This window comes from Pontiella sulfatireligans (assembly GCF_900890705.1).
GTDB classification, from domain to species: Bacteria; Verrucomicrobiota; Kiritimatiellia; order Kiritimatiellales; family Pontiellaceae; genus Pontiella; species Pontiella sulfatireligans.
In genome coordinates this window covers 2,306,857-2,364,527 of record NZ_CAAHFH010000001.1, presented here as the reverse complement: position 1 = coordinate 2,364,527, position 57,671 = coordinate 2,306,857, and the positions used below count along the sequence as shown (strand labels likewise).

Genomic DNA, 57,671 nt, shown 5'->3' with positions numbered 1-57,671 from the left:
GCAGTTGTGGCTGTTTTACGCCTCTTGTGAGCAGATCAAAGCCGGGGCGGATATGATTCATATCGGGATTCTGTCCGGTTCCACCAAGAAAGATAAAGGTAAAAGGGCTCTGGCGGATACCGTTCGGCGGATTCGGGCGTACTGCGACCCGATTTCCCGCAAAGGAAAAATCCTGATTTCATCCGGCAATTGTGTGAATCGTGATGGAACGAATGGGGCGGTCTCTGACGGCAAGCTGATTTGTGATTTCGCCTGGTTTGCCAGTACCCCGAGAGAGGTTCCGGACTCCAAGTGGCAGTGCGAGTATGTGAAAGGGCATTCTCATGCCGGCTTCGGTCGGATGGCTGCCGGGTTTCATCCGGGCGGCTGGGATAGTCCACATCTTCCGTGGGTGGCCCATCTGGATACAACGCGCGTTCCGAACATGGAAATCGGAGTGCCGCACCTCGACAGCTGGTTCCCATGGGGCCTGACGGAAATCCGCTGGTTTTCCAATACGCTTACTAAAGAGGAACGTAATGCCTGGCTGCGGTATATGACCTATCGGGTGAAAGAGCTCGATCCGTTCTGTTCGGCCATGATGCCGGCGGCGCTGGTTCGTCCCGGCGATCCGGGACCCTACTATATGAATACGCCGAATAAGGCGAATGAATTTAAGGGGTATGATCAAGAGGAGTTCGTGAAGCAGCTCTGGGGCGAGGTGGAGTTCGGGTATAACCGCGAGCCGATCACCGTCCCGTCCATTTCCCCGGATAAAGATTATGGGACCGATATGGGGGCTGAGTATGAGGCCGAGAAGCTCAAGAGCTACCTCGACCGGAAGCGGGAACGCCTTCCAATTCTGACCACACTGGATCTGAATGATGAGCAGGTGCTGGCTTATCTTGAGTTTATGCAACAGGACAACCTGACACCGGAAAAAGTGGACCGGTTTATGGCTGATTTGCTGACTGTTGAGCAGATGAAAGTCTATCAGACGCTGAACGTGAAGAAGGTTATCAATGTCGGTGCAGGGTATTAGGTGCGCATTAATGAGCAGAGCAGTTCATTTTAAATGAATAAGGGATGATGATGAAAAAACTGAGATGTGTACGGCTTTTAAGTGCTACCGCCTTGAGTGCGGTCTTGTTGACCACGGGCTGCCGAGAGAGCGAGGATGTGCTTTCCTACGTTGATCCGGTGATTGGAACCGACGGTCACGGCCATGTGTTTCTGGGAGCGTCTGTCCCCTATGGAATGGCCATGGCAGGGCCGGTTAATGGTACCGATGAGTGGGATTGGTGTTCTGGATACCATTATTCGGATGATTTCATGATTGGGTTCTCTCAAACTCATCTTTCCGGAACAGGTATGGGCGACCTGTTGGATCTATGCATCATGCCGGTGACCGAGGATTATGATCTCGGTGCGCAATGTGACAAAACCCCCGAGGCATGCCCGTGGCTCAACCATTTTTCACATGCGGATGAAACGGCGCGTCCGGGGTATTATGCGGTGGATTTGAAGGATCCCGCTACCCGGGTGGAGATTGCGGCGACCGAACGCACATCCCTTTATCGTATTTCCTATCCAGATGCGGCGGAACGCAAGCTGATACTCGACACACAGTTTCATATCCGTCACGACGTGCCGGTGAAAACCAGGATTGAGCAGCTGGATGATTCGACGTTCGTTGGCTACCGTTTCAGCGGCAAGTGGGCCTCGGATCAGCGGCTGTTTTTTGTGATGAAGTTTTCGGAGCCGGTTAAGAGACACCGCTATTATGATTACGGCGAGCGCACAGAAACCGCGGGCGACACGGTCGAGGCGGTGTCCGTTCGTGCGCAGTTCGATTTTGACGCGGGAGATGAGCCGCTTCACGTGGCATTTGGACTCTCGTCTGTCAGCGTTGAAAACGCGATCTTAAATCTTGAGGCTGAAAATCCCGAGTTTGATTTTGATGGGATTGTGAAGGCTACGGAGGAAAAGTGGCGGAAAAAACTTTCCGTATTCTCTGTAAAAGCAGAGACCGAGGAGGAGAAGAAGGTTTTTTATACCGCACTGTATCACACCATGGTGGCTCCGACGCTTCATTCGGATGTGAACGGAGAGTATCGCGGCGCGGATCTCCAGGTGACGAAGAAGGATTTCAACTACTACACCACCCTGTCAAACTGGGATACGTTTCGGGCGACGACCCCGCTTTATACGATCATTGAACCGAAGCTGACGGAAGATCTGCAGAAAACGATGCTGGAACATTATCGGGTGACCGGAATGCTACCGGTCTGGACGCTTTGGGGACTTGAAAACTGGTGCATGACCGGTGTGCACTCGGTTCCGATTCTGGTGGACAGCTACCTGAAGGGATTTCATGCGATTGATGGAGAAGAGCTGCTCGACGCGGTGGTGAAGTCGATGAATCAAACCGTAAACAACGATAGACGCAGTCTGGTGGAATATCGCAAGTACGGCTTCGTTCCGTATGATATCGGTCATGAGAGCGTGACCCGGACGCTGGAACTTGCCTTCAATGATTATTGCGTAGCCAAGCTGGCGGAACACCTCGGGGAGACCGAGTTGGAAGAATCGTATATGGCCTATTCCAAGGCCTATCGGATGCTTTACGATGAAGAGACCGGTTTTATGCGCGGGCGCTCCTCGGATAATTCCCACTTTCGGGAGCCGTTCGATCCGTTTTTTTCTACCTGGGACCGCGCCGTGGCTGATTACACGGAGGGCAATGCGTATCAGCACAGCTATTTTGTTCCGCACGATCCGCAGGGGTTGATTGCGCTTCACGGTTCGGGCGAAAAGCTGGCGGAGCGTTTGGATCTGGTTTTTTCAACGGAGGTGGAGCTTGAAGAGGGACGAACCATTCCGGATGTGTCCGGAGTGATTGGGCAGTATGCGCACGGCAATGAGCCGTCTCATCACATTGCCTATCTCTACAATGCCGCCGGATTACCCTGGCGGGGACAGAAACTGGTGCGCCAGATTATGAAAGAGCTCTATACGGCGGCCCCCGACGGGGTTTGCGGGAATGAAGACTGCGGACAATTGAGTGCCTGGTATATCTTCAGCGCTATGGGCTTTTATCCAATGAACCCGATTTCGGGGGAGTATGAATTCGGAAGTCCGGCTTTTGATGAGGTGTCGCTTGCACTGCCGAATGGAAAAACCTTTACGGTGAGAGCCATCAATAACAGCGATCACAATGTGTATGTGCAAAAGGTGATGTTGAATGGAACGGATCTGACGCGTTCCCACATCAAGCATCGGGAGATCATGGAGGGTGGGGTGTTGACCTTTGTCATGGGCCCGACTCCAAATAAAGCACTTTTTTCAGTCGGCAAATAGAGATGATGCATCATTAGCAGTGAGCCAAAGGGTTCTGTTAAAATAAAGGATTGTGATGAAAAAGAAAATATTTCAACTGCTGGCCGGATGCGGTTTGATGGCCGTTGCGGGCTGTGTCCATCAGGATCATCAGAGCGTGAAGCGGTCGGCCTCGTTACGGCCGAACATTTTGCTGATTGTTGCGGATGATTTGAACTATGACAGCCCGGGATTCGCCGGCGGTGTGGCACCGGATGTGACCCCCAATCTGGATCGGCTGGCTCAGGAGGGACTCTCCTTTAAGCTGGGCTTTACGCCGGTATCGGTTTGTCAGCCGGCCCGGCAGTCGATGCTGACCGGGGTCTATCCGCATAATTATGGCTCCGGTGGGTTTTTTCCTATGGCCGAGGGGGTTCCAACGCTTCCGGCGACGCTGGCGGAGAACGGGTATCTGACCGCCAATATTCATAAGGTGCACCATATGCAGCCGATGGAGTCTTTCGGATGGACATTTACCAATCAAGAATTGGGGCTGACCGATCCCGATGGTGTCGTTGGCCGGGATCCCGCGGCGTTTGCCGCCGGTTTGCGTCGGCTGATCGACGAGGCAGACCAGCAGAACAAGTCGTTCTTCATGGTCGCCAATTCGGCAGATACGCACCGCCCGTTTCACGGGGACACCATTCCATGGAGCGAGGGCTACTTTTGGGGGGAAAATCCTGTCGACATCCCTGAGCCGTCGCGAATCTATGCTCAGGAAGAGGTGAGGGTTCCGCCGCCGTTGCCGGACCTGCCCGGGATTCGGGAGGACCTGGCAAAGTATGCGTCGTCGTTGCGTCGGCTGGATGACACAGTGGGAGCGTGCCTGAATGTGCTGAAGGAGACGGGCCGGGAGCACTCCACGTTGGTTATTTTTGTGTCCGATAATGGAATGCCGCTGCCGTATGCAAAATTCGACTGTTTCCTCGGCAGCAACCGGATTCCGTTTGTGATGCGCTGGCCGGAGGTGATTCGTCCCGGAATCGATGCGGAGCATATGGTCTCGTTAATTGATTTAACCCCGACCATTCTAGAGCTGGCAGGCTTGCCCTCATTTTCAAAAACAGATGGGTATTCGCTCGTTCAGCTGATGAAAGGGGAGGCGCCGGATGAGTGGCGCCGGGGTATTGTGTCGCTGCGCAATGAAGATATCAATTATGGCGTATTCGTTCGGCTTATGCTGCGGAAACAACCGGATTTTCTGGAGTATCTGGATCAAGCCGGGTTTGTGGAGCGGCCGGATCACAAAGAGGCGGGAACATATACGCGCTCGAAACAGACCCGGTGTTATTTTGATGGCCGTTTCGGATACATTTATAATGATTGGTATGATCCGGATGGGCTCAAAAAAAGCCGTTATGGCGCCGGTGTTCCTGGCGGAGATCCTTCGATGCTTGTGATGAAGGCTGCTGCGAAGACCAATGCCGCAGTGAAGGCTCGTTATGAATCTTTTCTCCTTCGTTCGCTGGAAGAGTTTTATGACTGGGATCGGGATCCAGGAACTTATCATAACCTGATCGATCATCCGGAGGTTCAGAAGCAGGTGATGGCGGCTCGACAGGGGTTGCTGGAGTGGATGAACGTATCGGGAGATCCGCTTCTTCCTGACTATCTGAAGCGACTGGGAGAAGATGGCGTGCGGCTTGAGAATGAGGCAATGGAAGTCAAATCGAAATAAGGAGAGAAATGCTATGAGTATATTGGGAATTGTTTATGCGGTGGTTACGGTTTTTGCATGGGGGACCTGGCTGGCTCCGTCTCAGAATGTGCCGTTCAAGGGGCAGCAGGTGCGAACGTTTTATGTGACGTTGGCCGTGATGCTGCTCGCGCTGATTGCTTCGGCATTTGTCGGGATGGAGGGGCTGAATTCGTCTACATTCTGGTTTCCGGTGCTCGGCGGCCTGATCTGGGCGCTGAGCGGCTGGAGTGCATTTGTCGGGGCAAGTCGGATGGGTATGGCAAAGGCTTTCGGCATCTGGGCTCCGATGAATATTGTCGTGGCCATTGTTTGGGGCGCGGTGCTGTTCGGTGAGTTTATGAGCATGGAGTTTTCCGTTCTCGCAACGGCTGTGATTTCGCTTTTAGTCATCATTGGCGGGATTCTGCTGATTGTGTTTGCCGGATCCGGTGATGAGTCCGCGAAAAATAAAGGCGGGGTTCTGGGGCTTCTCGGAGCCATGGGTGCCGGGGTCGGCTTTGCTACGTTCTTTATTCCGATTCAGATCGGAACGGCAAACAACCCGGATTTTAATATGTGGATTGGAACCTTACCGCTTTCCATCGGAATGTTTGCCGGGGCCTGTGTGCTGATGCTGATTACCAAGTCCTCTCCAAAGCTTGAAAAGGGAAGCGATTATCTGCGGGTGATGAGTTCGGGAGTTCTTTGGGGACTCGGCAACTACGGGGCGCTGGCGATGATGGAGGTGATAGGAACCGGGAAAGGCTTCACGATTGCCCAGCTATGTGTAGTGGTCAATGCGCTGGTGGGTGTGTTTGTTATGAAAGAACCCGATCCAAAATCGAAGGCCGCAAAGCAAACATTATTAGGTGTTCTGATTGCTGTTGTCGGTGCCGTGGTGCTTGGAAACATTAAGTAAAATGATGTCGCTGAATGGTTCACCCAGAATTGGGCGATTAAAGAATGCTATGCTCAATGAGCCGCGCTTTGCATCCATCGAGCAGGCGCGGCTGGTTACGCAGAGCTATAAGCAAACCGAGGGTGACCCGACCATTCTGCGCCGCGCAAAAGCGTTTGCACTGGCGGCGGAACAGCTCGAAATTCGCATCGATCCCGACGAACTGATTGTCGGCAACCGTACCGCCGGCGTGCGCGGCGGTGTGGTCTTTCCGGAGTTCGGCCTCACCTGGGTGAATGACGAATTTGAAACCCTTCCGACCCGCCCGCAGGACAAGTTCAACGTGCGTGAAGAGGACATCCGGGAATTCCGCGAGCAGATCCTCCCGTATTGGGAAGGGCATACGCTCGAGGACGTCGTCAATGAACAGCTCGGGCCGGAGGCAAAAGCCGCCGCGCGCGTTATCAAAATCAACCAGAAGGATCACGCGCAGGGGCACATCTGTCCGGATACCGAAACCTGGCTGCGCGAAGGGTCGTCCGGTGCGCGCCGCCGTGCCGAAGAGGCGTTGGCCGCCTGCACGGATGAAAGCAAGAAACCGTTTTACGAAAGCGTCATTATCACGCTGACCTCCGCCAGCGAATTTATGCGCCGCTACGCCGCACTCGCGGAAGAAATGGAGCTGCCGGAAATTGCGCGCATCTGTGCCAAGCTGGCGGATTCCCCGCCGGACACATTTCACGAAGCGCTGCAGAGCCTTTGGTTTCTCTATGTGCTGCTTCAGCTCGAATCGAATGCGTCCTCCTTTTCGCCGGGCCGCGCTGACCAGTATCTCTATCCGTTTTTCAAAAAGGACGTGGGCGAGGGCCGTCTGACCCATGAGTCGGCGCAGGAGCTGATTGATGCGCTGTGGCTCAAGTTCAACCAGATTGTCTATCTGCGCAACAAGAGTGGCGCGAAGTATTTTGCCGGCTTCCCGATCGGTTTCAACATCGCGATTGGCGGGCAGACCCCGGACGGACAGCCCGCCGAAAACGAACTCTCCTTCATGTTCCTCACCGCGCAGGATCACATTGCTTTGCCGCAGCCCAACTTGTCGGCGCGGCTGTATGAAGGCTCATCACAGAAATTTATCGAAGAGTGCAGCCGGGTGATCGGGCTTGGTTCCGGCATGCCGCAGATTTTCAATGACGAAGCGGTCATTCCCGCGCTCGAAGCGCAAGGCATTTCGCACGAAGATGCGCAGAACTATGCCATCGTCGGCTGCGTCGAATTAACCACCCATGGCAACAACCTCGGCTGGTCCGATGCCGCCATGTTCAATCTCGTAAAGGCGTTGGAGCTCACGCTGAACAACGGGGTCTGCCTGCTGACCGGCGAGCAGACCGGCCTGCCGCTCGGCACGCTGGCCGACTATCCGGATTTCCAAACCTTGGAAAAAGCCTTCACGAAGCAGCTCGACCACTTTATTGATCAGATGATGGGCTACTGCGCAATCGTCGACCGGTTGCACGCCGAGATTGTTCCATCGCCGTTTCTTTCATCCGTCATTCACGACTGTATCGGCAAGGGGGTCGATGTCACCGCAGGTGGCGCGTACTACAATCTTTCCGGCATCCAGGCCATCCAGCCCGCCAATCTGGCCGACTCGTTTGCTGTGCTGAAGACGCTTGTTTTTGACGAAAAGAAACTTTCTGCGGAGGAACTGCTCACGGCACTGCGCGGCGATTTCGAGGGGTTGGAAGTTTTGCGTCAGGAGTGCATCAACAAAGTTCCAAAGTTTGGAAACGATGTGCCGTGGGTGGATGAGCTGGGCGCAAAATGGATTCGGCATTTTGCCAACCGATTAAAGGAATTCACCAATGTGCGCGGCGGGCCGTACCACACCGGCTTGTATACGGTTTCGGCGCATGTGCCGATGGGGCAGAATGTCGGCGCGTCGCCCGATGGGCGCCATGCGCGCGATCCGCTGGCCGATGGTGGAATGTCTGCCATGTACGGGCGCGATATCAACGGCCCGACTGCGTTGCTTAAGTCGGTTTCGCGCATCAGCTCCATGCTCGGCAGCAACGGCACGTTGCTCAATATGAAATTCCTGCCGGAGTTCTTTAAGAGCCGCGCCGATCTACAGAAATTCTCCGCCATGTTGCGTGCTTTTGTGCGCCTGAAAATTTCGCACGTTCAGTTTAATGTGCTGCGGCGCGAGGATCTGCTGGCCGCGCAGGAAAATCCGGAGCTCTACCGCAGTCTCACTGTGCGGGTCGCGGGTTACACGGCTTACTTTACCGAGCTGGCTGGTGACCTGCAGGATGAAATCATCGCCCGCACCACTTATGGAGGTGAGGCATGAACGGAATAATTTTCGATATCAAGCGTTTCGCTGTTCACGACGGCCCCGGCATCCGCACCACGCTCTTTTTGAAAGGCTGTCCGCTACGCTGCGCCTGGTGCCAGAACCCGGAAGGGCTTTGTCTGGAAAAACAGCTTTGGTGGTTTAAAAGCAAATGCATTTTCTGCCGCAAGTGCCTGCCGGTTTGTCCGGAAAGCGTGCGCGCGGCAGTCGATGGCGAAATCCGGATCGACCGTCGTTCCTGCATTAAATGCGGGACGTGTGTCGAGACCTGCCCGACCGGTGCGATGGAATTTGACGGGCGCGAGATTTCGGTTGAAGAGGCTGTGGCCGAACTGCAAAAAGACCAGGTTTTTTATGATGTCTCCGGCGGCGGCATTACGCTCTCGGGCGGTGATCCGCTCTTTCAGCATGAGTTTGCCGAAGCCGTTTTGCGCGGCAGCAAAGAGGCCGGGTTGCACACCGCCGTTGAAACCTCGTTGGCGGCGGAGTGGGGCGTCATCGAAAAAATGAGGCCGCATGTCGATCTGTGGATCTGCGATCTCAAAGAGATTGATTCGAAGAAGCATCAGGAGTTTACCGGTCAGCCCAATGAACGGATTTTTGAAAACTTCAAACAGCTTGCCGCGGCGGGCGCGAAGATTCTGGTCCGCATTCCGGTGATTCCCGGCTTCACTGATCGCGATGATAATGTGCAGGGCATTGCGGAGTTTGTCCGATCCGTGCGCAGTGATATTGAAATTGAATTGATGAATTACAACCCGCTTGCTCCGAACAAGTATCGGCTGATGCAGAAGTCTTGTCCGCTGGATGAGTCGGTTCAGCCGCTTTCGGTGCAGCGCATGGAGGAGCTGGAACAATGGACGACAATGTGAAAAATCCCGTTTGTTTAGGAGTCGATATTGGCGGAACAAAAACCAAGATCGCCTATTTTGATCAGGGCGAGCTGACCGAAGTTGCGCATTTCCCTACGTCGCAGGATCCGCGGAAGCAGTTGGATTTGCTGGTCAGCTATATTGAAAAGGCGGAGCTGCCCGGAACGTTGCACGGCATCGGCATCGGTTGCCCCGGTCCGCTCGATCCGCAAAACGGAATTATTCTTTCGCCGCCTAATCTTCCGCGCTGGGAAAATTTCCACCTGCGCGATGAGCTGGCCGAGCGGATCGGCGTGCATGTGCGGGTCGAAAATGATGCCAATGTCGGTGCGCTGGGCGAAGCCATGCACGGGACCGGACGTGATTTCCGCAACGTGTTTTACATGACGATCAGCACCGGGACCGGGACGGGGATTGTGATTGATAGGAAGATCTATAATTCTACCGTCGGCACTGCCGGCGAAATCTGGGCGTTTGATCCCGCACTATTTCAGGGGAAGCAGGGCGAACGCAATCTGACGGATTTGACGTCCGGCACCGGCATGGTCGACGAGGCCGTCCGTCGCATTCAGGCAGGCTGTGAAACCAGCCTGAAGGCCGAGGGGCTTTCTACTCCCGACCTTGAGCGCGCTGCCGGCTCGGATCCGCTGGCCGATGCGCTGCGTGAGGATGCGTTGACACATCTTTCGGCTACGCTGGTGTTTGTGCTGACGCTGTTGGCTCCGGACATCATCGTGCTCGGTGGCGGGCTTTGTGCGGATCCGGAGTGGCTGGTCGATCCGCTCGTGGAACGGGTTCGCAGGCAGTTGCCGCTCGATTGTCTGAAAAATATTCCGATCCAGCGTGCTGAACTTTGGAATTCCGCCGTGCTCTACGGCGCGGTGGAAATGCGCCCATGTGGACGAGATGAATGTTTGAAAAACTGTATGAAGGAGGAAAAGTAATGGAACCGTGTAATTATTCGTTTTTTACGCCGACACAATTGGTTTTTGGCGAAGGAGTTTCGGCGCAGGCCGGTGAGAAATTGAAGGAACTCGGCGCGTCCAAGGCGCTGGTCGTAACCGATGCCGGACTGATGAGCACCGGCATTCCGCAAAAGCTGATTGAATGTATTGAAGCCGCCGGGGTTGCTACGGTTCTGTATGACCGCGTTCAGGCCAATCCCACCGAAGAGAATGTGCATGAAGGCCGCGATCTGATTTTGAGCGAGGGCTGTGATGCGGTTGTGAATATCGGCGGCGGCTCGCCGATTGATGCTGGTAAAGCCATGTCCATGCTCTCCGCTCATGAAGGCTCTATTCTGGACTATGAATACGGCCACACGCCGATCACAAAAAAGGGGCCGGTCGTTATCAGTATTCCGACCACCGCCGGAACCGGCAGCGAGGCGACCTTCTGGAGTGTGATTACCGATCAGCAGCGGCATCGCAAGTTTGATGTCGGCTCCCCGCTGATGGCGGCTTCCTGTTCGCTGGTTGATCCTGAGCTGACGTATGGCTTGCCGGCCGCGATCACCGCCGCCACCGGAATGGATGCGCTCTGCCACGCCATGGAGGCGCTGGTGACCAAAGGGGCGTCGCCGTTCACGGACGCGCTTGCTTTGAAAGCCATACAGCTTCTGTCGGAAAATCTGGTGACGGCCTATAAGGATGGCCGGAATCTTGAGGCCCGAAGCAAGGTGATGCTGGCCAGTATGACCGCCGGCATGGCCTTTCCGAACGCGGGTTTAGGGGCCGTGCATGGTTTGACCGCGCCGCTCGGCGGACACTTCGGCGTCCCGCACGGGGTGGCCAACGCGATTGTCCTTCCTGAAGTGATGGATTTTAATTTGGGCGATGAAACCGCCGTCAAAAAATATGCAATCGCCGCGCATGTGATGGGCTGCGAATCCGCCGTTGAAAAGGTGCGCGCAATGAATGCGGAGATGGACGTTCCAAACCTTGGAAGTTTCGGCATTGCCGAAGAGTCCCTGGAAATGCTGGCCACCGATGCGCTCGGCGAAAATTCCAACTGCAACAGCAATCCGCGCGAGGTCGCTCAGAGCGATGCGGTTGCGCTTCTTCGGGCTGGCCTCTAATGATAAAACGGGTTCGGCAGGTTTGTTGTGTGCTATTGGCGGGAGCGGCGGTGGCTATGGCCGGTGTGCCGTTGGCGGATCTGCAGGCTCGGCTTGATACCGGAGAGGATTTGCTGTTGGAGCCCGGAAGCGAGTGGGAGCTTTCAGCTCCGCTTCGGTTCCGGGTGCCCGGGCAGCGGATTGAAACCGCGGGCGATGTGCTGCCGTCGCAGTACGCCCGTCTCCGTCTGGCTCCCGGTTTGGCGGGAACCATTATTTCCGGCGAAGGGGTGTCGGGGATTTCAATTCGAAAGTTGGTCCTCGACGGGAATCGCGATCATTTTGACCGGGAGACCGGCACGCTGCCGGCCAGGCCATTTGTGGATTTGGGCGGTTCCGGTGCGGTCGCGCAGACCGTGAGTCGATGCATTTTGTTGAATACGCGCTGTTCCGGCGGGTGGGGAGCTCTTCATGTTCGTGAAGGCGGACGGGATATTCAAGTCACAGACAATGTCGTTGTCGGCTCCGGTCCGGATTTGCGCGGGAATGGAACCGCTCCGCAAGAGCTGCCGTATGGCTGGGGCGACGGGATCTCAACGGCTTCCCCGGACAGCCTGGTCCGCAATAATCTGATTATTGATGCAACCGATCAGGGCATTATGGTTCAAGGCGCCCCGGGAACCTTGGTTCAGAGCAATGTTGTGGCCGCTGTTTCGCGGGAGATGCTGGCGGGCATTGCGCTGTATGAACCTTTTTTCGATTACCGGATGAGTCCGCCTGAGGCTGAACGCTATGATTATTCGGGCGTCGTGGTTGAACGCAATCTAATTGATGCGTTCGGCGGGCGGATTCATGTTGCGATTCCCATGGGACCTGCGGCCTGGAACGGACGTCTTCTTGGCAAGACGCTGGTCGGGGCAACCGTCCGTGAAAATGGTCTGTCGGGTCATGCGATGGGCTACGGCTATGTTGTGAACGGGGTGGATCAATTTACGGTGGTGAGCAATCGTAGCGAGGCGGTTTTTTCCGGGCTGGGCGACGGATTTAAAGGGCGTAAGCCGGAACCGCCTGCCGCTTTTCTTTATGCTCCGTCTTCCGTGGGCTCAAGTGTCCTTCAGTCTGAATTCCGGCCTGCCTCCTCGAATCTGGTCGGTGTGCTGCGTAATGGATGGGAACCGAGAAACGCGCGTGGCTTTCGGTCGGTGGGCTATGGCGATGCTGAGCTCGAGGCCGTGATCCGGGCCGCTTTTCTGGAAATGCTCGGGCGGTATCCGCTGCAGGGTGAATTGACGCACTGGTCGGACTGGCTGATGACCTCGGAGGTGAATGCGGATTTTTTGCGGGTACAGCTGATGGTTTCGCCGGAATTTGTTCAACGTTTTGGGCGGGTTTCGCCGGATGGCCTGCACGCCTGGCGGGGCCGGCGTTGGCTGCCGATGATTGTTGAAGGCATTGAGAAGTTGTCGGATGGTGCTCCTCAAGAGTGGCCGCCGGCCCGGGGACTTCATGCGTATCTTTGGGTGCAGCTCCACGTGCGATGAGCTGTTGGTTTTTTCGTAACTACTCAGGTGCTGCCGACATAGCCGGGTGAGCTTGGAATAAGCCGGAAAGCGCCTCGAAAGCACCGGTCGTATTCTTGCGCGCCGTGCAGATGTAGCTGCGGATCCGGCAGAAGTCTTCGGAATGTCCTGTGTCGCGGAAGCAACCGGAGATCTTTTGCTTCACCTTGTTCATGCGCAGGTCGCGTTCGGCGAGGTTGTTGTCGAAAGGGATATCGAAGTCATGCATGAAGGCGAGGACTTCGCGCCGGCGGTGGTCGAAGCGTTCGACGAGGTTGCGGGCCTTTCCTTTCGCGGGAGGCCCTCGCTTTTTCTTCTTGGGCGGAGGCGGGTCGGGGTTGGCGGCGTAGCCCTGGTCGAGGACTTGCTGCCAGCGTTGTTCGAAATCTCGGAGCGTGTCGGGCGCAAGGGCGGCGGATCCCGCCGCCTTGGCCGCCTCGACGCCTTCCTTGATCGACAGCAGGGTTCCGATGGCTTCTTCCGCCCATGGCTGTTCCATTTGCTCGTGGATGTAGGTTAGATCACGCAGGTGGTGGGCGTTGCAAAGCGCGTGGGAACATTTGTAGTGGTAGTAGGATTTCCAGTAGTCGTGAACGGCGGTGCCCGCGAATCCGGGCAGGACGCCGGCGGCGTCCATCGCCTCCATTCCCCGTCTGTTGTGGAGCGTGAAGAGGCTCATCGTCGGCGTGCTTGCGCAGTGCATCCAGTTGGTTTTCCCGTTCCGCCGCATGCCGGTTTCGTCGAAATGAACCACCGCCGCCGCACCGAGGGCATCGCGGATCCCGTCGACGCTGCCCTGCGCGAGCCGCCCGGCCTGGCGAACCATGTTCGCGAGCGTTCCCTCGGAGAGGGGGGTGTTGAAAAGGTCGCGCAGGGTCTCGCACAGACGGGCGTACGGGAGGAGCTGGTATCCGTTGAGGTAGATGGCCGTTGCCTTGATGCGCGGGCCGTATTGCACCGGTGCGACAACCCCCTCAGGAAAAGCGGCCGTGGTGGTGTGGCCGCAGGCGCATTGCTTCACCTCGGCCTGGTGCTCGGTGACGAGGAGTTCGACGGGCGGGATATCAAACACCTGCCGTTGTTCCATTCCTTGCGCCTTTTCGTTGCGCAGATCGCAACCGCACTTTTCGCAGCGGTTTACGCGGTGGGCTTCCACCACGTCCGGATTCTTGCGGCGTTCAAGCGTGCCGCCCGGGTGCCCCTGCTGCCCGCCCGGCTTGCGCCCGGATTTCTTCCGGAGGCTCTTGGGCGCGGGCTTCGCGAGGCCGTCGGAAGAAGGCGGCTTCGAACTGTTGCGCGAGTTCTTCGCCATCATGCCCTCAAGCTTGGCAATGCGCGCGTCCTGCGCGCGGATCCGCTCATCCATCCCGAGAAGCACGTCGGCGACGGCATCCGGGCCGAGCCGGAAAACCGCCAGCGCGTCTTCGCGCGTCATGGCGGGGGGCTCCGGCTGGCTGGCTGTTGCGTGCGCAGGCTTCTTCATGCCGCATTCATAGAGTATTCGGGGCTTCTAGGCTGCCCTAAAATGCATTTTTCTGGAGGAGGCTGGAAATGAAGACTCAAACTACCTGAGTAGTTACGTTTTTTCCAAGGTTTGGAAGATTCGTTTTTATAACAACGTGCCAGAAAACCCGGTCTTTTAAGGCCGGGATGAATGGCTCCCATTCGACGACCTGCTTGCAGGGAGGAGCTAATATGCATAATCTGCTTTAATGACAGACAGCGCATATTGGACAGGAGCTCATACGAAGCACAAACTGAGATACCACCTTGTGTGGGTGCCTAAATATAGGAAACGAGTTCTGATTGGGAAACTCGCACAACGGTTGAGAGAATTGCTTTATCAGGCTGCGGAGGTCAACGGGTGGCGTATAGAAGAACTCAGTATCGTAAATGACCATATTCATGTTGATTCAAGTGAAGCCTGATAAGTATGCGCCTCTTCCCCGACCCCATAGGCAAGCCAGCCAAAGCCTGATAATTTATCGGGCATGGATACGAATGAAAATAATGGGCTGGGGCGTGCTTCTTATACGGATGAAGAACGCCGGGAGTTGATCGTGGAATATAAAACGTCTGGTTTGACACAGGCGGCGTTCTGTCGGGAATGGAATCTCAATTCCAAAACGCTGGCCCGCTGGCTGCGAATCGAGCGGGAAGATAATGAGGTGTCTTTTTGCGAGGTCGAGCTTAGCCGTGAAGCGGTTCTGGCTGATGAGGTGCGAATTCGCCTTCCGAATCAGATTGAGGTCGTGATTCCGATTGCCTCTTCGGCAGGACTTGGCACCGTGCTTAGGGAGGCTGCCGGATGTTTGGATTAAGTAATTCGATCCGGGTATTCTTGGCGGTGGAGCCAGTGGACTTGCGTAAAAGTTTTAACGGACTGCATGGGGTTGTGCTGGATCGACTGAAGGAGGATCCGTGTTCGGGGGCGCTGTATGTATTTACGAATCGCCGACGGAACCGGATCAAAACGCTCTACTGGGATGGCACGGGCATGTGGGTGGCGATCAAACGACTGGAGCAAGGTTGCTTTACCTGGCCGCAGGGCGTTGGAGAAAGTGGGAAACTCGCACTCGCACCGGAAGCACTGGCCCTCCTGCTCGATGGCGTTGACCTGAAGCAGGGCTCGTTTAAGCCCTGGTACCAACGCTGATTCTTTTGCGTTTTTCGCCAGGTTGGTGCCGCATTTTTTACGAATTTTGATATAATGTGCGGCATGGTTTATACGCGTGAAAATTTCAATCAACTGCTCGCCGAAAATGCGAATCTAAAGAGCGAGGTAAACCTGCTTCAGGAAAAAGTTCAGTGCCTGATGAAGAAGCTATTCGGGCGCAGTTCGGAAAAACTCAGCCCCGATCAGCTGGAACTCGAGCTTGAAGAACTTCGCGAACTGCAAGAGGCTTTGGAGCTGGCCGAAACGAAAGCCGAGTTGGCCGAAGAAGAACAAAAGGAATCAAAACGAGGGAAGCGCAAGGGGCTCGATGCGCGCATTCCCAAAGACCTCCCGACCGAAACCATTATTATTGATCCAGATGAAGTTCTTGCCCATCCGGAGCTGTACAAAAAGATTGCCGAAGTCCGCACCGAAAAACTAGATGTCACGCCGACGCGCTTCTTTCGCACGGTCATCATTCGCAACAAATACAAGAAGCGCGACGACCGTTCCATTGCTCCGCTGATTGCTCCCGCGCCGAAGCAACTGATCGAAAACTCCTACGCTTCCACCGGACTGGTTCTTCATATCATCCTGAGTAAATACTGCGACCACCTCCCGCTTTATCGGCAGGAACAAATTTTTAAGCAACGCTTTGGAGTTGAGATCAGCCGCAAAACGATGGGCGGATGGATGTATCTCGTAGCCCAATGGTTATCTCTGATCTATGAAGCACTTCGAAATGAAATCCGCGCGAGCGGATACATTCAGGCCGACGAGACTTTTATCAAATATCAAGATCCGAAAAAGGACTACTGTCCCAACGGATACCTATGGGCGTATCATTCGCCAGGCAAAGGTGTGCTCTTTGAATGGTATCCGAGTCGTGCCGCCGAATGCCTTGACACCATGCTTGGAGGGTATAAAGGCCTGCTGCAGTCCGATGGCTATGTCGGCTACACCAGCTGGCTCAATAAAAAGAAACACCGCGCCGAAAAAGCCGCGATCATCCATGCCGCCTGCTGGGCGCATGCCCGCCGCAAGTTCGTCGAAGTCCCCGGCCATCCCGTCGCCCAGGCCGTCGTAAAACTCATCGCCAAACTTTACCGGATCGAATCCGCCCTGCACGACAAACCGGAGCTCGACCGCGCCGCCTACCGCCAGGCACATGCCAAGTCCCATCTCGAACAGATAAAGAAAATCCTCGATCAGGAAAAACCGCGCCAGCTCCCGCAAAGCAACTTCGGTAAAGCGATCAATTACACCATCGAACGTTGGGATGCACTCAATCTTTACCTCGAACATAGCACACTCGAAATCGACAACAACCTCGTTGAGAACGCCATCCGGCCCACCGCTATCGGCAAAAATTATGCTGAGTCCGGGATTATGCGGAGTTCTTATCTGATGCAGCTAGATAATGTCGCATAGCCCCTGCGATTTCACGACTTAGGTTTTTGGAAGCTCCGCATAATTTCAAGCTAATATGATAATCTCCCTGAACGAAGGGAGGTTGTTATGTTGGAACAATATTTTCATCACCCGAGAGTGCTCAGGCGTTTGCTCGCCAGCCCGGTTCATGACCAAATTGAACGTTATGTTGTTTATCTGAATGAACGAGGCCACACCTACGAGGGAGTGCAACAGTATGTTCAGGCAATTGAGCACTTTTTCGATTGGGCGTTAAAAGAAAACCAGGGAGCAATTACCCCCATTGATAAAGCGATCGTTTGTCGATTTCTTACTGAGCATATTCCGATATGTGATTGTTCTCCTCCAGCTTCCAGAACCATGATTACCTTGCGGGCTGCGCTTAACCACTTATTGCATATATGCGAATCAGAAGAGGAGTCTGACTTGCCTGAATCTAATAATGATCGCCTCATTGATGCATATTTAACCTACCTCAAAAATAATTGCGGATTGGCTGCACAAACCCTGAACTACCGTGCCCGGTATGCCAGAGAGTTCCTCTCCTATCTAAACCATGCAGGAGAAACTGACGTTGCTGCTTTGATGCCCCAAGATATAATGCAATTCATGGTTAACTGTGCCGGAAGATGTAAACGATCTTCTGCTCAGGTTATAGCCTGTTCTCTCCGCAGTTTTCTTCGATTTTTGCAGATGAACGGGTTGTGTAGCATGCAATTGGTGCGCGCGGTTCCCCGCATCCCTAATTGGAAGATGGAGGGAATACCGGTTACGTTATCCGAAGCGCAACTGAGCTCATTGCTCCATGCTTTTGATAAAACATCTGCGACGGGGCTAAGAGATTATGCAATTACGCTGTGCATGACGGAGATCGGTTTGCGAGTTAGTGAGGTCGTTAATATTGCCCTTGATGATGTCGATTGGCGGCGTGGAATATTAAATATTACTTCCCCGAAAGTTCGTCGATCAAGATGCCTGCCGCTCACCGAGCATGTAGGCGCGGCCATTGCGCAGTATATAAAGTGTGGCCGACCGGAAGTTAAATCGCGGCAACTGTTTTTGCGGCACAGGGCTCCTGTCTGCGAGCCGCTCACCCCGAAAGTTGTCGGGGGCGTAATTTATCGTGCCTATCGGCGTGCAGGTCTGCCGGAGTCAATTAACGGCACGCACATCTTAAGGCATACGATTGCTACTCGCTTGTACCAAAATGGGGCATCTCTTAAAGATTTGGCAGATCTCTTAGGGCATCAATCGCTGGAAACAACCGTGATCTATACCAAAGTGAATTTGCCCCAACTTGCTACTGTTGCATTGCCGTGGCCGGAGGAAAGGTCATGAAAACACATCGCTGTCTGCTGCCTTTGGCGCAACAATATCTGGAATACCGCCGGGTTCTTAGCTTTAAGCTTAAAATCGAAGGACAACAGGTGTTAGCATTTGCAGAGTATGCAGATCATTCAGGACATAAAGGTCCAATATCAACTGATTTGGCACTGGAATGGGCGCGTCTTCCGCAGAATGCATCGCCGTTGTACTACGCTCGACGCCTGGAGGTTGTGCGATGTTTTGCCAGATATGCAGCCATTTTCGATGATGCAACAGAAATTCCACAGAAGGGCTTGCTCGGGAAAGCGCACGAACGAGTACAACCTCATATCTACTCTGAGATAGAGATCGGTCAATTAATGCTGGCTGCATCTAAATTATCACCCAGCGGAGGTCTTCGTCCGCAGTCCTATTTAACGCTCTTTGGGCTTCTCGCCAGCACTGGACTGAGAATTTCCGAAGCACTTAGATTACAACGTGATGATGTTGATATCCACCAACGATTGTTGAGGGTATCGGAAACCAAATTTCACAAATCCCGGCTGGTGCCACTCCATCATTCATGTGCCACCCGACTGGAAAATTATTCGCAGTTTCGGGATGCTTACCATATCAATTCCGCATCGACTGCCTTCCTGTTATCAGAACGGGGAAATGAAATGAATTACTCCACCGTAAAGTATACTTTTCGAAATATTTGCAACGAATTGGGGTTCTTCTCGGAAGAGCGTTTTCAGAGATGCCGTCTTGTCGATAGGTGGGGCAGATCATAGATCTTCAGATGCAGGTATTTTTCATCTCGGTAGCCGTAGGCCTGTCGGGTTAACCATCCGATCTTATTGTTGAAGCCTTCTTGGCTGGCGCTGGTCAGGCAACCGTGGTTCCAGTAGGCCAACAGGCCTTCTATTCGTTGCCGAATCGTTTTGGCCATGGTTTTCAGGCAGGCGATGCCTGATTCGTCGGCCATGACGCACCATTTCTCGAACGCAAGCTTTGCGATGCTTGCGCCCGGGGCGATCCTGTAGATGTTGCGCAGGTATTCCTTCATGGCCGAAGCCAGGCCGAGATCCTCGAAACGTTCGCGCAACTCTTCAAGCTCCTCCTTCGATTCTTCTGAAAGAGATTCCTCGTTGCGCAGCAACAGGAAGCGCTTGCCCTTAAGCTCCTTTTTCTGGTCGTCCTCCAGGCGGTTCATGGTGCTTCGTCGTAGGGTGTTGAGCTTGTCGTTCATGGATTTGATCACATGAAAGTGGTCGTAGACGATGTCGGCGTCCGGCAGCACCTCGGCGACCCATGCGCTGTAGGAGTTGGCCATATCGATGGCGACGGCCTTGATCTGTTTGGCCTTGCGCTTGATGCGTTTGCGGAACTTTTTGAGCGCGTCGCCGCCTTTGCCTTTGCCGATGAAGAGCACGGCGCCGGAGTCGATGTCGCGCACGACGGTGATGTAGCCGAGCCGTTTCCCGAGGTAGACCTCGTCGATGCCCAGATAGGCGACATCATCGAGACGCACCCGCTTGTATTTCTTTTTCAGCCAGGCTTTTTCGATGTTCTTGACGGTCTCCCAGTGCAAGCCGGTGAACTTCGCAGCCGCTGATATCGACATTTCCGTCCGAAGGGCCAGAACGAACCGTGCCGTCCACTTGGTGTAGCGCACGTACGGATCGGGGCAGAACGTGATCGGCTCGTGGCTCGACGCCCCGCAGTCGCGGCAGCGGATGCGGCGGACGGCGACGCGCATCAGCGTTTTTTAAAACCGATGCAAAGGCCTCGGATATCACGCGTCTTCCCCGTTTCTACGATCGAGGTGCTCCATGAGCGGCACTGCGGGCAGACGTGCCGCTTCGCCTTGGAGTGCAGGTAGTAGATTTCGGTGCCCTTGGCGCGTTCCGTCTTTTGATAGTTGTAGCCAATGATTCCCTGAGTATGATGGAGCGAGCTGATTAACATAGGTTTCCTTTTGGGTTTGAGAGCTGGGAAGGAAACGTTAATCAGCGCCTCTTTTCAACCATTCGAGACCGAAAAACCCGAGCGGCGGGCCAGAGCGCTCCACTCTGCTCAAGAACGATCTCGGCATAACGCCGCTTCGCTTCGGCCCTTCGGGCACTTATACGAGATGGTTCTTGATCTGCATTCCCCCCTCCGGCGGAGAGTCCGGATCCTTCCTACGGAAGAAATTGACCATTTCCGACCAGACTCACGAGATCGGTCAGGTCGCTCTTCCGTGAAGAGGCCGAATTGGGGTGGTCAAAAGCTGACACTCAACGGCGTCCACGATTATATGATTTCCGGCATACTTTCGCATGCCATCGACTGCTGCAATGGTATCGCGAGGGAGCAGATTTTGACCATGTCATTGCAGCTCTCTCTACGTATATGGGACACGCCAGGATTGCAGATACCTACTGGTATCTTTGCGGCATTCCAGACCTGATGCAGATTGCCGGAGAGCGGTTCCAGTCTTTCGTTCACAATGAGATAAAGGAGGACCCCTCATGAAAGTTGTTCACGAAGCGAAATTTGCAGAACTCCTGCAGAACTTCTTTACGAAACGTTTAATCCAGCAGCGCAACGTGAGCGCATGCACTGTCGCATCTTATCGTGACACCTTCAGGCTTCTACTGCATTTCCTCAACGATGCTTTCGGAAAACAGCCGTCACAGATCAGTCTTGAGGATTTGAGAGCACCGGTGATCGAGGCATTTCTGCACTACCTTGAGATCGAAAGAGGCAATTCCATTCGAACACGAAACAATCGATTTGCTGCCATTCGAACTTTTCTTGTTTATGCTGCTGCGCAGGAGCCATGTTATCTTTCGACCATTCAGCAGGTGCTGGCAATGCCAATGAAGCGCTTTGATCGCCCAAGAATAGAGTATTTGTCGCGTGATGAAATTGCTGCGATTATTGAAGCAGCAGATGGCTCGACATGGAGTGGACGCCGAGATCAGGTCATGTTCTCAACACTGTACAACACAGGAGCACGAGTTTCGGAGATCGTTGCCGCAACAGTGAAAGACGTGTCGTTAGAGGTTTGTTCATCCATCCAGTTGCATGGAAAGGGAAGAAAAGACCGAAGTATACCGCTTTGGAAAGACACAGCCCGGCAGCTCAGGAGATGGATCAAGGAAACAGATGCCCAAGGTAATTACCCACTCTTTCCTAACTGCTCCGGCGCCCACCTGACCCGATCCGGGGTCGAGTACCGCCTCAGGCGACTCGTAGCAACCGCATCTTCAAGCTTTCCCTCTCTGAAAAACAGAAAAATATCGCCACACACAATACGGCATACGACAGCAATGCACTTGTTACAATCAGATGTTGATATCACAGTCATTGCGCTTTGGCTCGGCCATGAAAGCACGGCAATCACACACATGTACGTTGAGGCCGATATAAAAATGAAAGAGCGTGCACTTGCAAAGGTTCAAGAACCAAAGACTCGGCGCAGCCGTTATAAGCCCACCGACAAGCTTCTTCATTTTCTTGAAACCCTGTAATTATGCAGAGCAATAGTATTGCTTGAATCAAGTTCTATGCGGCCCGCAGCCCTGAACTCCGCATAATCCCGGACTCAGCATAATTTTTGTTATGCGGAGCTCCGCATAACAAAAAGAACTTCCTTTTCTTCGGTAGTCCGGAATCCGGCCAGACTAGCGCCATCATCTATAGCCTCATTGAAACCTGCCGAAAACTCGACATCAATCCAGCCGACTACCTGCGTGAAACCCTCAGCGCCCTGCCGACCATGCAACAGTCCGAAGCTGCCGATTGGACGCCTGCCCGCTGGAAATCAATCCGCGGAACCGCCGGAGAGTAGCCCTGTCAAGGCGGTCGCCGAAGAGACGCATACCCTGATAAAGCTCTGAGCAAGGTTGTACAACTGCTGAAAGGTGGAACGAGTAAGGTGCTCCGGTCGGAGTTTCCCGAGCTGGAGGAGTTTCTGTGGGGAAATAGTCTATGGGCGGCTGGCTACTTCGCGGAGTCAGTTGGTGTTTCGGATGAGCGGATGATACGACGGTATATTAGAGACCAGAACCATGGATAGCAGATTGTGCAAGAGGCCCTGAAGCTCCGGACTTTAGTCCGGGGAGGGGTTCACTTTTTGTCATCCAGCGGGACGGCTCCGTCGGCGTCGCGGATGGCCTGTGCTTTTTTTGTCATATCTTCGGTGTAATAGCGGCGTGTTGTTTTGGTGAGATCCTGCGGAATATTTTCCGGCACGTTGTATTGTTCGCGCAGCTTTTCGAGTTCGCGGTGCATCTGTTTGGCGACTTCGGCATATTCGGGGCGTTGGTAGACGTTGGTCATTTCGTTGGGATCGGTTTTCAGATCGTAGAGCTCCCATTCGCCGAGGTCGTAGAAGTTGAGCAGTTTGTAGCGCCCGTCGTATGCGCCTTCGTGGCGATGCACCATGTGCCAGCCCGGATATTCGTAGTAGTGGTAATAGACGGAGTTGCGCCAGTCTTTGGGCGTGCGGCTTTTGAGGATCGGGACGAGACTCAGCCCCTGCATGTCGGACGGAATGTTAACGCCGGCGATTTCGAGGAAGGTTTCGGCAAAGTCGAGGTTGGACACGAGGTCGGAGTTGACGCTGCCGGGACGGGTTACTCCGGGCCAGCTGATGAGCAGGGGGGTGCGGAACGATTCGTCATACATGAAGCGTTTGTCGAACCAGCCATGTTCGCCCAGATAGAAGCCCTGGTCGGATGAATAGATGAAGACGGTGTTTTCGAGCAGACCGCTTTTTTCCAGGTGTTGCTGAATCTGCCCGACGGAATCATCAACCGATTTAATGCAGCGCAGATAATCTTTCAAATAGCGTTGGTATTTCCAGCGGATCAGATCTTTGCCTTTCAGGTTGGCTTCCATGAATTTTTTGTTTTTCGAGCCGTAAGCGGCGTCCCACTTTGCAAGCTGTTCGGGAGTCAGTCGGCGTTTAATCCGCTTGTTCAGTTCATTGAAAACATCGCGTTCCCAGATTTTAAGGTCTTTCCCCAGCTGCATGGCGATGTCGAGGGATTGGTCCTGTTCTTTGGCGGCGGTGCCGCGCCCTTCGAGGGTGTCGAATAACGTATCGGGTTCCGGGATCTCGACGTCATCAAATTCGGTGAGATATTTCAGGGCCGGCGACCATTCGCGATGCGGTGCCTTGTGCTGCACCATCAGGATAAACGGTTTGTCGGGGTCGCGCGTCTGGTCCAGCCATTGAATGGCTTTGTCGGTGATGACGTCGGTCACGTAGCCCTGTTCCTCGTGGGTTCCGGTCGCGGTCTGGAACTCGGGTTTGTAGTAGACTCCCTGGCCGGGCAGGATTTCCCAGTGATCGAACCCGGTTGGGTCGCTTTCCAGATGCCATTTGCCGATGACGGCGGTTTGGTAGCCGGCCTTGCGGAGCAATTTTGGAAAGGTCTGCTGTGAGCCGTCAAAGGTGTCGGTTTCGTTGCGCATAAATCCGTTCATGTGGCTGTGTTTTCCGGTCAGGACGGTCGCCCGGCTGGGGCCACAGATCGAGTTGCCTACCATGCACCGGTTAAAACGCATGCCGTTTTCCGCGATCCGATCCAGATTGGGAGTGGGGGCGACGGCTGCCAGCCGTCCTCCGTAGGCGCTGATGGCCTGCGTGGCGTGGTCATCGGAAAAGACGAAGACGATGTTGGGCTTTTTGGCATGCGCCGTGGCGGCAAAGGCGAGGGAGAGGAGGGCGATGGTTGCAGAACCCGCTCGATGGATCGTCGGTTTTAAAATTGCATTCTTCATTTAGCGTTCCTTCTTTTCTGTGTGGGTTCTGTCAATTTCACACGACATCCTCTCTGCCTGCTGTTCGTCATTTTACTTAATTTCATACTTCAGCCGTCCCGGCCGATTTAAGAGGTGTTGAACTCCGGTTTGGTAAAGTTCATCCGCCTGCTTCTGTCGCCAGGTTAACTGACCGGCCATGGCTTCGACATACTGCTTATACACGTTCGGCGCCTTTTTCAGCCGGTCTTCATCAGGAATCGGCAGATGCTCCAACCGGGATTCCAATTCCATCCGGGCGTTTCGGCTGGCCTCATTGTCCGTCTCAACTTTTTTGAACGTGAAAGGGTTCCCCGATGGATTGCAGCGCCAAAGCTGTCCCTGAGCATCCAGCGAATAGTCCCGATTACGAATCATCCGATGAAAACCCAATACATAACTGAAGATCCACTCGCGGCTATGTGCGCGATCGCCCTCCAGCAACGGAACCAGGCTTTGTCCATCTAGCACTTGCGATGGCAAGGCCCGATGGCCGGCCAGTTCCAGCAAGGTCGGATACAGATCCACGCAATCGGTCAAACTTCCAGTCTCGCCATGCCATTTAACCCATTTTGATCCCCCGGCCACAATAAACGGGATGTGTGCACCGATCTCCGAAGCGGCGCCTTTCCCGATGCCATAGGTTGGATTATCCGCCATGAAAAAGATGACCGTATTTTCGTATTCACCCATCGCTTTGAGCTCGTTCACCAACCTACCCACTGCCGTATCAAGATATTGTACACTGGACACCATGCCCGGCTCCGTTTTCGTGACCTCATGGTTGCCCGGCGCTTTCATCTCCGTCCAGGGAAAATGGGTCAGGTGGGCAGAATAATAGATAAAAAACGGCTTTTCGGTGTTTTTACTCCGTTGTGCAAAATCAAGGGCAGCATCCCCGAGCATTTCCGGGCCGAAATCATCGGGCCCCGTCGATCGCAGACGGCCATTTTCAATCACCATCGGGTGCCAGGTTGCTGATGGACTGTGCAGTTCTTTATGGGTCGGCGAAAATTGGTTTGCGTTCCACCAATACCACCATGGGCCGGAATACTCCTTGATCCATTCCTGCTTCAGTCCATCACCGCCGATCAGTGAGCCGTACAGAAAATATTCATCCACACCCCAGTCCGAATCCGCCGGAGAGGTAGGCAGATGCCATTTGCCTCCATGAAACGTTTCATATCCGGATTCCTTCATCGCCCGGAAAAGAGTCATTTTTTCCCGAGGCATGGCATCGTACGTTTTGGTTTCAATGTATGAGTTGCCTAAGGCGCCGTTGCGGAAACCATACTGACCGCTCATGATGGCCGCACGGCTACTCACACACAACGGCGTCGCCCAGGCGGTCTTGAATTTAATGCCGCCCTCGGCCAACGCATCGATGTTCGGCGTCGATACCATCGTATTTCCATAACAGCCCAGCTCATGCGTACTGCAATCATCTACCAGAAACAGGATAATGTTCGGTTGCTGGGTTGCCTGCAACCCAACCGGCATAAGGGTGAGCGCCAACGCCGCCAGCATTATTTGATTTTTAATTTTTCTCATTGTGATTTCCTTTATGTGTGCAGGGATTTTGATGCCTGGATGTGAAAACGTATTCATTCGGTTGACGCGGACAGCAATACAAGGCGTTTGTTGATTATGGAGTTTCCCACGTTCCGCGAATGTAGATTGTTTCCGGGAATTCCGGAATGCCGCGTTCGCCGGTATGGATCATGGAGATGATTTTTCGAATGGCACAGGCGCCGATGGCTCGGGAAGGAGGGCGAATGCCGGGGCCTTTGTCTTGCGGCTCTTTCAATGAAAAATCGAAGACCGGCGTATTATCCGGCAGTTGGTTGTCGAACATTTTTTCCAGAGTATGACCGTGGTAGGTGATGATGTGGTCCGGTCTTATTTTTTCGATGGAACGCACCATTCTCTTTATCTGCCTTGAGTCGTCGGGGTCGACAACGAAGTATGGGAACTTTTGGTTTCGGGTGAGTGAATTATAGTGGGTGTATATGCTTTCGAAGGTGCCTCGTATGATTTCCGCCGTGGGCTTGGAGGGTGTGGCCGGGCAAATGAGTGCCGGGCTTTTGAATCCGAGTTCGTGCGCTTTGTGCAGTGTGAACTCCATCGCATATTGCGTGTCGTGCAGGATGCGGTGCACCGGGAATGCGTGCGTTGTAAAATAGTCGAAAGAGACCACCGAAAGGTGCTGAAGGTCGCAGTCGAATTCGTATGTCTCATACGATGGAAGCATGAGGAGGCCCTGCGCGCTGCGATGGCGCAGGATGCTGGCCAGCCGTTTCGGGGTATAGGTTCCCTTCCAGAATTCTTCGAGCTGATAGCCGAGGGTCAAAGCCTGCTTCTTCGCGCCGGCGAAAACTTCCCGGAAGTCATAATTGAGGCGGGTATCGGATTCGGATATCGGATGTTCCATGGGATTCCACACCGCGAGCGTGCGGATCTGTTTAGAGGGATCCTTGGTTTGGATCTGCGCCATGAGCTGCGAAAGGTTGGGATCCAGATGATATCCCAGTTTTTTGGCCAGGTGTTTCACTTTTTGGCGCATGACCGGGCTGATTTGAGGATCATTCTTCAGCGCCCGTGTAATCGTGGACCGGTTGACGCCCAGATGTTGCGCAAGGTCTTTTTGAGTGATGCGTTTTTCAGTCATGGTGTATCGTTGTTTATCCGATCCTGTCGTGGTCAACTGTTCTGATTCATTTGAGGAATAGAACAGAATTGATTCCCGCTCAAGGGATATTTCCGCAAAGATGGCGCACTAGGTGCGTTTGAGATGGGTTGCTGACATGCGCCCTGTTTGAAATGGTGCCTCAGTAGCTGTTTTATGAGCGGAGATCCCGTCGGTGGCTGTAGGGGAAAATGGAGAATAGAATGAAGGGTCTTGCTTGATCAACGCCGGGCTCTCTTATGGCTCTGAACTAAAAGCCCGGCGCAACGGGTGCGCTAGGTTTGGGTTGCGGAATGACATCGCATTTGAATAAATGACTATTCGTTGAAATTAGAAAAGACGGCCAAGGGGCTGCGAACAACATAACAAAAGGAGAATGAGATGAGATCAAAGTTGATTAAAGCGGCCTTGTTGGGGTTGGTTGTTTGTGTAGTGGGTCAATTGCAGGCGGAAGTGATTACGCTCTATACTGATGACTTTACAACCGCTACGGATGCGAACCTCCTCGGTCGGACTCCGGGCGGAACGCTGGGTTCCGGTGCGGGAGCATCAGCAAATACATGGCTTGCACGCGAAGCCGATAATCCGTACACGACACAGGTGGACGCGACAGACGATGTCGTGGAATACTTTCAGAATCCCACCGACGGAAAGACCTCCAACGGATTGCTCGCGTTCGCTCCGGAGGCAGGGAAAGTGTATACTCTCACTGCGGATCTGGATAATAATTTTACGGGTCTGTACGATTCTGTCAGGCTTGGGTTTACATCTGCTTCCGTATCCAACAATTTTGGTGGTGGAACGAGCGCGCGGATCTATACTACTGACACCGGCGGCTATAAGTTGAATTCGAAGCTGGAAGGAGATACCGCCGTCCAAGTGGACGATACATATGGGAATGGGACGATGCAAATGGTGCTTGATACGACAGCTGAACAGTGGACGATTGCTGCCTCGTGGCAGAGTCAGTCGACCGGCGAGTTCGTAGAGTTTAGTAGTCATACATATACGGTTAATCCAACAGATATTACGCATGTGGGTTTCGGGTTTTCGAACGGGAATGGCAACCTCGATCCTAATGGAGACCTTGGAAGTACGGTTGACAACTTCAGTCTGACGGTGGTTCCTGAACCGACGACGTTGGGGCTGCTTTCGATGGTGAGTGGCACCTTGCTCTTTATTCGCCGGCGTCTGGCTTTATAGGCCGCAGCGTATTTGTGTTGAGAAACCTCCGGCATTAAGTGTTCGGAGGTTTTTTATCGCTCGATCCATTCAATAGTGAACTGGGCGCCAACGAGCATCGGGAGATGTCGGGCCAAAACTGACCGTGTAAACATATCAACACACATATTCAACATAACGTTGCTGTTTGCGGCTCAATTTTATTGTTACATTTCCCCACTTTAAGCGGAGATAATTTTAAGGAGTTTGAATTTAATGAATGCAGTAATATCCAGGTGTCTCGGTCTGATTCTATTCTCTGTGTGTTTTCTCTCTCTTGCGACTCCTTTGGCGATTGCAAAACAACCGAACGTCCTCTTCATTTTTGTCGATGATCAGGGGTATTACGACCTCGGTTGCTATGGAGCAACGGAGGTTGAAACCCCGCGGATTGATGCGTTGGCGAAAAGCGGTGTGCGTTTTACAGATTTTTACTCGGCCGCGCCCATTTGCAGTCCTTCTCGCGCCGGGCTCATTACTGGATGCTATCCGCGCCGAACGGGGAATGAGGTTTGGGTTCATCGCCCGGATGCAGAAGGGGGAATTCCCTCTGAGCGTTTGACCATCGCGGAGCTTTTTAAGGGCGCGGGATATACGACCGCCTGCATCGGCAAGTGGCACTTGGGTTTTAAGGAAGAATATCTGCCGCTGAGTCAGGGCTTTGATCATCACTACGGTATTCTTCACAATATGGACAGTTTTGAGGTTTCGCACTTTGATGACAAAGGCGGAATTCCTTTTCTTTGTGATGGCGAGGTGATTGAACGGGGTGTGGGCGCGGATCAGCTCACGAAAAGGTATACCGACGAAGCGATTGCGTGGATGGAGAAGGTCTCCAATGAAGGGAAACCCTTCTTTCTTTATCTCCCGCATACCATGTTGCATCACCCATTGGGCGTGAGTCTGGAGTTTGTCGGAACCTCAAAATGGAAAAATGACCAGGAGTATGGCGACGCTATTCAGGAGATGGATTTTCATACCGGCCGGTTGCTGGATACGCTGAAGCGACTGGGCATTGCGGATAATACGGTGGTGGTTTATACGTCCGATAACGGACGCGGGCCGGGGCGCAATGCCGATCAGCCAATTCGCGGCAATAAGCTGACGACTTTTGAGGGCGGTCTGCGCGTTCCCTTTATTGTGGCCGGCACCGGGGTACGCAAGGGCTGTGAGTCAACCGTCGTGGCGCATATGATGGACTGCTATCCGACATTGGCCTCGCTGGCGGGTATCCGGGTTCCTGAGGATGTCATTCTTGACGGTCGCGATTTGAGTGCTCTATTGGTCGGGAAGACCGATGAGATCCCCGCTTTTGATGCCTCCGTTTCTTTGAATGCGGATGTCCCGCTTCGTCGTCCTTTCCGTCTGGGGTATGAGTGGTCGGAACATTTTACGCAGGAGGAGTATTTGAACGCCTTCTTTTATCATGGCTCTCAGGGGGCGCTTGCCGCAGTTCGTTATGGCCCGTGGAAGTTGTATCTGAATCCCACGCTGCAGTTGTTTAACTTGGATCATGATCCGGGAGAATTGAATGAGGTAAAGGCGAACTGGCCGTCAGAAGCTATGAGGGAGTCGACGGCTCCGGAGGATGTTGAAAAGGTGAAGATTTGGGATGTGAAAACCAAATTGCGTGGAATGGCGATCCGGTTCCAGGAAGAGATGCATTAATAATCTGATTTCTGACGCGATGGATGACGGCATCATGGTTCGGGGCGCTCCCGGAACGAAAGTAAAGGGAGTTTATGACAGGATATTATCGATCAATTCTTTTGGCTGGCCTTTTGGTGGCGTCCCTCGGTTATTCCGAACGTCCAGTGGATCATCTGAATCTCTTTATTGGCACGGGGTATAACGGACACACCTTTCCGTCGGCAACGGTGCCGTTTGGTGCGGTGGTTCCGGGGCCGGATTGCTCGGTGCGGGAGTGGCATGCGGCGGCTGGCTATCATTATGACAAACCGACCATTATGGGTTTTAGTCAGACCCATCTCAGCGGAACCGGACTGACCGATTGGGGGGATTTTCTCCTGATGCCGGTGGTGGGTTCGGTGCCGTTGGTTCCGGGGACTGAAGCCGAGCCGGAAACGGGCTATCGCTCGCGCTTTTCCCACGATGACGAGGCGGCTGAGGCCGGGTATTATCAGGTGCGCCTGCAGGATTATGATATTAATGTGGAGCTGACTGCGACCGAACGGGTAGGCGTTCATCGGTACACGTTTCCGGAGGGCGAGCCCCGCCGGATCCTCATGGATCTGGAGCATGCCATTCAGCGCAACACAACAATCCATTCCTACATGCGCGTTCACGATGCCCAAACCGTGACCGGATACCGCATTACGGGGTCGCGATGGGCTTCCAGCCGCTTCCTCTATTTTGCGATGAAGTTTTCGGAGCCGATGACGGAGCATATGATCCATGATCGTGTGCGGCAGCTTGATTATGACAATATTCCGGAGTTGGCTTCGTCGAAATTGATTGCCTCGTTCCGCTTCGAACCCGGCAGGGAGTTGATGGCTAAGATTGCGATCTCGCCGGTGTCCATGCGCAACGCGTTGGAAAATCTGGAGACCGAAGTTCCGCATTGGAATTTTGAAAAGGTTCGCAGTGCTGCGGAAGCGAAGTGGGCTCGTGAGTTGGGTAAGATTTCTGCGGAGGGCTCGGACAAGGCGCTGGAGGTCTTTTACTCTGCGCTCTATCGCACCATGATTCATCCCGACGTGCATCAGGATGTCAATGGTGAGTACCGCGGGGTTGATAAAGAGATTCACACCGCCGACGGATTTACAAATTATACGGTCTTTTCTCTCTGGGATACGTTCCGAACGTTACACCCGTTGCATACGATTATTCAGCCGGAGCGGACGGCTGACTATGTGAAGTCGATGCTCGCGTATCAATCGCAGAGCGCGCACAACATGCTTCCCTGCTGGTCGATGCACCATAACGATAATTTCTGTATGATTGGTGTGCATGCCTTGCCGGTTGTGATTGATGCATGGATGAAGGGGCTGACTGATGAGCCCGCAGAAAAAATTCTGGATGCGGTCATTGCAACAGCGACGCAGCCGGGGGCTCATAAAATGAAATTTGAGCAGTATCCTCAGTGGTACGGGCAGCAGCACTATTTGAAGCTCGGTTATTTCCCGGATGAGCTTGTCCGCTCGGGGACGTCGTTGACCTTGGAGCATGCGTATGACGACTGGACCGTCGCTCTGATGGCTGAAAAGATGGGGGACAAAAAGGTGGCCGGCGAGTATCAGGCACGCGGGCAGAATTACCATAAGGTCTGGGATGCTGAAAAAGGCTTCTTCCGCGCCAGGATGGGAGACGGCTCCTGGCACCCAACGTTTGCACCGCGGGCGTATCATCGTGAGGATTTCAAGGATCGCGAATTCACGGAGGGCAACGCGTGGCAGTATCTGTTTTTTGCACCGCATGATGTCTACGGCCTGATTGATTTGATGGGGGGCAAGGCGCAGTTTGCCGAGCGCCTCGATACCCTGTTCACATTGCCGCCCAGCGAGGATGGAACGGCGGTCGGCGATGTCTCCGGGTTGATCGGGGACTATGCGCACGGAAACGAGCCGTGCCATCATGTTGCTTATCTTTACAACTATGCCGGGCAACCGTGGAAAACCCAGAAGCTGATCCACCAAATTGCGCGGGAATTTTACCCTGCCGCGCCTGCCGGCTATATCGGCAATGAGGATGCAGGACAAATGTCGGCGTGGTATGTCATGAGTGCGATGGGCTTTTATCCGGTCAATCCCTGCGGGGGGATCTATGTGATCGGATCCCCTCTGCTTCCGAACGTTACGATCAATCTGGAAAACGGGAAGGCTTTCCAGATAAAAGCGCCGCAGGTGTCGGCGGAAAACATCTATATTCAGTCGGCGACATTGAACGGTCGGCCGTTGAATAATGTGTGGATTTCGCATGATGATGTTATGCGTGGCGGTATTCTGGAGTTCGTAATGGATTCCTCGCCAAGTGAGTGGGGTGTCAATTCTAAACCCGTTCCGTTGGCAGATGGTCAGTGAAGGCACGGGGAAATCGGTGGGGGGCGGAGCTTAGATATGTAAGCAATCCCGCGTTTTGGTGAAAAACGGAGTCTGGGATGAAGTGGAAACCGTTATGGCGCGGCTCAAATCAATAAATCGAAGGGTCAGGCCCCGTTTTGGGGGCTTCTGGCCAGGATAATAACAGGGAACATTATGAATATTAAGACGTTACCAATTTTTTTGGCCTTTATCGTTATGTTGGCGCTGAGCGTGGCGGCAAAAGAGCGGCCTAATATTGTGGTGATTCTGGCCGATGATTACGGAGTTGGCAGTGCCAACTGTTACGGAGCGGACATCAAGCACATCCGAACGCCTCATATTGATCGGCTGGCCAAAGAGGGCATGCGGTTTACGGATGCGAATACACCAGCGTCTGTTTGCTCTCCAACACGCTATGCGTTTTTGACCGGGCGTTATGCGTGGCGAGGGAAGCTTCAGTATGGAGTGCTGACTCCTCCTGAAGGGCCGTTGCTGATTGAGCCGGAGCTGACCACGCTGCCTGAATATTTTAAGCAGTTTGACTACCAGACGGCCCATATCGGCAAATGGCATTTGGGGTATACCAATATGGAGGAGGTCAAGGATCTGTCCGCTCAGCCACTGGAGCCCGGGCCGCGCTCGCTGGGGTTTGACTACCATTTCGCCGTGCCGAATCAGATTGACTGGCGGCCTAAGGTCTATATTGAAAATGAATCGATCTGGGGGCTGCGCTCCAAAGGCCAGAGTCCGTATGGCAAGAGTTTTTATGGGGGGAGTAGCTATCATGGGTATGATGCGCCGCAACGCGTCACAACCGAGGTTACCCAGGACCTGTCCGATGCGGCCAGAAACTGGATATTTAAAGCAGTGCGTCAAAATCCGGACAAACCGTTCTTTCTCTACTTTGCGCCGGTTGCCGTGCACCACCCGATTTCGCCGAGCGAGAAATGGCGCGGCAGCAGCGGGGTGGGCCCCTACGGAGATTTCATCCACGATCTGGATCATAGCGTTGGGGAGATCATGGATGCCCTGGCCTACTCCGGGGTGCTGGAAAATACGGTGGTTGTTTTCACTAGTGACAACGGCGGGGATTACTGCCCGGAGGAGCAGCGAGCGCGGACGTTGGGCTTTAAGAATAACGGCGATATTCGCGGGGATAAGCAGACGATTTATGAGGGCGGGTTCAAGGTACCCTTCATTGTGCGCTGGCCCAAAATGATTCAGGAAAGATCTGTTTCCGACCGCATGGTTAATGTGGTTGACCTCTACGCCACCTTTCAGGAGCTGGTGTCTGGAAGTGTTTTGGGGCCGAAGGTTGCCGCCGCAGATAGTTTTAGTTTCTACGATACCTTGCGAGGGACGGAGTCTCAGGAGGCGGTGCGGGAAACGATGGTGGTGAACGATGTCTTTGGTGTGGCTGCCATTCGAATGGGCGATTGGAAGTACATCGAGGGCAAGCCAAAAAAGCCTGCGCATCAAAATAAAGCGAAAAACAGAGGCAGAAAAACGGCGCCGGAGCTCTATAACTTGAGTCAAGATCCCGCCGAATCCGAGGATCTCATTGCCCAGTTTCCGGAGATTGTGAAGAACATGCAGGCCAGACTGGATCTCATTCGGTCGCAGGGGTCGGAACGTATAACTAAGAATGGAGGGGTGAAGTGAAAATGAATCGTCAGGTGATAACGTGGTTTCTTTTTTTTGGGCTCGTCGTATTCGGGGTCTCAACTGTTCAGGCGGCCCCGCTGAATTTTCTGATTATCGTCGCCGATGATTTGAATCATGACAGCCCGGGGTTTTCCGGGGTCGGGGTTGCCCCGGATGTGACTCCGAATCTGGATCGTCTGGCCAGCCAGAGCTACTATATTGAAAATGGGTTTTCTACGGTCGCGGTCTGTCAGCCATCCCGGCAGTCGATGTTAACGGGCCGTTATCCCGGAAAGTATGGCGGCAAGGGGTTCTTTCCGATTGGTAAAGAGGTGGAAACCGTTACGGCGAGGCTCAAAAAGCATGGGTATATAACGGCAACGCTGCACAAAGTCCATCATATGCTGCCTGCGGAAAATTTCGCCTGGGATTATACCGCGCAGCAGTTTGGGATCCAGGAAGAGGATATCATCGTTGGTCGATCGCCCGACTTGTTTTACAAGTCGGTAAGCCAGATCGCGGAGCTGTCCAGAGAGCGAGACGCCCCGTTCATCTTTGTGGCGAATTCCGCCGACCCCCATCGTCCGTTCTCCGGGAACGCGAAGGAGGAAAAGAAGTTTATGCCGACCCGTTATCAGGAGATCCCGTCCCCGTCGCGCACCTATTCACCGGAGGAGATCAACGTGCCGACGGTTCTTCCGGATCTGCCGAGAGTACGCCAAGAGCTGGCTTATTATGCAAATTCGGTGCGGCGGCTCGATGATACGGTGGGTGCCTGCATGAAAGCGCTTCGCGACTCGGATGTGGAGGGGCAGACCGTTGTCATCTTTGTGGCGGATAATGGAATGGCATTTCCGTTCGGGAAGTTTGACTGCTACTTGGACAGCAATAAAACGCCCATTCTTTTTCGGTTTCCCGATGGGTTGGGAGCGGGGAAGAAAAACTCGAACGCCCTCGTTTCGCTGATCGACATAACGCCGACGCTTTTGGAGTTGGCGCAGCTCCCCCCTATGGAAGGGATTGACGGAAACTCTCTGGTTCCAGTTTTTCAGGCCGCTGAAGAAGGCAAGATGTCTAGGTTCAGGGATTACGTTGTTACATTTCGACACGAGGATATCCTCTATGCCAACTATATAAAGATGTTCTCGGAAGGGAATCCTGGCTTTCTCGATGGCGTAAAAGCAAAGGGTTGGCGGTTGCGCCGCGATCACTCGAACCCCGGAACGTATTCGTTGGATCGCAATATGAGAATGATCTTTGATGGGCGTTATTCCTATATCTATAACCATTGGATGATGCATGGCAAGAAGCGGGTAACTCACCCTTCTAATATGACGTTTGGTGCCATGTTGAAGGGCGCAAAGTCCGATCCGGCCCTTGCGGAGCGGGTTGACTCTTACATGCATCGGGCTCCTGAAGAGCTCTACGATTATATGAACGATCGGGTGGCAGAGAACAACCTGATCGGTTCTCCCGAATATCGCGGGATTGCGAAGAAGTTGAAAAAGCAGCTGGAGGGGTGGATGCAGCGCAATGGTGATCCGCAGTGTGATGATTTTGCGAAAGATGTCGGGGCGCGGCATTAGGGTTCAGATTTGTGCCGGGGCTTCGCGACGGTTCCACGGCACGCGGTAGAACCTGTGCGCCACCCGGCAGAAATGAACTGTTTCGGATCGTTTGATCTGCAGACTCCCCGCAGGTGTCCCGGATCGACAATGTTCGGGATGATTAACAAGTAAATAAATCGAAGGACGTGGTCCCACGCGGGGGCGTCCGGACAGAAGAACAACGAGGATCGTTATGAATATTAAGACGTTACCAATTTTTTTGGCCTTTATTGTTATGGGGGTTGCCGATGCGATGGGGCCGATGTCTGATGCGGTTAAGACGCAATATGAGCTGAGCAATGTCATGGCCACGCTGTTGTCATTTTTTGTTTTTATTGCGTTCGCGGCCTTCAGTGTGCCCGGGGGATTGCTCGCGGCGCGCATCGGGATGAAGAAGCTGTTGTTGCTGGGCCTCGGGTTGAATGCGGTGGCCATGTTGGTGCCGAGCCTGATTAATCCGGGGTTTTCGCTGCTGCTTCTCTGTATTTTTGTGTTGGGGATTGGTACGACCTTTCTGCAGGTGGCCGGCAATCCGATTATGCGCGAGGTCAGTGGAGAGGGGGCATACAGCCGTAACCTCAGTTTTGCACAGGGATTTAAAGGTCTGGGCAGTACGGTGGCAACCTATCTCGTCACGGCGATCAGCGCGGTGGCTTTGTTCCAGAACATGGGCTGGCGTGGAACGTTTCCTATCTTTTTTGTCCTCATGGCCGTGGCGTTCGTTTTTGTGGCCTTTGTTAAGGTTGAAGAGAGCAAGCCGGAGACGCCTCCTAGCATTGGGTTCAGCCTTCAGCTGCTGAAAGAGCCCGTCTTCGCTCTGGCGGTGGTTGGCATCTTCCTCTATGTCGGTGCCGAGGTCTGTATGGCGCGATTCCTTTTTCCGGGGCTGAAAGGCATGGGAATGGATGAGGCGACCGCCAGCAAATACGGCCCCACACTCTTTTTTGCCCTGTTAATGGTTGGTCGTATTGCCGGAGGTATTCTGCTGACCAAAGTTAAGCCGCGCCTGGCCTTCAAGGTTTCTTCCCTCTTAGGGGCGGTGGGCGCTGGTCTGCTGATGGTCGGAAATGCCAATGTGGCGATCGCCGGTGTGATTCTCGGCGGCCTCGGGTTTGCCAATATCTGGCCGTTGCTGTTTTCCATCACCGTTGAGGAACGTCCGGATCGCGCCGGGGAGCTGAGCGGTTTGATGTGCATGGCAATCTCCGGGGGGGCATTGGTTCCGCTGCTGATGGGCGGATTGGTCGATGCAGGACTGAACGCAATTTCTTTCGTCGTTCCTTGCCTCAGTTTTGTCTACCTGTTCGTGTTGTCCCTCAAAGGTGCGAAAGCCAGCGCGTAGGAGTTTCCGATGAATTATTTAGATGATAAGCGTATTGTATTGACCCTCGACGCAGGGGGGACGAACTTTGTCTTTTCCGCGATCCAGTCCAATAAGGAAATTGTTGATCCAGTGATTCTTCCGGCCCAAACGAAGGTGCTTGAGAAGAGCCTCGAGACCATCGAGTCCGGCTTTCGGATCGTCATGAAACAGCTGCCTGAAAAGCCGGTCGCGATCAGTTTTGCATTTCCCGGTCCGGCTGATTATCCCAATGGAATCATCGACAATGTCGGCAACCTTCCCGCATTCGCGGGCGGGGTTCCGCTGGGGCCGTGGTTGGAAAAACAGTTTGGCATCCCGGTCTTCATCAATAACGACGGCGACCTGTTTGTCTACGGCGAAGCCATTGCCGGATTGTTGCCGAAAGTTAATAAACTGCTGGAAGATGCGGGCAGTCCGAAGCGCTATCAGACGCTCTTCGGCATCACGCTCGGGACCGGCTTCGGCGCGGGACTGGTTCATAAAAATCAGCTCTTCATCGGCGATAACTCCAACGCGACTGAAATTTGGCTGATGCGAAATAAGGTTCGGCCGAACTGTCTGGCTGAAGATGGGGCCAGCATTCGTGCCGTTCGCAACAGCTATGCTCGCAATGCCGGAATCGATCCGGCGGATGTCCCGGAACCCAAAGAGATCGCGGAGATTGCGCGCGATGAAGCCTCAGGCGACAAATCCGCTGCGATTGAGGCGTTCCGTGAACTGGGCGAAGTGGTTGGTGATGCGCTGGCAAATGCGTCGACTCTGTTCGACGGGCTGGTGGTGATCGGCGGCGGGTTGTCGCGGGCGGACGGGCTGTTTATGCCCGCGGTGCTGGGCGAATTGAACGGCCAGATCGCCAACTATGACGGCGGCAGTTTTGATCGGATTGTTCAGAAGGCCTACAACCTTGAAGATGCAAATCAGGCCGTCGACTTTATTCAGGGGGAGGTGACGCAAATTACGATTCCCGGAACGGATGAGGTGGTGGCTTATGATCCGCTCAAGCGAATTGCAATCGGGACTTCCGTGCTTGGCACCAGTGCCGCCGTCGGGATTGGTGCCTATGCTTATGCATTGAATCAGCTCGATGCGTAACAGCGGATGCTTCTGAAGTGAGCAATCTGAAATGAAGGAAATGAACATGATTAAAAATCGTATTATTGTATGTCTGCTGTGGATGCTGGCTGTCAGCGCCCAGGCCGCGCCGCAGAAGCGGCCCAACATTCTCTGGATCTTTACCGATGACCATTCGCATAAGGCGATCAGCGCGTACGGAAGCCATCTGACCGATTTGGCGCCGACGCCCAATATTGATCGTATAGCAGAGCAGGGCATGCTGTTCCGCAACAGCTTTGTCTGTAACTCGATCTGCGGGCCGAGCCGCGCGGCGATTATGACCGGCAAACATAGCCATATAAACGGCTTTCGCTCGAACGGAGATCGTTTTGACGGGCATCAGCAGACCTTCCCGCGGCTGTTGCAAGACGCCGGGTATCAGACGGCGGTGATCGGCAAGTGGCATCTGGGCACGGATCCGGTTGGCTTTGATCATTGGGAAATCCTGCCGGGACAGGGCCACTATTATCAACCGGACTTCATCACCGCAAAAGGGACCCACCGCGAACAGGGCTATGTAACGGATCTGATTACAGATAAATCACTGAACTGGATGAAAGAGCGGGATCCGGAGCGGCCGTTTATGCTGATGTTGCAGCACAAAGCTCCCCATCGTGAATGGTCGCCGGCTCCGCGCCATCTCCATCTGTTTGACGATGTGACGTTCCCGGAGCCGCCAACACTGTTTGATGACTATGAGGGCCGTGGAACCGCTGCAAAAATGCAAGACATGACCATTGCGAAGACGATGCATCCGGGCGACCTGAAGATCAACGACGTGGTTGATTTCAAGGACAAGAACGGTTGGTATTATAAAGCGACGAAGAACCGCATGGAGCGCATGACGGAGAAGGAGTCCAAAGACTGGTGGGCGGCGTATGGTCCGAAGAATAAAGCAATGATGGAGGCGAACCTGAGCGAGAAGGAAATGGTTCGCTGGAAATACCAACGCTACATCAAGGATTATTTGCGTTGTATCCGGTCGGTCGATGAAAATATCGGGCGCGTGCTGAATTATTTGGAGGAGAGTGGCCTCGCGGATAATACGGTCGTGATGTACTCTTCCGACCAGTCCTTTTACCTGGGAGAGCATGGCTGGTTCGATAAACGGTTTATGTATGAAGAGTCGCTGCGCACTCCGCTGATTGCCTGTTGGCCGGGTCACGGCAAGCCGGGCTCTGAAACGGATCTGATGGTGCAGAACATCGATATGGCGCAGACTTTTCTGGAGATTGCAGGGCTTCCTGTTCCTTCGGATATGCAGGGGAGCAGTCTGGTGCCGCTGCTCAACGGAAAGAATCCTGCGGATTGGCGTGAATCGATCTATTATCAATACCATCAGGACGTAAACACCGTTCATCACGTTTATCCTCACTACGGAATTCGAACGGGACGCTATAAATTAATCTATTTTAATACACTCGACGAGTGGGAGCTCTATGACCTGGAAAAAGATCCGCAGGAAATGACCAGTCAATACGCCAACCCGGAATATGCTGGAAAAGTGGATGAACTGAAACAGCAGCTGACTGAACTTCGAGCAGTCTATCAGGCAACAGAATAATCGAATTTAAAACCACCCGCAAAAAAGGGACTTTATGAAAAAGCATCCTAAAAATAACCTGATCAAACTCTTTATCCTTTGCCAAATGGCTCTTGCGGGGACGGGATGCGTACATACCGGATCGGTTGAAGAAGAGCTGCACGAAAACTGGAGCTTCCGTCACTTCGGAACCGCAAAGTGGTATCCGGCAACGGTTCCGGGCTGCAACCACACGGATCTGCTCGCCAATGGCATCATCAAGGATCCCTTCTGGCGACTCAATGAAGCGGAACTTCAATGGATCGATAAGCTGGATTGGGAGTACAAAACCAGCTTCTCGGTAACACCGGCTCTGTTGAAACACGACCGTGTAGAGCTCGACTTTGAGGGGCTGGATACGTATGCCGACGTCTACTTGAACGGAACAAATATTCTTTCCGCCGATAATATGTTCCGCAACTGGCAGGTGAATGTAAAAAACCAGCTAAAACCCGGAGCAAATGAACTCTACATTCTGTTCCGATCGCCCGTTGTCGAGGGCATTAAAAAACACGACGAGTTAGACTATATCTTGCCCGTTTCCAAAAATGACCTGGCGGAGCACGGACAAGTGCCGGGTGGAAAGCAGGTATCTGTCTTTAATCGAAAAGCGCTCTATCACTTTGGATGGGACTGGGGACCGCGCCTCGTCTCCAGCGGCATTTGGCGCCCGGTAAAACTTAAAGCGTGGAATCAATCACGAATCAAAGACCTGCGCATCATTCAAAACAGTCAGTCCGAAGAACGCGCGCAGCTAACCGCTGTGTTTGAAATTGAAGCCGAAACCGCAACCGAAGCCGATCTGGCCGTCCGCGTGGATGACGGTCAAGTGGCTGAAATATCGGTGCAACTCAACCCCGGTATCAATACCTGTCGTCTCGACTTTGAAATCCAGAACCCGGAACTCTGGTGGTGCGCCGGGCTGGGGGAACCCCACCTCTATGACATTGCCGGAACCCTTACACAAGGGCAACGAGTCGACCGAAAATCCCACCGGACGGGCATTCGAACCGTTAAGCTCGTGCGTGAAAAAGACGACATGGGCACCTCGTTCTTCTTCGAAGTCAACGGCATCCCCGTCTTTATGAAAGGCGCGAACTATATTCCAAACGACATTTTGCCGACCCGTGTATCGGACGCCAAATACCGCAAGGTCATTCAGACGGCAGTCGACTCCAACTTTAACATGTTGCGGGTTTGGGGCGGCGGCTTCTATGAAAACGACATCTTCTACGACCTCTGCGATGAAAACGGTATTCTGGTTTGGCAGGACTTTATGTTCGCCTGCGCCATGTTTCCCGGGGATGAGGCCTTTTTGGAAAATGTACGCCAAGAAGCCATTGATAACGTAAAACGTCTGCGCAACCATCCCTCTATTGCCATGTGGTGTGGCAACAACGAAATGTTAACGGCATTGGGGTGGGCTGAATGGCAACTCACAAAAAATGGCCTGGGCGGTTCGGATCCCGAAGGCGCGTGGGCTGCCGTCTCCAATGGATATGAACGTATCTTTCACGACATCCTTCCGAACGTCATCGAAGCGGAAGATCCCGGACGTTTTTATTGGTCGTCCAGCCCCTCCGCCGGACCGGGAGTTAACGCGCGGAAGGTTGGTTTGGAACATGGCGATGAACATTACTGGGGCGTCTGGCATCAGAAGAAGCCGTATGAAACCTATTCCACCCACATTGCCCGGTTTATGAGCGAGTATGGATTCCAGTCGTTCCCGGAGCTGCGCACCATCAAGGAATTCGCACTTCCGGAGGACTATGGACTGTTGACCGAGGTCATGAAGCATCACCAGCGATCGCCTGTGGGCAACGAAGCCATTGACCACTATCTGCTTCAAAGCTATCGCAAAACCAAAGACTTCGACTCCTTCCTTCACGTCGGTCAGGTTTTGCAGGCGGAGCTGATTAAATATGCCGTCGAGGCGCATCGCCGAGCCATGCCGTTCTGCATGGGAACGCTCTACTGGCAGCTCAACGACTGCTGGCCGGTCGCGTCCTGGAGTTCCATGGACTCTTCGCTGCGCTGGAAAGCACAGCAGTATTTTATGAAAAAGGCCTTCGAGCCCATGTTGATTTCCCCGTTTGAAAAAGAGGGGATTCTCGATATTCACATCGTCTCCGACAAACTCCAGCCGCTCCCCGGAACTCTTCGCCTAAAGGTGATGGACTTCAATGGAAAATTGCTTTGGACAAAAACCCTCGACGCTACCGTCCCGGCGAACACATCAACCGTCATGTACTCCATTCCGCGTGAGGAGATTCTAGAAGGCATTGACGACACCCAGGCTGTGCTTCTTGCCGAATGGGTCGAAGAGGGCGCCGTACAGGCTGACGCGCTCTATTACTTCCGCCGCGTCAAAGATCTGGAGCTTCCCGAAGCGACGGTGACGCATAAAATCAAATCGGTCTCTGACGGGTTTGAAATCACCTTAAAAACGGATCAGTTGGCGAAGAATGTTTATCTGACCATTGGCGACGAAGACGGATTCTTCAGCGATAACTATTTTGATTTGCTGCCCGGAACCGAAGTTTCTGTTCACCTCAAAACTGACTGCAGCGCCGGTGTTTTGAAACAAGTCCTTCAGAGTAACGCCATCGCAGATACATTTTAAAAGTGAGCGGCGGTCAGCCAGTGAAAAACGGGGGACTGTGAATGGTGAATCATAGAACGAACAGCTCCGCGCCGCTTTCGGTGCGTCTGCTGATTTGACCGCCTGAAAGCGTATAGCAAGCGCGATGCGACAGCAGATTTACACAGATGTTCTGTAGGCCGGGAGTCCTCACCCGGCGCCGCTGTGCGACAGCAATTTATTAGCCACGAGAGAGCGCACAGAACGCAAAAGTAGAGCCTGTTATGTTACGTGCAACATAACCGGCTCTACTCTTTGCGTCGTCGCGTCTTCGCGGTTCCTCCTTCGCTGAAGCTACGGCGGACAGGCAAAAATCTGCTCCGCACCGTCTCCGAATAAACAAATCAACACCCGTATTCAACATAACGCAGATGTTTATGGCCGCCTTCTGTTGCTATCTTTGAACACTTGACTGAAATAGGTGCGGCACTGGCGGATCGTGCTGTAAAAACAGTGAAACAGCGGGGCCGGTTTGGTAAGAAGGTTCCTTTGCGTATAACGTCGTTTTTACTTTGATAAATAAAGAGAGCTGAAGGTATGAGAAAACGTTGGTTGCACAGTCTTGTAGCGCTGGGAACATGCGCATTTGTTTGCGGTGTATTTGCGGAACAGCCGAATATAATTTTTATTTTGACGGATGATCTGGGCTACGGGGATTTGGCGGTGATGGGGCATCCCTATGTTCAGTCTCCCAACATCGACCGGCTGGCGCACGAAGGGCTCCTGCTGGAACAGGCGTATTCCGCAGGGGCTTGGTGCTCGCCCAGTCGGGCGGCGTTAATGAACGGGGTCTATCCGGCACGGGAGTTTAACGTGAACAACTGGGAGCTTTCCGCGGATCGGCCCACGCTGACGAGCATGTTGAAAGAGGCGGGCTATGCCACCGCCCACTTCGGGAAGTGGCACATGGGGGAGGACGAGGGGGTGTCGCCGCCTGCCGCATACGGAATTGACGAGAATTTCGGCACGCAGAGCACCGGGCCGGTATGGACGGACGAGGAGATGGCGGAATCGCATCATCGCGAAAGAACGGCGGCCCGCTATGTGGATCTTTCCATCGATTTTATGACGCGCAAAAAGGATCAGCCTTTTTTCATCAACCTCTGGGTGCATAACACCCACGCCATTGTGAATCCAACTGATGAACAATTGGCGGTTTATGACGATCTGCAGGTGTCAATTGCTGATTTTGAGGACCCGCTGCAACGTGATTTTCAGGAGTTTATTGCCGAACACGGAAATGTGACGAATGCCATGCGCGCATTTTGTGCCGATGTGACCGCCGTCGACAACGAGATTGGCCGTCTGCTAAGCAGCCTCGCTGCACTTGGGCTTGAGGACAATACGATCGTGGTTTTTACAAGCGACAACGGTCCGGCGCCGTACTTGAAAGTTGGGGAGCGGGATCTGCTGATCCCGCGGTTTGAGAAAAGTCCGAAGTTGATGAACAGTGTCGGCTCCGCCGGACCCTACCGGGATCGGAAGAGTTCGTTGCATGACGGGGGGATCCACGTTCCATTCTTCGTCCGGTGGCCTGGTAAAGTCCCGTCGGGCATTGATTCGAGTACAGTGTTTTGCGGCGTGGACCTGTTGCCTACGCTGGCCGGTCTGGTCGACGGCGTGGCGGCGCCAGAGGATATTGATGGCGAAGGTCTGAGCGCGGCGTGGCTGGGCACTCCGCAAGAGCGGGTCACTCCCCTTTTCTTCTGCGATAAACCGGGCTGGTCGGCGCTGCGCGACGGCAAGTGGAAGGCGCATCTTCAGAGGGATACGATTCGTCTCTACAACCTGGACGAAGATCTCTCGGAGTCGAACGATCTGGCTGGCGCAATAAGCCCGTTACCGACCGGATTCCGGAACGTGAAGGTCACGATGAAGTCAACAAGCGTACGGCTGAAGCGTATAAAAACATGAAATAGATTTTCGTATTCCCGCCTCGTCCATTCGCTAAACAGGATTCCTCCTCTCTTTCTGTTTGGTGGAGGGGCGGGAATATGATTAACGCGTGGGTTAAAAATGAAACGACAGGTTGGATTGTTCTTATTCGTGTTGGCCGTTTCGGCATGCTTGCCGATATTTTCCGGGAGTGCAAAACCGCTGGAACGTCCCAATGTATTGCTCATCGTCGCAGACGATCTGAATGTGGATCTGGCCTGCTATGGACATTCCGTGGTCAAGACGCCGAACATCGATAAACTGCGCGCGCGCGGCATGGTATTCGATCGCGCCTATTCCCAGTACCCGCTTTGTAATCCCAGTCGAAACTCGTTTATGACCGGACTTCAGCCGGGCACCAGCGGTTGTCTGGACAACGGCATGAACATTAGAGACGCAGTGCCTGACGTGGTGACGTTGCCGCAGGTGTTCAAGAACAACGGATATCGCGCTGTGACAACCGGCAAACTGTTTCATCAGAAAGATCCCGTATCCTGGAGCCGAATCTCGAATGTCCGCACGGGCGGATTGTTGCCGACGGACAAGGATCCGATGTTCTATCTGGAAGGGTGGAACGACGAGAAGAAAACCCGTGGGGAAGGCCGTATGCTGGCCGGCGACACCACGCCCTGGTTCGAGTGGCGTTCGGTCACCAAGGGGGAGGAGTTCTTGAAGGATGGGCGCACCGCGCGCGCCACGATCAATCGGATCGATGAGATCGCGGAGGACGGTGTTCCGTTTTTCCTGTGCGCGGGGTTCAGTCGGCCGCACGATCCCTTCTTCGCTCCAAAACGTTTCTTCGATCTCTATCCGTTGGAGGCGATGAAGTGGCCGGAAGCTCCCGCCGATGCCAGCGCGATTCCGGATCACGCGTTCCACGGCGTCTTCGTCGAGGCGTTCGAGTCGTTGGACGACCGGAAAAAACGCGAAGCGATGCGCTCCTATTACGCGGGGATCTCCTACATGGACGAGCAGCTCGGCGTCGTGCTGGATCACATGAAGGAAAAGGATCTGCTCGATAACACCATCATCGTCTTCATGGGCGATCATGGCTACCAGGTGGGCGAAAAAAACTATTTCAACAAAGGACTTCTTTTCGACCGTTCCTGCCGCGCGCCGCTGATCATTGTCGCTCCCGCTCTGAAAGCGGATGGAAAAACCTGTAAACGGATTGTCGAGTTTGTTGATATTTATCCCACGCTGACCGAGCTGTGCGGACTGGAAAACCCGGAGGGGCTGGATGGAATCAGCCTGGTTCCACTGCTTGGAAACCCTAAAGCGGAGCGGGAGGAAATCGCTTATTCCTATTGTAACGCCGATCGTTCCGTCCGCGATCCGCGCTTTCGCTACATCGTCTGGAAGGGTGGGGGGCATGGGCTGTATGATCACGCCAAGGATCCCGGCGAGCACTACAACCTCGCCGATAACCCGGAATACGCGCCCGTCGTGGAGCGCATGCAAAAGCTCATCGCGGAAATGCCGGAGCACAGGAACTGTCAAAAAACCTATGAAAAGCACTGAGCATATGAAGGCGGGGACATGAACGGAGAAGGATCGGCAGGAAGAGGGCTTTGAATGGGGGATGGTTTCTGGGTGAAGAGTAGGTTTTGAGTGATTTTTAATGTGTTTCGAGGTGCGAGGGCACAACGAAGTTAGGGGCTGGTGCTCCGTAGTTCTTTGACATCTGAGTTTTGATTGATCAGGCGGCTTGGCGCAAGAGCTCAACCCACTGGTCGGGATAGAGCCGTTTGCCTTGGAGGCATTCGAGCTCAACCGGCGGGCGGTGCTTGAGCGATCCGTGAGGCCGCATGAAGTTGTAGTAGCAGACGAACAGCGTGGTCAGCGCGACCGCTCCGTCGAACTCCTTGAAGCCGGCGCGGGGTCGGGTGTGGAACTTATAGGTGCGGTTGAGCCGTTCGACGAGCTGTTTGTATTCGCGGTAGGTTTCGCTCTCGGGATCGAGGTTGCGCAGGCCGATGACGGTGCGTTTGTTAAGCACCGTCATGTGGCCGTGCTTCACCGCTTCGATGTTGTAGGCGACGACGGCACTGTCATAGGACGGTAGCCCGTCGGTGATGAGTTCTGCATTTTCGCAAACGGGATCATCCGGCGGGCCGTAGCAGTTATAGATGAGCCCGAGTGCCGGGGCGCTTTCACGGCTTTCAGAGAGGTTCCAGCCGCAGATGGCCCGGCGGATCTTTGAGACGATGAACCAGGTGTAGCGGGTGATGCCGTTGACCTTGATGTAGGTCTCGTCTGCCGCGCAGGGGCCTTCGGGTTTTGGAGAGTTTTTGTCAACGAAGCCGCTGAGCTGGGCGGCCGCCGCATTGGTGTAGTTGATAACGGTCTGGTGCGAGATGCGTACGCCGAACAGATGCTTCATGGCCTGTGCGCTCATGCGGGCGCTCAGCCCGAAGCTGACGGTCAGTGTGAGAACCTGCCCGACGGTATGCAGGCCGTGGTGGATGCGGTTGAGATCAACCGGAGAGTCTTCTTGCCGGGCCAACGGCAGCTCCTCGGAAGCGAAGTGAAATTCACGGAACAGATAGTGCAGTTTGAACTGGCTGGTTTTTCCTTCCAGCCGCATTTGATTTTCTTCGGGGGTGAGTGCCACGAGGTTGCGCCGGTAACAGCCGCACTTGTTGCTTGGACATTTATAGGCCGTGCTGATGCCGTCCTCTTTCCAGCGAAAGAGCGCGTTGCCGCAGTGCGGACACCAGTATTTGGTTTTGCTTTCTCGGCGGGGCTTGTGAGTTGGCGATGTGCGCTTGCAGATTTTGCACTGAACCTGAGATCCGAGTTTCCCGTTGTTCACATACAGGTAGCGCGCTGGAGCATTGCAGTGGGCGCAGACACATTTTTCGGGCGGAACCGTAGCACCTTTTCTCCGCCGCACGATGCTGATGCGTTTGCCGGTTTTCTTTTCATGTTCTTTTTGAAGCTACTGCCAGTCGGCGACCGGGTCTTGCGGGATCGGCGGTTCGGTCAACGGCAGGGTCGGATCGACACGGAACTGCCGGTAGTGCGGTGGACGATCTTCAACGGGTTTAAGATCGAGATCTTTGTGGCCACCAGCAAGTCGCTCCTGCAAGACAGGAACCACCGAAGCCAGATCGTTGTAAGTGAGCTTTAGGCAAAACCAACGGACAAGCTTCATTAAATCATTTTTCAAAATCGGGTCCTCCAAAGCCTCAGGCTCAGTCGTGGATGGACATAGGCCTGAGGTGACCCGACCTTATCAATCAAAACACAGGTGAAAACGGGGGAGAGCAGTTGAAATGCTCCAACCCGCTTCAGAGAAGGATGTTAGAGAGGAAATAGACGAAAAATTTGGACAGAAACGGAGCACAACCAAGGAGAGTGTTATGAAGAATATGTATTCGGGGTTTAAACGGTGGAGAGTGATTTTCGGGATCGGTGCGATTTGTTGCCTGAGTTCTGGCTTGAGGGCGCAAAGCGCATTTGAACAGGTCAATCCGTTTATCGGAACCGGGGGGCACGGCCATACCTTTCCCGGGGCCACCACGCCCAATGGAATGGTGCAGTTGAGTCCGGATACGCAGGTGATTGGCTGGGATGCCTGTGCCGGTTATCATTATTCCGATGAATCGATCCTTGGGTTTACCCATACTCATCTGAGCGGAACCGGGATCGGCGATATGGGCGATTTTCTGTTTATGCCGTTTGCCGGTGAGGTGAAACTCGACAAAGGAACGCCCGATAATCCGGATGCAGGCTATCGCTCGCGCTTCAGTCACGATCATGAAGAGGCGGAACCCGGCTATTACCGGGTGCATCTGGACGACTATGAGGTGGATGCCGAGCTGACTGCGTCCACTCGGGCAGGCTTTCATCGATATTTATTTGAAGGCGATAAAGAGGCCGGTCTGCTCATTGATATGAGCCATTGTCTCCAAGGGAATCATTGGCAGTATGAACTTGTAGAACTTCGCGTGATCAATGATCGCGAAGTGGAGGGGTACCGCCGCAAGCGGGGCTGGGCTGAAAATTCACATCTCTATTTTCACGCAAAATTCAGCCAGCCCTTTAAGGCCACGCTTTATAAAAAAGGGAAGCCGTTTACTGGAAGGTGGGCGACGGCCGGCCAGGATGTGAAAGCGGTTCTCCGGTTCCCCGGACTCGCCGATCATGTATTGAAAGTGAAAGTCGGTGTTTCGAGCGTCGACTATGCGGGCGCCCGCAACAATGTTGAGTCGGAGATCGCGGGGTGGGATTTCGATGCCGTTCGCGCGGCTGCAAAAAAGCGTTGGGAACAGCAACTGAACCGCATCGCGGTTCAGGGTGGAAGCGCGGACGAACGTGCCATGTTTTATACTGCCCTTTATCACACATCGCTCAGTCCGTACATTTTTACGGATGCGGACGGTCGTTACCGCGGAACGGATCAGCGCATTTATCAGTCGGAGGACGAGCCGATCTATACGATATTTTCCCTGTGGGATACGTTCCGTGCGTTCCATCCGCTGCTCACCATCACGGAGCCGGATACGAACGCGGCGTTCATCCGCTCCCTGCTGGATAAATATGATCAGGCCGGCATCCTGCCGAAGTGGGAACTCAACGCCAACCTGACCGGCACCATGATCGGATCGCATGCGATCAGTGTGATTGTGGATGCGTATATGAAAGGATGCCGCGATTTTGATGTGGAGAAAGCCTATGAGGCGATGAAGGCCTCGATTCACTATCGAGAAAACGACGATTTTCTTTATGCGTCGGAGAGGAGAAGGGAAAAGCTCAATCCACGCGCGAAGTTCTATAACGATACGCTTGGTTTTATCCCCTGCGATCTGGAAAACGAGTCGGTATCCAAGGCGCTGGAATATGCCTACAACGACTGGTGCATGTTGCAGATGGCGACAGCGCTGGGCAAGACGGAGGACATTGCCCTCTACCAAGAGCGGGCGGGGCGCTACAAAACCTATTTTGATGCCGGGACCGGTTTCATGCGCGGAAAAAACAGGGACGGTTCGTGGAAGTCGCCGTTTGATCCCAGGTTTTCCAAGCATCGGAGAGATGAATACTGTGAGGGTAATGCCTGGCAGTGGACCTGGTTTGTTCCCCATGATGTGAACGGCCTGGTCGAACTGATGGGCGGCACCGATGCGTTCACGGCTAAACTTGATGAGCTGTTCAGCACGGACTCCAAGCTGACCGGAGATCATGTCTCCAGTGATATCAGCGGTTTGATCGGCCAATACGCGCACGGCAATGAACCGAGTCATCATATTGCGCATCTGTATAACTTTGTCGGGCAGTCGTGGAAAACGCAGGAGCTGGTGGATCAGGTTCTTTCAACCCTCTATTTTAATGACCCCAACGGGGTCGCCGGAAACGAGGACTGCGGGCAGATGTCGGCCTGGTATATTCTCAATGCCATCGGATTCTATTCCTTCTGCCCGGGCGATCCGGTTTACTCGCTGGGACGGCCGATCTTTGACGCGGTATCCATCGCGCTGCCCGGCGGGAAGACCTTCGAGGTTGTGGCAACGAATAATTCCTCCGAAAATAAATACATCCAGTCGGTGCAGTTGAATGGCGAACCGCTGAAAGAGCCATTTATTTCGCATCGGGATGTTGTCAGCGGAGGGCGGCTGGAATTCATGATGGGTGGAAAGCCCAACCGGGCGCTTTTTAATCAGCGCTAGCCTGAGTTGCCCACGCGCCAAGACTGCTTTGGCAATAAGGCATCAAGTGATTCGCAGTAGTTGCCTGCTGCGAATCGTTTGCAATGCAGTTGATGAAGAGAAGTCGGCGCGACTTCGGAAAATGAATGGAAATATAATGTTAAACGGCCATTTATGTAATCACCGCTACCAAAGAGCTTTCACAATTCCCATTCATTTTTATGAATGATCAGGCCGGGCCATTGGCGCAAGCGAATCTGAGTTGGAACGTGATCACGCCATCATTGCATGGCTTGTCACTGCGTGCATGCAAGGCGGGTTGAAATGCGAAGTAAACGTTTGCATCTATTGATCGGGTCTTATAGTGTGTGGGTTTTGGTCGTGGAGAGTTTGTGTCGTCTGGCTGGATGCCGCGGGGCGGGCGCAACAGCAACGAAATAGGAGTTGTATGAAGATTCGCATAAAAGAAAACTGGGTAACATTTGTCGTTATTGTCGCTTGTTCCATTGCTGCGGGTGCTGTGCCGCAGGAAAAACCTAATGTCGTCATCTTTTTAGCGGATGACTATGGCTATGGAAGCTCTAACTGTTACGGCACCCCTGAGTCGGTTCTTAAAACACCCCATATCGACAGGCTGGCAAAAGAGGGAATGCGCTTTACGCGGGCGTATTCGCCCTCTTCCGTATGCTCTCCAACACGATATGGATTGCTGACCGGGCGGTACTGCTGGCGCACGGGTCTCAAAAGAGGGGTCGTCAACATGTTGGCCCCGCTGCATATCGATGAAGGATGCTTTACGCTGCCGCAGATGTTGAAGGATGCAGGGTACAGCACGGCTGCAATTGGAAAGTGGCACCTGGGTTTCGGAGATAAAAAGGGGGCCTGGATCAGGCCGGATAGGTACTTCAAACCTGTCACACGTGGGCCGCTCTCAATCGGCTTTGACTACTTTTTTGGTATTCCTCACAACCACGGTGATTGTTCTGGAATCTATATGGAAAACCATGATGTCTACGGGCGCCGCTCGAACAACAAGATCAAAATCGAAGGGGTGAATCCGTATGGAAAACCATGGGTGGGAGTCGATGCGCCGCAGCGGGTTGATGAAGAGGTCTCGGATGATCTGACCCAAAAGGCGGCGGAATGGCTTCAACAACAGCCGCAAGATAAACCGGTGTTTCTCTATTTTGCCGCACCTGCGGTGCATGCGCCCATTACCCCGTCGAAACGTTTTAAGGGCACGCTGAAAGCCGGGCCGTATGCTGAGTTCATTCAAGATTTGGACTGGAGCGTCGGGGAGGTATACAAGGCATTTGAAAAATGTGGCCGGCTCGAGAATACGGTGTTCATTTTCACCAGCGACAATGGGGGAGTGTATGGTGATGAGCTTAAATCCTGGGATAAGAAGGTCCCTGATTCGTGGTATCTGAAAACCTATGTCACACAAATGCGCAGGGCCGGAGCGGAAGTCAACGGCATCTATCGTGGCGGTAAACAGGAACCTCTAGAAGGCGGGACAAGAGTTCCCTTTATTGTTTCATGGCCGGGCCAAATCGAAGCGGGAAGCGTCAATAACGATAAAATAAACCTGGTTGATATGACCGCTACTTTGGCGGACCTTCTTCAAATCGATCTTCCGGAAAAAGAGAATGGGGCCGAGGATAGCGTGAGCGTTTTGGATGCGTTTAAAGGTAAACCGATGGATCGCGATGAACTCGCCGCATGCATCACGCACAGCGGGCACGGAACCTTTGCCCTTACGCTTGGTAAATGGAAATACATCGAAGGCATAAACGTGCCGATAAAAGGCAAGAAGGAAGAGCCGCCGGGCACAACGAGTCAGAACACAAGAGCGTTGTATAATCTGGAGGATGATCCGCATGAAGACCAAAACCTCATTGCAGAGAACCCAGAGGTCGCTGAGAGCATGCAAACGCTTCTGGATCAGTCAAGAACCAAGAACTATACACGAAAGCAATAGCGTTGATTCAGAAACGCGAATTTATTTGAAAGGGGTCGTATGAAGATTGGCCGTATGAAAAAACTGATAATTTTGGCTCTCGCTCTGGGAGGTTTATTGTTGCCGACGAGGGGAGAGGCTCCTCGAAAGCCGAACATTGTGTTGATCATGTCGGACGACCATGGTTATGACGATGTCGGCATTCGACATGAAACCGGCGGGCCGTCTACACCGCATCTTGATCGGCTCGCATCGCAATCCGTCGAGTTTACACAGTTCTATGCCCAGCCGCTCTGTGCGCCGTCGCGCGCCTCGCTGCTGACGGGGCGTGAGTTCCTGCGCACCGGGGTCTGGGGGGTTCATTGCGGGCGAACCGAGCTGAATCTGGATGAGGTAACGCTGGCCGATACACTCAAGGCTTCCGGTTATAAAACCGGGATGTTTGGCAAGTGGCACCTGGCTTCGCAATATTATGCCGAAGACTCGCCGCGCGCGCCGTGGAACCGCGGGTTCGATGATGCCTTTTTCCTGGCCAGCCTCTACGACGATGAAGAGCCTTACGGCGTGTTGAACGGCAAGTTTCTCGGATTGGAAAAGGCGGGCGAGCGCAACAGCAGCGAATGGATTTGCGATCTTTCCATCGACTTCATGAAGCGCCACCGGAACGATCCGTTCTTCCTCTACGTCCCGTTCTCCGCGATCCACGCCCCGTGGAATGCGCGCGACCAGTATGTTCAACCCTATTTGGATCGGGGGATATCCCGCCCGCTGGCTACGCTATGGGGCTACATCAGCATGCTCGACGAATATGCCGGCCGAGTGATCGACGCAGTGGATGAGCTGGGGTTGCGCGAAAACACGATTGTGATTTTTCTATCGGACAACGGTGCCATTCCTCAAACCTATGGACGCATTGTTAAAAAGATGGGGCGTAACCGCTTGAACAAGGAAGAAAATCGACTTCGGAATCCGAGCGGATTGCGCGAAAAAAAATCGACCGTGTTTGAAGGCGGCACCCGCGTGCCGGCATTTTTCCGTTTCCCGAAAAAGTGGAGCCCGCGCACGGTCGATACGCCGGCGAGCATCTGCGACATCTATCCGACGCTGCTCGACGCGGCCGATGCAAAAACGCTTCCCACTCAGAGGCCGCTGGATGGCATTTCCCTGCTGCCCGCCCTTGCGGAGTCCGGAGAGTTACCTGCCCGTGATATTTTCCGCTCCGTGCCCGTCCAGCCATGGCCTTGGATGAAGCCTCAGAATTTTCCGTGGAAGATGAAAAACCCAGAGGTGAAGTGGGAATGCAGCGATATCAAAGGCAGTATCGCCTACGAAAACCAGGCGCTTTCCCTCAGACGCGGTGATTTCAAACTCGTTAAGCGCGGCCCCAAGGTGATGTTGTTTAACATGGCGGACGATGCGCGGGAAAAAAATGATATCGCTGCGCAGGAGCCGGAGCGGGTGAAGAGCATGGGAAAGGCTATGCGCAAAACATGGCACGAAATTCATGACGATCCTGGATCGTTTCCCGCCCGCTACCCATTGGTTGGGTTCGACCAAACCGTCAACCTTTATGTGAACGGTTCACTGGATGTGCTCGGGAATACGCGTGGGGAGGGCGACCATGTCCGCGTTAATTTCAATGAAAAAGGGGATGGCGTGATTCTGGGGCTGGATGTGCAGTCTCCTGGAGTGTATCGCGCAACGCTCACTGCGGGCACTAACGCGGACGGCAGTACATCCCCCATCCGGATTACGGCCGGAAGCTCCGAACTGGAGTTAACGCTGAGCCGAACCCGGAAAATAGACCACACGCAAAACCAGCGGGTTTATCTGAAGCATTATGATGAGTTTGAGCTGGGCGAACTGACTTTTCCAAGGTCTGGAAAACAGACTCTTCGTCTTGAAATTACGGGGCCGTCTACCTTGATTAAATCGCTTCACGCTATTCGGCTTACAAGGGGTGAAAAAACAAAATGAAACAGCAGATAATCATTGCAATCATACTGGGGTTCATGAGCTCGCCTGCTGCCCGGGCGGAAGCAAAGCCCAACGTACTTATTTTTCTGGCCGATGATCTCGGTTATGGCGATGTGGGTTTTAATGGCGCGACAAAAATCTTCACGCCGCACCTCGACCGGATCGCGGAAGAGGGCTCCGTTTTTAAGCAGGCCTATACGCCGAACGCGGTCTGCACGCCGACCCGCTATGCGGTGTTGACGGGGCGCTACTGCTGGCGCACCAGCCTGAAGCGTCATGTGGCTGCCGGCGATGATCCGCTATTGATCAGTACCAACCGCCTGACCCTGCCGAAGCTGTTCCAGCAAAACGGGTATGTTACCGCCGGGTTCGGCAAGTGGCATATCGGTTTGGGGGTTGGAGAAAAGACCGACTGGACCCGGCCGCTCAAGCCGGGGCCGTGCGAAGTCGGTTTTGATCTGTTTCAGGGCTTTCCGGCCAACCTCGGCAACCAGCCGAAGGCATTCATGGAAAACCATGAAATCATCAACCGCATTCCCGGCGAGGACATCGAGGAGTTTCCAAATTACCGCTTTGCCGGTATCGATAATTCGCGCACCGACGATGCCGCCTCGCGTTATGTCGAAGACAAGGCCGTCGCATTCATTGCCGAGAACGCAAAGAAGCCCTTCTTCATGGTGGTTAACCCGGCCGAAGTGCACTGGCCGATTGTTCCGCGCAATGGAAACCAAAAAAGTGCCATCGGTCCGTACGGCGATTTTGTCCAGCAGATGGACGGCATGATGGGCAGCATCCTGACCGAACTGGAAAAGCAGGGTATCCTCGACAATACCCTGATTGTTTTTACGTCCGACAACGGGGGGGTAGAAGGGGAGAATCATCGGATGGTCAATGGGCAGCCGACGGCCTATCACCTGGCCGTCAACGCCGGGCACGATACGACCGGCGGATGGCGCGGCCGCAAGCATTCCATTTTCGAAGGCGGTTTTCGTGTCCCCTTTGCGGTGCGCTGGCCCGGCAACGTGCCGGCGGGCGTGGTAAACGATTCGGACCTGGTCAGTGCCGTCGATCTGATGGCAACACTGGCGGCCGCGGCAGGACTGGATGTGCCGAAGGAAGCCGCCGAGGATAGCGTCAACCTCTGGCCGCTCTTCAGCGGAAAGGGGAAGGGCGCGCGCGAGTCGGTCGTGATGGAATCGCACTACGGCATCTTTGCCATCCGGCGCGGCGACTGGAAGCTGATTGAATATACCGGGATCGATGAAGATCCGCCCTTCAACGGCATGCACAAAGGCGAAAACAAAAACCGGCTCTTCAATCTGGCCCAAACCCCCGGCGAAGCCGAGGCTTCCAATGTCTGGAACGACCATCCTGAAAAAGTGGAGCAACTGCTCAAAGAACTTGAAACCATACGCGGCAAAGACTGGATCCGCCCGACAGGGCTGCAGAACTAAGATATCGTGTTTTCAAACCTTGGAAAATATTGAAAGGAGCATTATGAACAAAGGCACAGTAATCAGTTTGATTTTGGCGTTGGCGCTTGGAGCCGTGGCCGAACCGAAGAAACCCAACTTTGTGGTCATTTTCACCGATGATCTGGAGTTTGTGAACCTGGGGTATTACAGGAATACCAAAATGGGGAGCCGCTGGTTGAAGCCGGGGATCACCCCGCCGGTTCATACACCGCACCTGGATAAGCTGTTCCATGAAGGGATGGTTTTTTCTCGGGCCTATGTACCGTCGCCCGTCTGCACGCCCAGCCGTTTCTGTATGTTGACTGGGAAATATGCGTCCCGAAGTGCAGAGTTTAATCGTTCCGAACAGGTACATATCGGTTGGTCGCCCTGGCTGAGAAAAGATGAGCTGACGTTTCCCAAAGTGCTGCAGAAAAATGGCTACACGACGGGGCTTGTCGGCAAATGGATGGTCGGTGGGAGCCATAACGAGCTTTGGCCGAACACGCTCAACCCGAAAGACAATCCGCGCGACCCGGATGTAAAACGAAAACTGTTGGAAAACTATTTGTCCGCCCAAAAAACGGTTAAACGACTCGGCGGATTCGATGTGGTGGATCGCCTCTATGCCTCCAATATTAACTATGTCCGTATTCGCGAGCTGGATGCGCATAATCAGGAGTGGGTCACCGAAGGGGCGCTCGAATTTGTTGAGCAGAATAAAGACAATCCCTTCATGCTCTACCTGGCCACCACCACGCCGCACGGACCCAATTCGCTTGATTCGATTGACGCCGACCCGCGGATTACGCCGCTCGGATACCTGGATGAAGCGCCGAATGTTCAGCCGTCACGGGAGAGCGTCAAGAAACGGGCGCTGAAAGGATGGACCGATAGGGTTGCGAAAAAGGCGAGTTCCACCCATCCCGAGTGGGCCAAAGGCAATGCTGTTGCATCGACATGGATTGATGACTCTGTGGGCGCGGTGCTTGAGAAGCTCGATGAACTGGGGCTCGATGAAAACACGGTGGTCATTTTCACATCCGACCACCAGTGGCGCGGAAAGCTGGCACTCTATGAAAGCGCGCACGTTCCCTTCGCTGTCCGCTGGCCAGGCAAAATTAAATCAGGCGTTGAATGTGATGCACTGGTCTCCACCCTCGATATCGCCCCGACCTTGTTTGAGATGGCTGGCATTCAGCCGCCCGCATCGATGCCGCTCGACGGCATGAGCTTCCTGCCGCTGCTCAAAGGGGAAACGCCGTCCGGCTGGCGCGACTCGCTTTATCTTGAAATCACTACCACCCGCGCGGTGGTGAGCGACGACGGATTTAAGTATATCGCATGGCGTCTTCCGCCCGACCTTCTCAAGCTGAAGGGTGAAGGAAAGGTCTTGAGCCATTTCGGATTGTGGGTGGATGACCCGCAGTATAAAAAGTGGTCGATTGCCGATCGGCCGCCGCGCTACCGGGTTGGCGTCGACTTCCCGTTCTATTACGACGTCGACCAGCTCTACGACCTCAAACGCGACCCGAACGAGCAGGTGAACCTGGCGAAGAATCCGGAATATGCTGCACTGCTGCAAAAAATGAAGAAAAAGCTGAAGGGTTATTCGAACGACTTGCCGCACGCCTTCGGAGAATTCAAGCAGAAAAAATAACGCAACTTTAAGGGAGAATGAGATGAGTAGAATCATAAAAGGAATACGGATTATAATCGCAGCGGGTGCACTGGCTGCGGCGGCATCGACCGCCGCGCAGAAGAAGCCCAATATCGTCATTTTTCTGGCAGACGACTATGGCTATGGCAGTTCCAATTGCTATGGAACCCCTGAGTCAGTGCTTAAGACGCCCCATATTAATACGTTGGCAGAAGAGGGCATGCGGTTTACGCAGGCGTATGCTCCGGCTGCTGTGTGCTCGCCGACCCGCTACGCCATGCTTACTGGTCGGTATTGCTGGCGAACCGGGATGAAACGAGGGGTCGTCAACGTCTGTGACCGGCTGCATATTGAAGAGGGCCGATTTACGCTCCCGCAGATGCTGAAGGATGATGGCTACCGCACCGCTGTAATCGGGAAATGGCATCTGGGCTTTGGTGAGCAAGAGGGGAAACGTGCCGATCCGGAAAGGTATTTTAAACCGATTACGAAAGGGCCGCTTTCGATCGGCTTCGACTACTTCTTCGGCCTTCCGCAGAACCATGGAGATTTCACCGGGATCTATATGGAGAACCATGATGTGTACGGGCGCAGGTCCTTCGATAAAATTGAAATTGAAGGCAAGTCGCCATACGGACAAGAGTGGATGGGCGTGGATGCTCCGCAGCGGGTCGATGACGAGGTCATGGATGTCCTGACGGAAAAGGCGGTCGATTGGCTTAATCAGCAGCCGGACGATCAGCCCGTGTTTTTGTATTTTTCCGCACCGGCGGTACATGCTCCGGTCACCCCGTCCAAGCGCTTTAAGGGCACGTTGGCGGCCGGGCCGTTTGCAGAGTTTATTCAGGATCTGGACTGGAGTCTCGGCGAGATGGTCAAGGCCTTTGAAAAGAGCGGTCGGCTCGAGAACACCCTGTTCATCTTCTCGAGTGATAACGGGGGTGTTTACGGAGACGAAATCAAGACGTGGGATCGTGAGGTCCCAGATACGTGGCAGCTGAAAAGCCAGGTGACCCAGATGCGGCAGGCCGGCGCGGAAGTGAATGGTATTTATCGAGGCGGGAAGCAGGATCCGCTTGAGGGTGGAACCCGCGTGCCTTTCATCGTCTCCTGGCCGGGGCATGTTAAAGCGGGTACGGTGAATGACGACAAAATAAGCCTGGTGGATATGACCGC

Annotated in this window: 42 protein-coding genes and 1 pseudogene (2 of these 43 only partly in view); 35 read left to right on the top strand and 8 right to left on the bottom strand. The window is 53.9% G+C overall.

Annotation, left to right across the window (positions count from 1 at the left end; translation table 11 throughout):
• The 9 genes in view from SCARR_RS08015 to SCARR_RS07975 are tightly spaced (at most 55 nt apart) and all read left to right on the top strand, a layout consistent with a single transcriptional unit that may run on beyond the window.
• Window positions 1-1,021, top strand: partial view of a LamG domain-containing protein gene (locus SCARR_RS08015; RefSeq protein WP_136060964.1) — the 3' portion only. 1,094 nt of this gene lie to the left of the window's left edge; the window shows 1,021 of its 2,115 coding nt (coding positions 1,095-2,115); the start codon falls outside the window, past its left edge; it ends in the stop codon at window positions 1,019-1,021.
• A 44-nt stretch (window positions 1,022-1,065) separates the two neighbouring features.
• Window positions 1,066-3,339, top strand: coding sequence for a GH92 family glycosyl hydrolase (locus SCARR_RS08010; protein WP_136060963.1), 2,274 nt, complete (start codon window positions 1,066-1,068; stop codon window positions 3,337-3,339).
• Between the two features lie 55 nt (window positions 3,340-3,394).
• Window positions 3,395-5,035 (top strand): sulfatase family protein, encoded by a 1,641-nt coding sequence (locus SCARR_RS08005; RefSeq protein ID WP_136060962.1) that lies wholly within the window; start codon window positions 3,395-3,397, stop codon window positions 5,033-5,035.
• 13 nt (window positions 5,036-5,048) lie between these two features.
• Window positions 5,049-5,954: a GRP family sugar transporter gene (locus SCARR_RS08000; RefSeq protein ID WP_168433119.1), complete on the top strand. Its 906-nt coding sequence runs from the start codon at window positions 5,049-5,051 to the stop codon at window positions 5,952-5,954.
• 1 nt (window position 5,955) lies between these two features.
• A complete protein-coding gene (locus tag SCARR_RS07995) occupies window positions 5,956-8,283 on the top strand; it encodes a formate C-acetyltransferase/glycerol dehydratase family glycyl radical enzyme (protein ID WP_136062135.1) in 2,328 nt (775 codons plus the stop codon).
• Window positions 8,280-9,158, top strand: coding sequence for a glycyl-radical enzyme activating protein (locus tag SCARR_RS07990; RefSeq protein WP_136060960.1), 879 nt, complete (start codon window positions 8,280-8,282; stop codon window positions 9,156-9,158). Before SCARR_RS07995 ends, SCARR_RS07990 begins: the two co-directional genes overlap by 4 nt.
• Window positions 9,143-10,102 carry an ROK family protein gene (locus SCARR_RS07985; RefSeq protein ID WP_136060959.1) on the top strand — a complete coding sequence of 320 codons (960 nt, stop codon included), beginning with the start codon at window positions 9,143-9,145 and terminating at the stop codon, window positions 10,100-10,102. Before SCARR_RS07990 ends, SCARR_RS07985 begins: the two co-directional genes overlap by 16 nt.
• Window positions 10,102-11,235: an iron-containing alcohol dehydrogenase gene (locus SCARR_RS07980; protein WP_168433117.1), complete on the top strand. Its 1,134-nt coding sequence runs from the start codon at window positions 10,102-10,104 to the stop codon at window positions 11,233-11,235. The genes SCARR_RS07985 and SCARR_RS07980 overlap by 1 nt, the downstream gene beginning before the upstream one ends.
• Window positions 11,235-12,755: a right-handed parallel beta-helix repeat-containing protein gene (locus SCARR_RS07975; protein WP_136060957.1), complete on the top strand. Its 1,521-nt coding sequence runs from the start codon at window positions 11,235-11,237 to the stop codon at window positions 12,753-12,755. Before SCARR_RS07980 ends, SCARR_RS07975 begins: the two co-directional genes overlap by 1 nt.
• A gap of 19 nt (window positions 12,756-12,774) precedes the next feature.
• Here SCARR_RS07975 and tnpC (SCARR_RS07970) read toward each other — a convergent pair whose 3' ends face one another.
• Window positions 12,775-14,256, bottom strand: a complete 1,482-nt coding sequence (tnpC, locus tag SCARR_RS07970) for an IS66 family transposase (RefSeq protein WP_136060210.1) — start codon at window positions 14,254-14,256, stop codon at window positions 12,775-12,777.
• 229 nt (window positions 14,257-14,485) lie between these two features.
• On the opposite strand from tnpC (SCARR_RS07970), the gene tnpA (SCARR_RS29495) reads away from it, so the two are divergent.
• The 6 genes from tnpA (SCARR_RS29495) (at window position 14,486) to SCARR_RS07940 (ending at window position 18,959) form a co-directional block, all read left to right on the top strand.
• Window positions 14,486-14,701, top strand: coding sequence for an IS200/IS605 family transposase (tnpA, locus tag SCARR_RS29495; RefSeq protein WP_136060956.1), 216 nt, complete (start codon window positions 14,486-14,488; stop codon window positions 14,699-14,701).
• Window positions 14,702-14,764: 63 nt separating this feature from the next.
• Entirely contained in the window at window positions 14,765-15,094 is a 330-nt protein-coding gene (gene tnpA / locus SCARR_RS07960; RefSeq protein WP_136060955.1) for an IS66 family insertion sequence element accessory protein TnpA, read from the top strand.
• Window positions 15,082-15,429 (top strand): IS66 family insertion sequence element accessory protein TnpB, encoded by a 348-nt coding sequence (gene tnpB / locus SCARR_RS07955; protein WP_136060954.1) that lies wholly within the window; start codon window positions 15,082-15,084, stop codon window positions 15,427-15,429. The genes tnpA (SCARR_RS07960) and tnpB overlap by 13 nt, the downstream gene beginning before the upstream one ends.
• 54 nt (window positions 15,430-15,483) lie before the next feature.
• Window positions 15,484-16,860: an IS66 family transposase gene (gene tnpC, locus SCARR_RS07950; RefSeq protein ID WP_136060953.1), complete on the top strand. Its 1,377-nt coding sequence runs from the start codon at window positions 15,484-15,486 to the stop codon at window positions 16,858-16,860.
• An 87-nt stretch (window positions 16,861-16,947) separates the two neighbouring features.
• Window positions 16,948-18,198 carry a site-specific integrase gene (locus SCARR_RS07945; protein ID WP_136060952.1) on the top strand — a complete coding sequence of 417 codons (1,251 nt, stop codon included), beginning with the start codon at window positions 16,948-16,950 and terminating at the stop codon, window positions 18,196-18,198.
• Window positions 18,195-18,959: a tyrosine-type recombinase/integrase gene (locus SCARR_RS07940; protein WP_136060951.1), complete on the top strand. Its 765-nt coding sequence runs from the start codon at window positions 18,195-18,197 to the stop codon at window positions 18,957-18,959. Before SCARR_RS07945 ends, SCARR_RS07940 begins: the two co-directional genes overlap by 4 nt.
• On the opposite strand, the gene SCARR_RS07935 is transcribed toward SCARR_RS07940, so the two are convergent.
• The gene (locus SCARR_RS07935) at window positions 18,920-19,927 is read right to left on the bottom strand and encodes an ISL3 family transposase (RefSeq protein WP_136060950.1); all 1,008 of its coding nucleotides are present in this window, start codon (window positions 19,925-19,927) and stop codon (window positions 18,920-18,922) included. The genes SCARR_RS07940 and SCARR_RS07935 overlap by 40 nt on opposite strands.
• Entirely contained in the window at window positions 19,927-20,136 is a 210-nt protein-coding gene (locus SCARR_RS07930; protein ID WP_136060895.1) for a hypothetical protein, read from the bottom strand. Before SCARR_RS07930 ends, SCARR_RS07935 begins: the two co-directional genes overlap by 1 nt.
• 545 nt (window positions 20,137-20,681) lie before the next feature.
• On the opposite strand from SCARR_RS07930, the gene SCARR_RS07925 reads away from it, so the two are divergent.
• The 3 genes and pseudogenes from SCARR_RS07925 to SCARR_RS29490 form a co-directional block, all read left to right on the top strand.
• A complete protein-coding gene (locus SCARR_RS07925) occupies window positions 20,682-21,686 on the top strand; it encodes a tyrosine-type recombinase/integrase (protein ID WP_136060949.1) in 1,005 nt (334 codons plus the stop codon).
• A gap of 86 nt (window positions 21,687-21,772) precedes the next feature.
• The gene (locus SCARR_RS07920) at window positions 21,773-22,006 is read left to right on the top strand and encodes a transposase domain-containing protein (RefSeq protein ID WP_136060948.1); all 234 of its coding nucleotides are present in this window, start codon (window positions 21,773-21,775) and stop codon (window positions 22,004-22,006) included.
• Between the two features lie 39 nt (window positions 22,007-22,045).
• A pseudogene (locus SCARR_RS29490) lies at window positions 22,046-22,234 on the top strand (transposase); the annotation flags it as partial.
• A gap of 50 nt (window positions 22,235-22,284) precedes the next feature.
• Here SCARR_RS29490 and SCARR_RS07910 read toward each other — a convergent pair.
• The 3 genes from SCARR_RS07910 to SCARR_RS07900 all read right to left on the bottom strand — a co-directional run bounded on the left by SCARR_RS07910 (window position 22,285) and on the right by SCARR_RS07900 (window position 26,632).
• Window positions 22,285-23,946, bottom strand: coding sequence for a sulfatase family protein (locus SCARR_RS07910; RefSeq protein WP_136060947.1), 1,662 nt, complete (start codon window positions 23,944-23,946; stop codon window positions 22,285-22,287).
• Between the two features lie 72 nt (window positions 23,947-24,018).
• Window positions 24,019-25,515 (bottom strand): sulfatase-like hydrolase/transferase, encoded by a 1,497-nt coding sequence (locus tag SCARR_RS07905; protein WP_168433114.1) that lies wholly within the window; start codon window positions 25,513-25,515, stop codon window positions 24,019-24,021.
• A 94-nt stretch (window positions 25,516-25,609) separates the two neighbouring features.
• A complete protein-coding gene (locus SCARR_RS07900; RefSeq protein WP_136060945.1) occupies window positions 25,610-26,632 on the bottom strand; it encodes a LacI family DNA-binding transcriptional regulator in 1,023 nt (340 codons plus the stop codon).
• A 399-nt stretch (window positions 26,633-27,031) separates the two neighbouring features.
• Here SCARR_RS07900 and SCARR_RS07895 point away from each other — a divergent pair, with 399 nt between their 5' ends.
• The 11 genes from SCARR_RS07895 to SCARR_RS07845 all read left to right on the top strand — a co-directional run bounded on the left by SCARR_RS07895 (window position 27,032) and on the right by SCARR_RS07845 (window position 45,317).
• Window positions 27,032-27,853 (top strand): PEP-CTERM sorting domain-containing protein, encoded by an 822-nt coding sequence (locus SCARR_RS07895; protein WP_136060944.1) that lies wholly within the window; start codon window positions 27,032-27,034, stop codon window positions 27,851-27,853.
• Window positions 27,854-28,087: 234 nt separating this feature from the next.
• The gene (locus tag SCARR_RS07890) at window positions 28,088-29,539 is read left to right on the top strand and encodes a sulfatase-like hydrolase/transferase (protein WP_136060943.1); all 1,452 of its coding nucleotides are present in this window, start codon (window positions 28,088-28,090) and stop codon (window positions 29,537-29,539) included.
• Window positions 29,540-29,613: 74 nt separating this feature from the next.
• Window positions 29,614-31,911 (top strand): GH92 family glycosyl hydrolase, encoded by a 2,298-nt coding sequence (locus SCARR_RS07885; RefSeq protein WP_136060942.1) that lies wholly within the window; start codon window positions 29,614-29,616, stop codon window positions 31,909-31,911.
• 174 nt (window positions 31,912-32,085) lie between these two features.
• Window positions 32,086-33,573 carry a sulfatase family protein gene (locus SCARR_RS07880; RefSeq protein WP_136060941.1) on the top strand — a complete coding sequence of 496 codons (1,488 nt, stop codon included), beginning with the start codon at window positions 32,086-32,088 and terminating at the stop codon, window positions 33,571-33,573.
• 2 nt (window positions 33,574-33,575) lie between these two features.
• Window positions 33,576-35,141 (top strand): sulfatase-like hydrolase/transferase, encoded by a 1,566-nt coding sequence (locus SCARR_RS07875; RefSeq protein WP_246044453.1) that lies wholly within the window; start codon window positions 33,576-33,578, stop codon window positions 35,139-35,141.
• Window positions 35,142-35,355: 214 nt separating this feature from the next.
• Entirely contained in the window at window positions 35,356-36,504 is a 1,149-nt protein-coding gene (locus tag SCARR_RS07870) for an MFS transporter (protein ID WP_136060939.1), read from the top strand.
• 9 nt (window positions 36,505-36,513) lie between these two features.
• Window positions 36,514-37,617, top strand: a complete 1,104-nt coding sequence (locus tag SCARR_RS07865; RefSeq protein WP_136060938.1) for an ROK family protein — start codon at window positions 36,514-36,516, stop codon at window positions 37,615-37,617.
• Between the two features lie 46 nt (window positions 37,618-37,663).
• The gene (locus tag SCARR_RS07860) at window positions 37,664-39,202 is read left to right on the top strand and encodes a sulfatase family protein (protein ID WP_222846219.1); all 1,539 of its coding nucleotides are present in this window, start codon (window positions 37,664-37,666) and stop codon (window positions 39,200-39,202) included.
• A 34-nt stretch (window positions 39,203-39,236) separates the two neighbouring features.
• A complete protein-coding gene (locus tag SCARR_RS07855; protein WP_136060936.1) occupies window positions 39,237-41,843 on the top strand; it encodes a beta-mannosidase in 2,607 nt (868 codons plus the stop codon).
• A 555-nt stretch (window positions 41,844-42,398) separates the two neighbouring features.
• On the top strand, window positions 42,399-43,775 hold the full coding sequence (locus tag SCARR_RS07850) for a sulfatase family protein (protein WP_136060935.1): 1,377 nt from the start codon (window positions 42,399-42,401) through the stop codon (window positions 43,773-43,775).
• Window positions 43,776-43,877: 102 nt separating this feature from the next.
• A complete protein-coding gene (locus SCARR_RS07845; protein ID WP_136060934.1) occupies window positions 43,878-45,317 on the top strand; it encodes a sulfatase in 1,440 nt (479 codons plus the stop codon).
• A 178-nt stretch (window positions 45,318-45,495) separates the two neighbouring features.
• On the opposite strand, the gene SCARR_RS07840 is transcribed toward SCARR_RS07845, so the two are convergent.
• A complete protein-coding gene (locus SCARR_RS07840) occupies window positions 45,496-46,692 on the bottom strand; it encodes a DDE-type integrase/transposase/recombinase (RefSeq protein ID WP_136060933.1) in 1,197 nt (398 codons plus the stop codon).
• Between the two features lie 45 nt (window positions 46,693-46,737).
• Complete coding sequence (locus SCARR_RS07835) at window positions 46,738-46,968, bottom strand: hypothetical protein (RefSeq protein WP_136060932.1); 231 nt, start codon at window positions 46,966-46,968, stop codon at window positions 46,738-46,740.
• Window positions 46,969-47,161: 193 nt separating this feature from the next.
• On the opposite strand from SCARR_RS07835, the gene SCARR_RS07830 reads away from it, so the two are divergent.
• The 6 genes from SCARR_RS07830 to SCARR_RS07805 all read left to right on the top strand — a co-directional run.
• Window positions 47,162-49,465, top strand: coding sequence for a GH92 family glycosyl hydrolase (locus SCARR_RS07830; RefSeq protein WP_222846218.1), 2,304 nt, complete (start codon window positions 47,162-47,164; stop codon window positions 49,463-49,465).
• Window positions 49,466-49,808: 343 nt separating this feature from the next.
• A complete protein-coding gene (locus SCARR_RS07825) occupies window positions 49,809-51,425 on the top strand; it encodes a sulfatase family protein (RefSeq protein ID WP_168433113.1) in 1,617 nt (538 codons plus the stop codon).
• A 54-nt stretch (window positions 51,426-51,479) separates the two neighbouring features.
• The gene (locus tag SCARR_RS07820; protein ID WP_168433112.1) at window positions 51,480-53,381 is read left to right on the top strand and encodes a sulfatase-like hydrolase/transferase; all 1,902 of its coding nucleotides are present in this window, start codon (window positions 51,480-51,482) and stop codon (window positions 53,379-53,381) included.
• Window positions 53,378-54,835, top strand: a complete 1,458-nt coding sequence (locus tag SCARR_RS07815; protein WP_136060929.1) for a sulfatase family protein — start codon at window positions 53,378-53,380, stop codon at window positions 54,833-54,835. Before SCARR_RS07820 ends, SCARR_RS07815 begins: the two co-directional genes overlap by 4 nt.
• Window positions 54,836-54,878: 43 nt before the next feature.
• Window positions 54,879-56,495: a sulfatase family protein gene (locus SCARR_RS07810; protein WP_168433111.1), complete on the top strand. Its 1,617-nt coding sequence runs from the start codon at window positions 54,879-54,881 to the stop codon at window positions 56,493-56,495.
• A gap of 22 nt (window positions 56,496-56,517) precedes the next feature.
• A protein-coding gene (locus SCARR_RS07805) for a sulfatase family protein (RefSeq protein WP_136060927.1) crosses the window boundary here: on the top strand, window positions 56,518-57,671 show its 5' portion. The gene runs 376 nt beyond the window's last position; 1,154 of the gene's 1,530 nt are visible here — the first part of the coding sequence; its start codon is at window positions 56,518-56,520; the stop codon falls past the right edge of the window.

Coding starts and splice junctions, on each gene's coding strand:
- SCARR_RS07880 (WP_136060941.1), top strand. CDS start 32,086: ATGAATATTAAGACGTTACCAATTTTTTTGGCCTTTATCGTTATGTTG.
- SCARR_RS07905 (WP_168433114.1), bottom strand. CDS start 25,515: ATGAGAAAAATTAAAAATCAAATAATGCTGGCGGCGTTGGCGCTCACC.
- SCARR_RS07895 (WP_136060944.1), top strand. CDS start 27,032: ATGAGATCAAAGTTGATTAAAGCGGCCTTGTTGGGGTTGGTTGTTTGT.
- SCARR_RS07990 (WP_136060960.1), top strand. CDS start 8,280: ATGAACGGAATAATTTTCGATATCAAGCGTTTCGCTGTTCACGACGGC.
- SCARR_RS08010 (WP_136060963.1), top strand. CDS start 1,066: ATGATGATGAAAAAACTGAGATGTGTACGGCTTTTAAGTGCTACCGCC.
- SCARR_RS07815 (WP_136060929.1), top strand. CDS start 53,378: ATGAAACAGCAGATAATCATTGCAATCATACTGGGGTTCATGAGCTCG.
- SCARR_RS07995 (WP_136062135.1), top strand. CDS start 5,956: ATGATGTCGCTGAATGGTTCACCCAGAATTGGGCGATTAAAGAATGCT.
- SCARR_RS08005 (WP_136060962.1), top strand. CDS start 3,395: ATGAAAAAGAAAATATTTCAACTGCTGGCCGGATGCGGTTTGATGGCC.
- SCARR_RS07870 (WP_136060939.1), top strand. CDS start 35,356: ATGAATATTAAGACGTTACCAATTTTTTTGGCCTTTATTGTTATGGGG.
- SCARR_RS07900 (WP_136060945.1), bottom strand. CDS start 26,632: ATGACTGAAAAACGCATCACTCAAAAAGACCTTGCGCAACATCTGGGC.
- tnpA (WP_136060956.1), top strand. CDS start 14,486: ATGACAGACAGCGCATATTGGACAGGAGCTCATACGAAGCACAAACTG.
- SCARR_RS07930 (WP_136060895.1), bottom strand. CDS start 20,136: ATGTTAATCAGCTCGCTCCATCATACTCAGGGAATCATTGGCTACAAC.
- SCARR_RS07890 (WP_136060943.1), top strand. CDS start 28,088: ATGAATGCAGTAATATCCAGGTGTCTCGGTCTGATTCTATTCTCTGTG.
- SCARR_RS07975 (WP_136060957.1), top strand. CDS start 11,235: ATGATAAAACGGGTTCGGCAGGTTTGTTGTGTGCTATTGGCGGGAGCG.
- SCARR_RS07940 (WP_136060951.1), top strand. CDS start 18,195: ATGAAAACACATCGCTGTCTGCTGCCTTTGGCGCAACAATATCTGGAA.
- SCARR_RS07980 (WP_168433117.1), top strand. CDS start 10,102: ATGGAACCGTGTAATTATTCGTTTTTTACGCCGACACAATTGGTTTTT.
- tnpC (WP_136060953.1), top strand. CDS start 15,484: ATGTGCGGCATGGTTTATACGCGTGAAAATTTCAATCAACTGCTCGCC.
- SCARR_RS07820 (WP_168433112.1), top strand. CDS start 51,480: ATGAAAAAACTGATAATTTTGGCTCTCGCTCTGGGAGGTTTATTGTTG.
- SCARR_RS07855 (WP_136060936.1), top strand. CDS start 39,237: ATGAAAAAGCATCCTAAAAATAACCTGATCAAACTCTTTATCCTTTGC.
- SCARR_RS07925 (WP_136060949.1), top strand. CDS start 20,682: ATGAAAGTTGTTCACGAAGCGAAATTTGCAGAACTCCTGCAGAACTTC.
- tnpA (WP_136060955.1), top strand. CDS start 14,765: ATGGATACGAATGAAAATAATGGGCTGGGGCGTGCTTCTTATACGGAT.
- SCARR_RS08000 (WP_168433119.1), top strand. CDS start 5,049: ATGAGTATATTGGGAATTGTTTATGCGGTGGTTACGGTTTTTGCATGG.
- SCARR_RS07985 (WP_136060959.1), top strand. CDS start 9,143: ATGGACGACAATGTGAAAAATCCCGTTTGTTTAGGAGTCGATATTGGC.
- tnpC (WP_136060210.1), bottom strand. CDS start 14,256: ATGAAGAAGCCTGCGCACGCAACAGCCAGCCAGCCGGAGCCCCCCGCC.
- SCARR_RS07875 (WP_246044453.1), top strand. CDS start 33,576: ATGAATCGTCAGGTGATAACGTGGTTTCTTTTTTTTGGGCTCGTCGTA.
- SCARR_RS07830 (WP_222846218.1), top strand. CDS start 47,162: ATGAAGAATATGTATTCGGGGTTTAAACGGTGGAGAGTGATTTTCGGG.
- SCARR_RS07935 (WP_136060950.1), bottom strand. CDS start 19,927: ATGCGCGTCGCCGTCCGCCGCATCCGCTGCCGCGACTGCGGGGCGTCG.
- SCARR_RS07910 (WP_136060947.1), bottom strand. CDS start 23,946: ATGAAGAATGCAATTTTAAAACCGACGATCCATCGAGCGGGTTCTGCA.
- SCARR_RS07945 (WP_136060952.1), top strand. CDS start 16,948: ATGTTGGAACAATATTTTCATCACCCGAGAGTGCTCAGGCGTTTGCTC.
- SCARR_RS07885 (WP_136060942.1), top strand. CDS start 29,614: ATGACAGGATATTATCGATCAATTCTTTTGGCTGGCCTTTTGGTGGCG.
- SCARR_RS07810 (WP_168433111.1), top strand. CDS start 54,879: ATGAACAAAGGCACAGTAATCAGTTTGATTTTGGCGTTGGCGCTTGGA.
- SCARR_RS07865 (WP_136060938.1), top strand. CDS start 36,514: ATGAATTATTTAGATGATAAGCGTATTGTATTGACCCTCGACGCAGGG.
- SCARR_RS07860 (WP_222846219.1), top strand. CDS start 37,664: ATGATTAAAAATCGTATTATTGTATGTCTGCTGTGGATGCTGGCTGTC.
- tnpB (WP_136060954.1), top strand. CDS start 15,082: ATGTTTGGATTAAGTAATTCGATCCGGGTATTCTTGGCGGTGGAGCCA.
- SCARR_RS07845 (WP_136060934.1), top strand. CDS start 43,878: ATGAAACGACAGGTTGGATTGTTCTTATTCGTGTTGGCCGTTTCGGCA.
- SCARR_RS07850 (WP_136060935.1), top strand. CDS start 42,399: ATGAGAAAACGTTGGTTGCACAGTCTTGTAGCGCTGGGAACATGCGCA.